44 protein-coding genes and 1 tRNA gene (1 of these 45 only partly in view) are annotated in these 43,657 nt (G+C 74.2%); 21 read left to right on the top strand and 24 right to left on the bottom strand.

The features are described from left to right. Together Q8W71_RS17285 and Q8W71_RS17280 are read right to left on the bottom strand one after the other, a co-directional pair. Positions 1-648, bottom strand: a 648-nt coding sequence (locus Q8W71_RS17285) for an ABC transporter substrate-binding protein (protein WP_305526627.1), incomplete at its 3' end; no start/stop codon positions are given. A gap of 158 nt (positions 649-806) precedes the next feature. Further along, complete coding sequence (locus Q8W71_RS17280; RefSeq protein ID WP_305526626.1) at positions 807-2,069, bottom strand: ABC transporter substrate-binding protein; 1,263 nt, start codon at positions 2,067-2,069, stop codon at positions 807-809. Positions 2,070-2,313: 244 nt separating this feature from the next. Here Q8W71_RS17280 and Q8W71_RS17275 point away from each other — a divergent pair, with 244 nt between their 5' ends. From Q8W71_RS17275 to Q8W71_RS17260, 4 genes are read left to right on the top strand one after another with little or no spacing between them, the layout of a single operon-like run. Beyond that, positions 2,314-3,543, top strand: coding sequence for an ABC transporter substrate-binding protein (locus Q8W71_RS17275; RefSeq protein WP_370875442.1), 1,230 nt, complete (start codon positions 2,314-2,316; stop codon positions 3,541-3,543). Beyond that, a complete protein-coding gene (locus Q8W71_RS17270; protein WP_305526625.1) occupies positions 3,540-4,571 on the top strand; it encodes a cyclase family protein in 1,032 nt (343 codons plus the stop codon). The genes Q8W71_RS17275 and Q8W71_RS17270 overlap by 4 nt, the downstream gene beginning before the upstream one ends. Before the next feature lie 12 nt (positions 4,572-4,583). Continuing rightward, positions 4,584-5,531, top strand: coding sequence for a 3-hydroxyacyl-CoA dehydrogenase family protein (locus Q8W71_RS17265; protein WP_305526624.1), 948 nt, complete (start codon positions 4,584-4,586; stop codon positions 5,529-5,531). Further along, positions 5,528-6,286: an SDR family NAD(P)-dependent oxidoreductase gene (locus Q8W71_RS17260; protein ID WP_305526623.1), complete on the top strand. Its 759-nt coding sequence runs from the start codon at positions 5,528-5,530 to the stop codon at positions 6,284-6,286. Before Q8W71_RS17265 ends, Q8W71_RS17260 begins: the two co-directional genes overlap by 4 nt. Positions 6,287-6,454: 168 nt before the next feature. Here Q8W71_RS17260 and Q8W71_RS17255 read toward each other — a convergent pair whose 3' ends face one another. The 4 genes from Q8W71_RS17255 to Q8W71_RS17240 form a co-directional block, all read right to left on the bottom strand. Beyond that, positions 6,455-8,206, bottom strand: a complete 1,752-nt coding sequence (locus Q8W71_RS17255; RefSeq protein WP_305526622.1) for an ABC transporter ATP-binding protein — start codon at positions 8,204-8,206, stop codon at positions 6,455-6,457. Positions 8,207-8,489: 283 nt separating this feature from the next. Beyond that, complete coding sequence (locus Q8W71_RS17250) at positions 8,490-8,786, bottom strand: hypothetical protein (protein WP_305526633.1); 297 nt, start codon at positions 8,784-8,786, stop codon at positions 8,490-8,492. A 92-nt stretch (positions 8,787-8,878) separates the two neighbouring features. Beyond that, positions 8,879-9,046, bottom strand: a complete 168-nt coding sequence (locus Q8W71_RS17245) for a hypothetical protein (protein ID WP_305526621.1) — start codon at positions 9,044-9,046, stop codon at positions 8,879-8,881. A gap of 466 nt (positions 9,047-9,512) precedes the next feature. After that, on the bottom strand, positions 9,513-10,241 hold the full coding sequence (locus Q8W71_RS17240) for a sigma-70 family RNA polymerase sigma factor (protein WP_305526620.1): 729 nt from the start codon (positions 10,239-10,241) through the stop codon (positions 9,513-9,515). A gap of 455 nt (positions 10,242-10,696) precedes the next feature. Here Q8W71_RS17240 and Q8W71_RS17235 point away from each other — a divergent pair, with 455 nt between their 5' ends. From Q8W71_RS17235 to Q8W71_RS17215, 5 genes are all read left to right on the top strand, one after another. Next, positions 10,697-11,407 (top strand): Crp/Fnr family transcriptional regulator, encoded by a 711-nt coding sequence (locus tag Q8W71_RS17235; RefSeq protein WP_305526619.1) that lies wholly within the window; start codon positions 10,697-10,699, stop codon positions 11,405-11,407. 75 nt (positions 11,408-11,482) lie between these two features. After that, positions 11,483-12,046: a Uma2 family endonuclease gene (locus Q8W71_RS17230; protein ID WP_305526618.1), complete on the top strand. Its 564-nt coding sequence runs from the start codon at positions 11,483-11,485 to the stop codon at positions 12,044-12,046. Positions 12,047-12,071: 25 nt separating this feature from the next. Next, positions 12,072-12,413: a hypothetical protein gene (locus tag Q8W71_RS17225; RefSeq protein ID WP_305526617.1), complete on the top strand. Its 342-nt coding sequence runs from the start codon at positions 12,072-12,074 to the stop codon at positions 12,411-12,413. A gap of 120 nt (positions 12,414-12,533) precedes the next feature. Continuing rightward, positions 12,534-13,379 carry a DUF1206 domain-containing protein gene (locus Q8W71_RS17220; protein WP_305526616.1) on the top strand — a complete coding sequence of 282 codons (846 nt, stop codon included), beginning with the start codon at positions 12,534-12,536 and terminating at the stop codon, positions 13,377-13,379. Positions 13,380-13,427: 48 nt separating this feature from the next. Then, the gene (locus Q8W71_RS17215; protein WP_305526615.1) at positions 13,428-15,407 is read left to right on the top strand and encodes an SDR family NAD(P)-dependent oxidoreductase; all 1,980 of its coding nucleotides are present in this window, start codon (positions 13,428-13,430) and stop codon (positions 15,405-15,407) included. Between the two features lie 66 nt (positions 15,408-15,473). On the opposite strand, the gene Q8W71_RS17210 is transcribed toward Q8W71_RS17215, so the two are convergent. The 3 genes from Q8W71_RS17210 to Q8W71_RS17200 all read right to left on the bottom strand — a co-directional run bounded on the left by Q8W71_RS17210 (position 15,474) and on the right by Q8W71_RS17200 (position 18,553). Next, a complete protein-coding gene (locus tag Q8W71_RS17210) occupies positions 15,474-16,391 on the bottom strand; it encodes an NAD-dependent epimerase/dehydratase family protein (protein WP_305526614.1) in 918 nt (305 codons plus the stop codon). 13 nt (positions 16,392-16,404) lie between these two features. Beyond that, complete coding sequence (locus tag Q8W71_RS17205) at positions 16,405-17,421, bottom strand: MraY family glycosyltransferase (protein ID WP_370875441.1); 1,017 nt, start codon at positions 17,419-17,421, stop codon at positions 16,405-16,407. 274 nt (positions 17,422-17,695) lie between these two features. Beyond that, complete coding sequence (locus Q8W71_RS17200; RefSeq protein ID WP_305526613.1) at positions 17,696-18,553, bottom strand: Kdo hydroxylase family protein; 858 nt, start codon at positions 18,551-18,553, stop codon at positions 17,696-17,698. A gap of 201 nt (positions 18,554-18,754) precedes the next feature. Between Q8W71_RS17200 and Q8W71_RS17195 the strand changes: the two genes are divergently transcribed. The 9 genes from Q8W71_RS17195 (at position 18,755) to Q8W71_RS17155 (ending at position 27,385) form a co-directional block, all read left to right on the top strand. Further along, a complete protein-coding gene (locus Q8W71_RS17195; protein ID WP_305526612.1) occupies positions 18,755-19,183 on the top strand; it encodes an RNA polymerase subunit sigma-70 in 429 nt (142 codons plus the stop codon). 287 nt (positions 19,184-19,470) lie between these two features. Beyond that, complete coding sequence (locus Q8W71_RS17190; protein ID WP_305526611.1) at positions 19,471-20,349, top strand: aldose 1-epimerase family protein; 879 nt, start codon at positions 19,471-19,473, stop codon at positions 20,347-20,349. Between the two features lie 20 nt (positions 20,350-20,369). Then, the gene (locus Q8W71_RS17185; RefSeq protein ID WP_305526631.1) at positions 20,370-21,062 is read left to right on the top strand and encodes a uroporphyrinogen-III synthase; all 693 of its coding nucleotides are present in this window, start codon (positions 20,370-20,372) and stop codon (positions 21,060-21,062) included. Positions 21,063-21,212: 150 nt separating this feature from the next. Then, positions 21,213-23,630 (top strand): COG4223 family protein, encoded by a 2,418-nt coding sequence (locus Q8W71_RS17180; protein WP_305526610.1) that lies wholly within the window; start codon positions 21,213-21,215, stop codon positions 23,628-23,630. A 160-nt stretch (positions 23,631-23,790) separates the two neighbouring features. Continuing rightward, positions 23,791-25,311 carry a heme biosynthesis protein HemY gene (locus tag Q8W71_RS17175; protein WP_305526609.1) on the top strand — a complete coding sequence of 507 codons (1,521 nt, stop codon included), beginning with the start codon at positions 23,791-23,793 and terminating at the stop codon, positions 25,309-25,311. Between the two features lie 221 nt (positions 25,312-25,532). Beyond that, entirely contained in the window at positions 25,533-25,979 is a 447-nt protein-coding gene (locus tag Q8W71_RS17170; protein WP_370875440.1) for an NUDIX hydrolase, read from the top strand. A gap of 82 nt (positions 25,980-26,061) precedes the next feature. Further along, positions 26,062-26,136, top strand: a tRNA-Thr gene (locus Q8W71_RS17165). Positions 26,137-26,400: 264 nt separating this feature from the next. After that, positions 26,401-26,595 carry a hypothetical protein gene (locus Q8W71_RS17160; protein ID WP_305526607.1) on the top strand — a complete coding sequence of 65 codons (195 nt, stop codon included), beginning with the start codon at positions 26,401-26,403 and terminating at the stop codon, positions 26,593-26,595. Further along, the gene (locus Q8W71_RS17155; RefSeq protein WP_305526606.1) at positions 26,588-27,385 is read left to right on the top strand and encodes a hypothetical protein; all 798 of its coding nucleotides are present in this window, start codon (positions 26,588-26,590) and stop codon (positions 27,383-27,385) included. The genes Q8W71_RS17160 and Q8W71_RS17155 overlap by 8 nt, the downstream gene beginning before the upstream one ends. 116 nt (positions 27,386-27,501) lie before the next feature. On the opposite strand, the gene Q8W71_RS17150 is transcribed toward Q8W71_RS17155, so the two are convergent. From Q8W71_RS17150 to Q8W71_RS17105, 10 genes are all read right to left on the bottom strand, one after another. Further along, positions 27,502-28,515 carry a 5-oxoprolinase subunit C family protein gene (locus Q8W71_RS17150; protein ID WP_305526605.1) on the bottom strand — a complete coding sequence of 338 codons (1,014 nt, stop codon included), beginning with the start codon at positions 28,513-28,515 and terminating at the stop codon, positions 27,502-27,504. Continuing rightward, positions 28,512-29,240 (bottom strand): 5-oxoprolinase subunit B family protein, encoded by a 729-nt coding sequence (locus Q8W71_RS17145; protein WP_305526604.1) that lies wholly within the window; start codon positions 29,238-29,240, stop codon positions 28,512-28,514. The genes Q8W71_RS17150 and Q8W71_RS17145 overlap by 4 nt, the downstream gene beginning before the upstream one ends. Continuing rightward, positions 29,237-29,998, bottom strand: coding sequence for a LamB/YcsF family protein (locus Q8W71_RS17140; protein ID WP_305526603.1), 762 nt, complete (start codon positions 29,996-29,998; stop codon positions 29,237-29,239). Before Q8W71_RS17140 ends, Q8W71_RS17145 begins: the two co-directional genes overlap by 4 nt. Positions 29,999-30,019: 21 nt before the next feature. Then, complete coding sequence (locus tag Q8W71_RS17135) at positions 30,020-30,727, bottom strand: ABC transporter ATP-binding protein (protein WP_458351518.1); 708 nt, start codon at positions 30,725-30,727, stop codon at positions 30,020-30,022. Then, a complete protein-coding gene (locus tag Q8W71_RS17130) occupies positions 30,717-31,448 on the bottom strand; it encodes an ABC transporter ATP-binding protein (RefSeq protein ID WP_305526602.1) in 732 nt (243 codons plus the stop codon). The genes Q8W71_RS17135 and Q8W71_RS17130 overlap by 11 nt, the downstream gene beginning before the upstream one ends. Position 31,449: 1 nt before the next feature. After that, positions 31,450-32,487, bottom strand: coding sequence for a branched-chain amino acid ABC transporter permease (locus Q8W71_RS17125; RefSeq protein ID WP_370875439.1), 1,038 nt, complete (start codon positions 32,485-32,487; stop codon positions 31,450-31,452). A 3-nt stretch (positions 32,488-32,490) separates the two neighbouring features. Further along, complete coding sequence (locus tag Q8W71_RS17120; protein ID WP_305526601.1) at positions 32,491-33,369, bottom strand: branched-chain amino acid ABC transporter permease; 879 nt, start codon at positions 33,367-33,369, stop codon at positions 32,491-32,493. Positions 33,370-33,507: 138 nt separating this feature from the next. Further along, positions 33,508-34,752, bottom strand: a complete 1,245-nt coding sequence (locus Q8W71_RS17115; RefSeq protein WP_305526600.1) for an ABC transporter substrate-binding protein — start codon at positions 34,750-34,752, stop codon at positions 33,508-33,510. Positions 34,753-34,803: 51 nt separating this feature from the next. Then, positions 34,804-35,643, bottom strand: coding sequence for a putative hydro-lyase (locus Q8W71_RS17110; protein ID WP_305526599.1), 840 nt, complete (start codon positions 35,641-35,643; stop codon positions 34,804-34,806). Positions 35,644-35,873: 230 nt separating this feature from the next. Then, the gene (locus tag Q8W71_RS17105) at positions 35,874-36,842 is read right to left on the bottom strand and encodes a LysR family transcriptional regulator (RefSeq protein ID WP_305526598.1); all 969 of its coding nucleotides are present in this window, start codon (positions 36,840-36,842) and stop codon (positions 35,874-35,876) included. Between the two features lie 167 nt (positions 36,843-37,009). Here Q8W71_RS17105 and Q8W71_RS17100 point away from each other — a divergent pair, with 167 nt between their 5' ends. Further along, entirely contained in the window at positions 37,010-37,312 is a 303-nt protein-coding gene (locus Q8W71_RS17100; RefSeq protein ID WP_305526597.1) for a putative quinol monooxygenase, read from the top strand. Positions 37,313-37,356: 44 nt separating this feature from the next. Here Q8W71_RS17100 and araD read toward each other — a convergent pair whose 3' ends face one another. From araD to Q8W71_RS17075, 5 genes are all read right to left on the bottom strand, one after another. After that, the gene (gene araD, locus Q8W71_RS17095) at positions 37,357-39,081 is read right to left on the bottom strand and encodes an L-arabinonate dehydratase (protein WP_305526596.1); all 1,725 of its coding nucleotides are present in this window, start codon (positions 39,079-39,081) and stop codon (positions 37,357-37,359) included. A 120-nt stretch (positions 39,082-39,201) separates the two neighbouring features. After that, positions 39,202-39,726 carry a helix-turn-helix transcriptional regulator gene (locus Q8W71_RS17090; RefSeq protein ID WP_305526595.1) on the bottom strand — a complete coding sequence of 175 codons (525 nt, stop codon included), beginning with the start codon at positions 39,724-39,726 and terminating at the stop codon, positions 39,202-39,204. Positions 39,727-40,068: 342 nt separating this feature from the next. After that, positions 40,069-40,302, bottom strand: a complete 234-nt coding sequence (locus tag Q8W71_RS17085) for a DUF6894 family protein (protein WP_305526594.1) — start codon at positions 40,300-40,302, stop codon at positions 40,069-40,071. 140 nt (positions 40,303-40,442) lie between these two features. Continuing rightward, positions 40,443-41,189, bottom strand: coding sequence for a glycerophosphodiester phosphodiesterase family protein (locus Q8W71_RS17080; protein WP_305526593.1), 747 nt, complete (start codon positions 41,187-41,189; stop codon positions 40,443-40,445). Then, the gene (locus tag Q8W71_RS17075; protein ID WP_305526592.1) at positions 41,189-41,674 is read right to left on the bottom strand and encodes a RidA family protein; all 486 of its coding nucleotides are present in this window, start codon (positions 41,672-41,674) and stop codon (positions 41,189-41,191) included. Before Q8W71_RS17075 ends, Q8W71_RS17080 begins: the two co-directional genes overlap by 1 nt. 268 nt (positions 41,675-41,942) lie before the next feature. Between Q8W71_RS17075 and Q8W71_RS17070 the strand changes: the two genes are divergently transcribed. Continuing rightward, positions 41,943-43,133 carry an aspartate aminotransferase family protein gene (locus tag Q8W71_RS17070; RefSeq protein WP_305526591.1) on the top strand — a complete coding sequence of 397 codons (1,191 nt, stop codon included), beginning with the start codon at positions 41,943-41,945 and terminating at the stop codon, positions 43,131-43,133. 18 nt (positions 43,134-43,151) lie between these two features. After that, positions 43,152-43,657: the 5' portion of an ornithine carbamoyltransferase gene (gene argF, locus Q8W71_RS17065; RefSeq protein ID WP_305526590.1), read on the top strand. It continues 475 nt past the right edge of the window; 506 of the gene's 981 nt are visible here — the first part of the coding sequence; its start codon is at positions 43,152-43,154; its stop codon lies off the right edge, out of view.

Raw genomic sequence — 43,657 nt, 5'->3', positions numbered from 1 at the left:
GTGCTCCACCACCTTCAGGCCGACCTTCGGCAGGCATTCCTGGTAGCCGGCGTCGAGCGGGCGGGTCCAGGCCGCGTCCTCGCTCATGATCGCCGCCGTCTTCGCCTTGAGCAGGCCGACCACCGCCTCCTTGGCGGAATCGCAGACCGACTGCGCGAGCGCGTGCGAGGTCATGTAGCCGTGGAAGGTGTACTTGTTGCGGGCGTAGTCCTTGTGCACCGCCACGCTGATCTCGTTCGACGCCGCGCCCGGGGTGATCATCGGCGTCTTGAGGCGCGCCGCCCAGGGCATCAGCGCCAGCACCACCTCGGAGATGTAGCTGGCGATGACGATGTTGACCTTGTCCTCGCTGACCGCGCGCTGGAAGGCGCGGACCGCGTCGGCGGCCGAGCTCTTGTCGTCGTAGGCGACCACCTCGATCTTGCGGCCCTCGACGCCGCCCGCGGCGTTGATCTCGTCGGCGGCGAGCTGCACCGCCTGCGGGATCGAGGCGCCGATCACCGACTGGGCCTCGGCGATCACCCCGATGCGGATCGGGTCGGCGGCGCGGGCGGGGCCGGGCAGGGCGAGCGCGGCGGCCAGGAGGGCGGGCAGGGCGCGCCGGGTGATGACGCGCCGGGTGAGGACGGTCCGTGTGGTTGCAGCCATGGCGTTTCCTCGTCCGCGAATGGAATTTTGTATTCTCTTTCGCGCGGGGCGAGCTTATCGGCGCGGCCGCCGATCACAAGGGCCGCGCGCGGCGGACCGGCTGACAATCGTCGCGCCGGCGTTTCACGCGCCCGCCCTGGCCCGCTCGCCCCTCCGCCCTATCGCTGCGCCGCCTTCACCGCCGCGGGCAGGATGATCTTTCCGTTGGCGATCCCCGCCGGCCAGACCGCGACCTGCTTGCCCGACTGCCACTGGGCGAGCAGCCCGGTGACGAGGCCCGGCCCGTACTTGATCGAGTGGGTGAAGGGATCGTCCTTGCCGTAGAACTGGATGCGACCGACGGTGCCCGGCCAGTCGGTCTTCTCCAGGGCGTCGACCATCTTGTCGGCCTCGGTCGAGGCGGCCCGCTTGACCGCGTCGGCGACGTAGTAGGTCGCGTCGTAGGCCATGTAGCCCGCGTAGGACGGCGCCCCGCCGAAGCGCTTGGTGTAGGCGTCGGTGAAGCCGTTGGTCTTGTCGGTCATCGCCACGCCCGGCACGGCGATGGCGTCGAACAGCACGCCCTCGGTCGCGCCGTTGGTGTTGGCCCAGAAGGTGGACGAGGTCGCCTGCCCGCTGACGCCGGTCATGGCGATCGGCACCTTCTGGTTCTGCCACTGCACGGTCGGCTGCACGCCGACATGGGCGATGCCGGTGACGATCAGGTCCGGCTTGGCCGCCTCGATCTTGTTGTAGATCGGCGTGAAGTCGCCGGTGTCCGGCGAGAACCGGACGTGCTCCACCACCTTCAGGCCGACCTTCGGCAGGCATTCCTGGTAGCCGGCGTCGAGCGGGCGGGTCCAGGCCGCGTCCTCGCTCATGATCGCCGCCGTCTTCGCCTTGAGCAGGCCGACCACCGCCTCCTTGGCGGAATCGCAGACCGACTGCGCGAGCGCGTGCGAGGTCATGTAGCCGTGGAAGGTGTACTTGTTGCGGGCGTAGTCCTTGTGCACCGCCACGCTGATCTCGTTCGACGCCGCGCCCGGGGTGATCATCGGCGTCTTGAGGCGCGCCGCCCAGGGCATCAGCGCCAGCACCACCTCGGAGATGTAGCTGGCGATGACGATGTTGACCTTGTCCTCGCTGACCGCGCGCTGGAAGGCGCGGACCGCGTCGGCGGCCGAGCTCTTGTCGTCGTAGGCGACCACCTCGATCTTGCGGCCCTCGACGCCGCCCGCGGCGTTGATCTCGTCGGCGGCGAGCTGCACCGCCTTGGGGATGGCGCCGCCGGCCACCGACTGGGCCTCGGCGATCACCCCGATGCGGATCGGATCGGCGGCGCGGGCGGGGCCGGGCAGCGCGAGCGCGGCGGCCAGGAGGGCGGGCAGGGCGCGCCGGGTGATGACGCGCCGAGTGAGGGCGGTCCGGGGGGATGCAGCCATGGCGTTTCCTCGTCGGCGGACGGAATTTTGTATTCTCTCCCGCACCGGGCGAGTCTATCGGCGCCCGCGCCGATCTCAAGGGCCGCCGCGCGCCGGCCGGCTGACGTTTGCGCGGCGGCGTCTCGCGCCCCCCCACCGGGGGCTATCCGGGGGCTCGGGCCGGGCCTAGGTTCGCCCCAAGTCCGCGCTCGCCAGGTCCGCTCGACCGGGCCGGCGCGGCAGCCTCGGGACGAGGGCGGATCGGGTGAGGAACACGCTTCTGGCCGCCCTCCTGGGCGCGGCGCTCGCGACGGCGTGGGGCGGACCCGCCCCGGCGCAGGATTCCGAACAGATCTCGGACGGAAAGGTCCGGATCGGGCTGATCCTCGACATGTCCGGGGTGTTCGCCGACGTGACCGGCCCCGGCAGCGCCGCTGCGGCGACGATGGCGGTGGAGGATTTCGGCGGCTCCGTGCTCGGCAAGCCGGTCGAGGTCGTGGTGGCCGACCACCAGAACAAGGCGGATGTCGCGGCCGCCACCGCCCGGGAGTGGTTCGACACGGGCCGCGTCGACGCGATCCTCGACGTGGCCGCCTCGGCGCCGGCGCTGGCGGTGGCCGAGATCGCCCGGGCCAAGGACAGGATCGCCGTGTTCAACGGCCCCGGCGCGGTGCGGCTCACCAACGAGGCGTGCTCGCCGGTGACCGTGCACTACGCCTACGACACCTACGCGCTGGCGAGCGCCACGGGACAGGCGACGGTGAAGGCCGGCGGCACGTCGTGGTACTTCATCGCCGCCGACTACACGTTCGGCCAGGAACTCGCCCGCGACGCCTCCGCGGTGGTCAAGGCCAACGGCGGCAGCGTGCTCGGCGAAGTGCGCGCGCCGCTCAACACGGCGGATTTCTCCTCGTTCCTCCTCCAGGCGCAGGCGTCGGGCGCCAAGGTGGTGGGGCTCGCCAATGCGGGGCGCGACACCACCAATGCGATCAAGCAGGCGGCCGAGTTCGGGCTGACGCAGGGTGGCGGCCAGCGGCTCGCGGCCTTGCTCGCCTACATCAACGACGTCCACAGCCTGGGGCTGCCCGCCACCCAGGGCATGCTGCTGACCGAGGGGTTCTACTGGGACCTCGACGACGGCACCCGCGCCTTCGCCAAGCGCTTCCACGCCCGCACCGGCCGGATGCCGAACATGTCCCAGGCCGGCGTCTACTCGGCGGTGACCCACTATCTGAAGGCGGTGAAGGCGTCCGGCACCGACGCCACCGCGCCGGTGATGCGGGCGATGCGCGAGACGCCGATCGACGATTTCTACGCCCGTGGCGGGCGGATCCGCGCGGACGGCCGCATGGTCCACGACATGTACCTGTTCCAGGTGAAGACGCCCGCCGAGTCGACGGGCGAATGGGACCTCTACAAGCGCGTCGCCACCATCCCCGGCGATCAGGCGTTCCAGCCGCTCTCGGCGTCGCGCTGCCCGCTGGTGAAGAGATGACCCTGCGCTGGAGCACCCGCCCGAAGGGCTCGACCTGGGGGGATTTCGGGCCCGACGACGAGTTGGGCCGGCTCAACCTGCTCACGCCGGAGAAGGTGCTCCAGGGCGTCGCCGAGGTGCGCGAGGGGCTCACCTTCTGCCTCAGCCTGCCGCTGGACCTGCCCGGCGGCAACGTCCTCAACCCCCGCCGCCACCCGCCGAAGATCACGCCGACGGTCCGCGCGAACGGGCGGCCGAACATGCTCTTCCCGGTCTGCGAGGAGGTGGAGGGCGCCACCGACGTGATCTGCGACGACCGGGCGGTGATCCACCTGCAATACTCGACGCAGTGGGACTCCCTCGCCCATGTCGGCTCGCTCTACGACGCCGACGAGTCCGGCCTGCGGCCGACCTTCTACAACGGCTTCCGCGGCGGCCACGACATCGTCGGCCCGACGCAAGCCGGCGAGGAGGGCCCGTCCCGGGCCAAGCGCCTCGGCGTCGAGCGGCTGGCGGAGAAAGGCATGCAGGGCCGCGCGGTGATGATCGACCTGCGCGCCCATCTCGGCGACGCCAAGACCCGCGTCGGCTACGACACGCTCAGCCGGATCCTCGCGGCCGACGGCGTCGTGATCGAGCCCGGCGACATGGTCTGCCTGCACACCGGCTACGCCGAGCACCTGATCGCCATGGGCGGGCGGCCCGACCCGGACCGGATCCACGACCTCTGCGCCGGCCTCGACGGGCGCGACCAAAAAATCCTCGACTGGATCACCCGCACCGGCCTCTGCGCGCTGATCGCCGACAACTACGCGGTGGAGTCCTACCCGGCGGGTCCGCGGCCCACCGGGATCGAGTGCTGCGCGACCCTGCCGCTGCACGAGCACTGCCTGTTCAAGCTCGGCGTCAACCTCGGTGAGTTGTGGCACCTGACGCCGCTCGCCGACTGGCTGCGGGCGCGGGGGCGCAGCCGCTTCCTGCTCACCGCCCCGCCCCTGCGCCTGCCCGGCGCGGTCGGCTCGCCGGCGACCCCGATCGCCACGGTCTGAGGGAGGGCGGCCATGGAGATCGCGGTCGTCGGCGGCGGGCTGATGGGGCACGGCATCGCCCTGGTGCTGGCGCTCGGCGGCCACGGGGTGCGGATCACCGACACGCGGCCCGAGACGCTCTCCGCGATCCCCGGGCTGATGGAATCGGCGCTCGCCACCCTGATGGAAGCGGACGCCGCCCCCGCCGGCTGGGACGCCGGGCGGCTCTCCGGCGCGGTGCGGATCACCTCCGATCTCGCGGCGACGGTGGCCGACGCCGACCTCGTGGTCGAGGCGATCACCGAGAACCCGGACGCGAAGCGCGCCCTGTTCGCAGAGCTCGACCGGCTCTGCGCGCCCGGGACGGTGATCGCCAGCAACACCAGCTACCTCGACCCCTTCCCGCTGATCCCGGAGGCCCGGCAGGCCCGCGCCCTGGTGATGCACTGGTACACGCCGCCCTACATCGTCGATCTCGTCGACGTGGTGCCGGGCCCCGGGACCGACCCGGCGGTGGTCGAGGCGATGCGCGCCCTCGTCGCCGGGCTCGGCCAGAAGCCGATCGTGCTGGCGCGCTTCGTGCCCGGCTACGTCGCCAACCGCATCCAGTCGGCGATCAGCGCCGAGGTGTTCCGCCTGCTCGACGAGGGCGTGGCCACGCCGCGCGAGATCGACGACGCGGTGATCCACGGGCTATCCCTGCGCCTGCCGGTCCTCGGCCACCTCGCCAAGGCCGACTTCACCGGCCTGGAGCTGACGCAGCGGGCGCTCGCCAACGCCACCTACGCACCGCCGCCCGCGCGGACGAAGTCCGGGACCCTCGACGCGCTCTGCGCCGAGGGCCGCACCGGAGTGATGGCGGGCCGGGGCTACTTCGACTGGGGCGGGCGCGACCCGGCGGAGCTGTTCCGCGAGCGCGACCGCAAGCTGCTCGCCCTCAAGCGGGCGATGGCCGGGATCGGACGGATGGAGGGGACATGATCGGCGCGGATCTCTCCGGCAAGCGCGTCCTCGTCACGGGCGCCTCCTCCGGCATCGGGCTCGCCACCGTGGAGATCTTCGCGCGCAACGGCGCATCGGTCGCCCTCAACCACCTGCCCGACGACCCGCGCGGGCCCGCCGAGGTCCAACGCCTCGCGGACGAGGGCCGCGCGGTGATCGCCCTGCCCGGCGACGTGTCCCGGGCCGGCGACGCCGAGGCGATGGTCGCCGCCGGGATCCACGCGCTCGGCGGGCTCGACGTGCTGGTGAACAACGCCGGCACCTCGGGGACGACCGTGCCGATCGCCTTCGAGGACCTCGACGCGATGACCGAGGATTTTTGGCAGACCATCCTCGCGACGAACCTGATCGGCCCGTACCGGTGCGCCCGGGCAGCCGCCGAAAGTCTCAAAAAAAGCCGCGGGGCGATCGTCAACACCGCCTCGGTGGCGGGGCTCGGCCGGCGGGGCTCCTCGATCGCCTACTCGGCGAGCAAGGCGGGGCTGATCAACCTCACCCGCAGCCTCGCCCGGGCGCTGGCGCCGGAGATCCGCGTCAACGCCGTGGCGCCGGGCCTCGTCGAGACCGCCTGGACCAAGCCCTGGCCCGAGGCGCGCAAGGCGGCCACCGTCGAGCGCACCATGCTCGGCCGGATGGCCCGGCCCGAGGACATCGCCGAGACGATCTTCTTCCTGGGTGCCGGCGCGGCCTACATCACCGGCGAGACCCTCACCGTGGACGGCGGGGCGATGTAGGGGCCCTCCGACGGGCGCGGCCCGGCGCGACCGGACGCCTCATCCAGGCCGGCGACGCGAACCACGGATCGCCGGCTGCCCCCCGCGCAGGGAACGTCCTCCGGGGGCGGCGGGCGTCAGCCGGACGCGCCGATCCCGACGATCGGGATCGTGACCGGAGCCGCACCCTCACGCCGCCGTCCCCAGCCCCGGCAGCACCGAAGCGGGCGGGCCGGAGGCGGCGAGCCGGCCGGCCTCCAGCACGTGCACCGTGTCGGCCCGCTCCAGCGTCGAGAGGCGGTGGGCGATCAGGATCAGCGTGCGCCGGCCGCCGAGCGCCCCGAGCGCGCGCATCACCGCACCCTGCGTCTCGTCGTCCAGCGCCGAGGTCGCCTCGTCGAACACGATCACGTCCGGGTCGTGGTAGAGGGCGCGGGCGATGCCGATGCGCTGGCGCTGGCCGCCGGAGATCCGCGCCCCGCGCTCGCCGACCCGCGCCCCGTAGCCGCCGGGCAGCGCCGCCACGAAGTCGTGCGCCCCGGCGAGCCGCGCCGCCCGCTCGACCGCGGCCGGATCCGGCGGGTCGACGCCCAGGGCGATGTTCTCGGCGACCGTGCCGTCGATCAGGAAGACGTCCTGCGGGACGTAGCCGATCCGGTTCTGCCACGCGGGCAGGGCCTCCGCGTCGAGGGGGCGCCCGTCCACGCGGATCACGCCGGTGCCGGGCGTCAGCACCCCGAGGATCAGGGCGGCGAGCGTCGACTTGCCCGAGCCGGTGCGGCCGACGAGGCCGACCGTGGCGTTGGCCGGGATCGTCAGGTCGATGGCGTGCAGCGCCGCCGCCTCCGGGCCGTAGGCGAACCCCACCCCCTCCAGCCGGATCTCTCGGGTGAACGGCAGGCGCTCCGGGGTGCGGACCTGCGCGGGGCGCTCGTTAGCGAGCTCGTCCACGATCACCCGCACGGCCGGCAGGTAGAACCGCATCAGGGCGATGGAGGTGAAGATGTTCTGGAAGGCCGGCAGCATGCGGTAGCCGGCGAAGGCGAACAGGCCGAGCAGCGGCAGGATGCCCGCCACGTCGAGCCCCTGCGCCAGGGCGAACAGCACCACGGTGATGACGCCGCCGAACGCCACCGCCTCGACGGCGAAGCGCGGCATCTGCCCGGTGAGCAGGCTCGCGGCGGCGGCGACCGCGTAGGCCCGCGCCGGCCGGTCGAAGCGGGCGGCGAAGGCGTCCGCCCGGCCGTAGAGCCTCAGCTCGGTCAGCGCCCCGAAGGTCTCCTGCACCACCCGGAAGCGGGCCTCGTTGTCGGCCACCGAGCGGCCGCCGAGCCGCGCCAGCCGGGCCCGCATGGCGAGGTAGATCGCCACGTAGAGGCCGCCGAAGCCGCCGCCCAGGATCAGCGCCAGCCCCGGCGCGTAGGCGAGCAGGAAGGCGATGATCGCCAGCGCCGAGGTCGCCCGCGAGGCGAGCACGGTGGCCGGCGTCAGCACGCCCACCACCAGCCGGTCGGTCTCGGAGAGGACGTTCTTGGCGAGCTCGGCGCTGTTGGCGCGGGCGAAGAACAGCCGGTCCCGGTCGAGGTAGCGCAGGAACAGCCGGCGGCTGAAGCCGTAGCCGGCCAGATGCGTGAACAGGAGCTGCGCGTAGGTGAGCCCCGCATTCACCACCGCCGTGACCAGGATCGCGGCGAGCGCCGCGCCCCCGGTGGCGAGCAGGAAGGCGTGCGCGTCGGCGAGCCCCAGCCACGCCCGGGCGTGGGCGAGATAGGGGATCCGCGTCGCGGCGGAGGGGTCGCCGACCAGCGTCAGGAACGGGATCACCGAGGCGACCCCGACCACTTCGAGCAGCGCCGCCACCGCCAGCCCCAGGGCGATCAGCCCGAGCCGCCGCCGGTCGCGGGCCCGCATGGCGCGCACGAGATCGATCAGCGCGCGCATCGGCGTCGGGGCAGGGGGCGTGGATCGGGCATGGCCCGGCTTAATCGGGCCGGGCCGGCCCTGTCCACGCGCGGCCTCGCAACCCGGTCCGCTCGATCGCGCCGCGGTGCGGACCGGACGGCGCCCGTGCGCCGCGCGGGCCGGAGCTGCGCCCGGTCGCGCTGCAATCGTGCGCGGCTCCAACCCTTGGTCTGGACGCGCGCTCTTCCGCCGAACCGGCAGCCGCGTCGGCGGCGAGCGCGCTCGCCGATGCGCCCGCCGCCTCGTTCACGCGCAGGGCGTATCAGCCGAGCTTCTTCAGGGATCCGAGGTCGACCGCCCCGTCCTGGCCGGTGAAGACCGGGTCCCCCGATCGCCCCGACTGCGACACGCCGCCGATGCGGTGGTCGCCGCTGTCGTAGGTCGAGACCGCGCCGTCGCGCTCGATCAGCAGGCGGTGCTTGTCGGGAAAGACGGCGTACCGCATCCCGTCCTGGGCGCCGCTGGTGGCGGGGGAGCCCAGTTCCTCCGGCCACCACCGCTCGCCGCCGTCCATCGGTTCCATGGGCTTCATCGGCGCCATGGGCTTCATCGGTTTCATCGGCTCCACGCCGGCCTCCTCCGTCGAACGTGACGGGAGGACGCGGGAGACGGGGAAGGGTTGCGTCGGGGCGGCGTGTTCGGATGTGCCGCCTACTGCACGCCGAGGATCAGCGTGCTCGCCGGGCCGCCGCTCGCGGGCGCGACCGGGACCGCCACGACGCGGGCCTGGGGCGATCCGGCGCCCGGCCCGCGCGCGCCGAGGCAGCCGCCGAGGGGGACCAGCGCGAGGCACGACAGGATCAGGGCGGCGCGCTTCATGATTCGGGTCTCCGCCCGCCGATCCTGCACCGGCAGGGTTAACGGAACCCGACCGCGCCGCGTCCGCGCGCTGCTCCCCCTTGGATCGGAGATCCCCGGCCGGCCGTTGACCGATCGCGCCCGTCGCGCCCGGAGGATGCCGTGCCCGATCCCGAACCGCCGCCCGCGCCCTCCGGCCCGCCGGGCGTCCCGCCGGAAGACCTCGGCCTGCCGACGCCGCCGAGCCCCGGACGCATCCCACCGCCGCACCTGCCGCCGCCGCACCTGCCGCCCGCCCCGGACCCGGGCGGTGCGGGCGAGGACACCGAGGATCGAGACCCGCAGAGGATCCCGGGACACGCTCCCGCCGACGGATCGGGGGGCTCTCTCGACGACGGGAGCGCGGCCGGGACGCAGGCCCCAGCCCGACTTGGCTGACACCGGACGCGGCCCCGCGCCCTCACCTGTGTGAGGGAGCGCGACCCGCTCAGGTCGCGGTGCCGGTCACCGAGAGCAGGACGCCGTCGCTGCCGACCTCGGCGCCGTCGTAGCCGAGCATCCGCGCGAGCTGCTCGCGGGCGCGCCAGACCCGGCTCTTCACCGTGCCGATCTGGCACTGCATCACCGCGGCGGCCTCCTCGTAGCTCAGATTCTCGATCGCCACGAGCACCAGGGCCTCCCGCATCGTGGGCGCGAGACGCTCCAGCGCCGCGCGCACGTCCTGGAGATCGAGGTGGCCGCTCTGCTCGGGGATGCTGGTCAGCCGCTCGGCGTGGGTGCCGTCGCTGTCGGAGACCTCGCGGCCCTGCTTGCGGTGGGCGCTGTAGAAGACGTTGCGGAGGATCGTGAACAGCCACGCCTCCAGGTTCGTGCCGGCGCGGAAGCCGGCCCGGCCGCGCCACGCCCGCAGCAGCGTGTCCTGCACGAGGTCGTCCGCGGAGGAGGGGTCGTGGGTCAGCGATACGGCGAAGCGGTGCAGCGCCGGCGCGATCTCCAGGAGGCCGGCCCGGAACGCCGCCTCGTCCCGCCCCTCGGCCGCCGCCAGCGCCGCGTCGAGCCGCGCGAGGAGGTCGCCGAACCGGTCGGCGCCGTCCGCGGGCCCGGTCCCGACCCGCTCGTAGGCGCCGCGCAACAGGGCGCCGAGGTGGCGGCGCACCGGGTCGGGCAGGCCGACGTCGCGGTCGAGGGTGGGTTCGAGTCCGATCGAGTCTGTCATCGGCCCTGGGCTAGACGCGGGCGGCCGGAACGGGGCCGGGAGCGTTTGTTGCCCGCCCGTTCCGGGCGCCGCCGCAACATGCGTTAGGTCATCGCGCGTTCCCGTGAGCGCCCGGCCCGCGCGAGCTTGGCTGCGAACCTTGCACGCCCTGCGTGCATCCCGTCGCGACCCGAGGATCGCGGCGCGTCGGCCGGCCGTCCGGCCCCGGGCATCGGCTCCGCGGAACATCCGGCTTCGCCGCGCGGCGAACCGCCAAGCTAACATGGGTTGGCGCGGAACTTCTCCGTCCGGGCAGAAGCCGGCGGAAGCGTGTGTCGGGCCGGAGGCGCGGACCCACGCCGGATCGGGCCGCCGACGGGCGTCCGGCACCGGCCCCGCCGGGCCGGCGGGTTCCGCAGGGTCGGGACGCCACGCGCCGCGGCGGACGACGGCCGAGGAGGACGGCGGAGGCGGACTTGGACAACCTGTTCCTGCGTAAGGTGGAGCGGCAGGTCCGGCTGCCCGAGGCGGCGCGCGCGGCGCTCGGCGACCTCGCCCGCCAGCAGATCCGCCACGTCGCGGCCCGGCAGGATCTCGTCGGCCACGACACCGGCCCCCATCACGCGCACCTGATCCTCGACGGCTGGGCCTGCCGCTACCGGCAGTTCCCCGACGGGCGGCGGGCGATCGTCGCCCTCCTGCTGCCGGGCGACCTGTGCGATCCCTACCGCGTCCACCGGATCCGGGCCGACCACGCGGTCGGCGCGCTGACGGCGCTGACCGTCGCCCGCCTCGCGCCGGAGGCCCTCGACGAGGCCGCGCGCGCGCACCCGGCCATCGAGGCCTGCTTCCGGCGCGAGATGCTGGCGGCGCTGGCCCTCCAGCGGGAGTGGACGGCGGGGGTCGGCCGGCGCTCGGCGATCGAGCGGCTCGCCCACCTGTTCTGCGAGCTGCACCTGCGGCTCGCGGCCGTCGGCCTCGTCGCGGACGCCACCTTCCCGATGCCGGTGACGCAGCCCGACCTCGCCGACGCGCTCGGCCAGACCAGCGTCCACATCAACCGGACCCTGCGGGAGCTGCGCGCCGCCGGCCTGATCGAGCTGCGCGGGCGGCGCCTGACGATCCGCGACCTGCCCGGGCTGAAGGCGCTCGCGCTGTTCGACCCCGCCTACCTGTACTGGGCGTGACCCCGCGCCTCCGGCACGGCCTGTGCGGGCGGCCCCGGCGATGGTAGCATCCTGCTTCCGACGGATGAGGTTGCAATGGCCCTGGCCGCCCGGCGTGACGCGCGGATGAGCGTGCCCGAGTTCCGGGCCTGGGCGGAGTCGCGGCCGGAGCGCGAGCGCTGGGAACTCCTGGACGGCGCCCCCGCGCTGATGGCCCCGCCGACGGAGCGGCACCAGCGCATCGTCATGAATCTCGCGCGGCGTCTGGACGAGCTGGCCGAACGCCGCGGCTGCCGCGCCCTGCCGGGCCTCGCCGTCGTGAGCGCGGCGATGGACGACTTCGCGCCGATCCCGGACGTGGTGGTGCGCTGCGGCCCACCCCGCCCGGACGGCTACGCGGAGGATCCGGTGCTGGTCGCCGAGGTGCTCTCGCCCTCGACGATGAGCCGCGACCGCGGCCGCAAGACCGACTTCTACCGGGCGGTGCCGAGCCTCGCGACCTTCCTGATCGTCTACGCCGACGAGCCGCGCGTGGAGGTCTGGCGGCGGGCGGGGGCCGAGTGGAGCGTCGCGGCCCTCGGGCCGGACGGCGCGGTGGCGCTGCCGGATCTCGGGGGCAGCGTCCCCGTCGCCGCGATCTACCGCGACATCACCTTCTGACCGACCAGACCGAGGTCCTGACCCCTTGCCCCACTTCGAGGATTTCTACGCGGCCAAGCTGCGCGGGACGCTCGGCGTCACCGACGCGGAATCGGTGCTCGACCTGCGCAGCGCCAACCGCGCGACGGCCGAGGCGTCGCTGAAGGAGATGATCGAGCGCAGCCGCTTCGCCAAGGGCAAGACCGTGGCGGTGCGCCTCGCCCCGCCGCCGGAGGGGGGCGGGGAGACGCTGTTCCAGCCCGCCGGCCGCCTGCTGCTCGACGCCAAGCGCCGCGGCCTCGTCGACCGGCTGCACACCCTGCCGGCCCAGGACGGGCTGGGCTTCTACGTCGGCCTCACCGGCCGCGCCGGGCGCGCGCAGCCCTGAGCCCGCACGTGAGGGATCGGCGGGGCGCGGACGCGCGTTGAGGGGGCCCCGAACGCGCGGCGCGAATCCCCGCATGAGACGCGGATCGCCGCCGGGCGCCCCCCGAGCGCGAGGCTCCCGATGACGCCGTTCCCCGGCGGACGCAACGCGATCGAGCGGATCGCCCGGTTCGGCTACGGCGCCCGCGGCGCGGTCTACGGCGTCGTCGGCGCCCTGGCGCTGCTCGCCGCGCTCCAGGGCGGGCGCGCCGGCGACAGCCGCGACGCCCTGCGGACGGTCCTCGTCGGGCCGTTCGGCGCCGTCCTCGTCGGGCTGATCGCCCTGGGGCTCGCCGGCTTCGCCCTGTGGCGGCTCGTCGAGGGGGTGACCGACGCGGACCGGCGCGGCACCGGGGCGAAGGGGCTCGCCGTGCGCGGGGCCCACCTCGTCAGCGCCGCGCTCTACGTCGGCCTCGCCGCCACCGCCGCCTCCCTGAGCCTCGGCCTCGGGTTCGGCGGCGGCGACGGCACCCGCGACTGGACCGCGTGGCTGCTGGCCAAGCCGTTCGGCCGCTGGCTGGTGGCGCTCGCGGGCCTCGCGGTGGTCGGCGGCGGCCTCGCCTTCCTCGTCAAGGCGTGGCGGGGCAACGTGACCGAGCGCCTCGCCCTCGACGCCGCCGCCTGCCGCTGGGCGGACCCGCTCGGCCGGTTCGGCTACGCCGCCCGCGGCGTCGCGTTCCTGATCGTCGGCGGCTTCCTCGTGGCCGCCGCGTGGCACCAGCGCTCGGCCGAGGCCAAGGGCCTCGCGCAGGCCTTCGCGCTGCTGCGCGACCAGCCCTACGGCGCGGTCCTCCTCGCCTTGGCCGGGGCCGGCCACGCGGCCTTCGGCGCCTTCGGCCTGATCCAGGCCCGCTACCGCCGCATCGACGCCCCCGACATCGACCGGGTGGACGACGCGGCCCGGGCTGCGGTGCGTGGGATGACCTGACCGCGCGTTGACAGCCCCGACCCCGCGGCGGATACCCCGCCCGATCCGATGCAGCAGCGCCACGCCAAGACCGCGGTGATGGTGGCCCACGACCTCGCGGCGACCGCCGCGGCCGTGGCGCTGACCTTCCTGTTCCGCTTCCAGGGCGCGATGCTCGCCGAGCGTCTGCACGCCCTGCCGCTGCTGCTGCCGCCGCTGCTGGCCGCCGCCGGCCTCGTCTACGCGCGCTGCGGCCTCTACCGGACCAAGTGGCGCTTCACCTCCCTGCCGGATCTGGCCGGCATCGTGCGCGCGGCGAGCGTGCTGGCGCTGCTGCTCCTCGTCACCGACTGGGTGCTCGTCTCCGCCGACCTGTACGGGTTCTACTTCTTCGGCAAGATCGCCATCCCGCTCTACTGGGTTCTCCAGATTTTTTTCCTAGGGGGGACGCGGCTGGCGTTCCGCTACCTGAAATACACGCGCTCGCGGCAATCGAACGCCCGCGCCGCCACCGTGCCGACGCTGCTGCTCGGCCGCGGCGCCGACATCGACGTGCTGCTGCGGGCGATCGAGGCGGGCTCGGTGAAGAAGCTCGCCCCCCGGGGCATCCTGTCGCCGCGCGCGGGCGAGGCCGGGCAGTTCATGCGCGGCGTGCCCGTGCTCGGCGGCTTCGGCGACCTGGAGCGGGTGGCGGCGGAGATGGCGGCGGCCGGCGAGCCCCTGCGGCGGCTGGTGGCCGCGCCGAGCGCGCTCAGTCCCGAGGCCGCCCCGGACGATCTGCTCGCCCGCGCCCGCCGGCTCGGCCTGCCGCTCGCCCGCGTCGCCGGGCTGGGCGAGGGGCCGGGGGGACCGGAGCTGGCGCCGCTGGAGATCGAGGACCTGCTGCTGCGCCCGACCGTGGCGATCGACCGGCCGCGGCTGGAGGCGTTCCTCGCCGGGCGGCGGGTGGTGGTGACCGGCGGCGGCGGCTCGATCGGCTCGGAGATCTGCCTGCGGGCGGTCGCCTTCGGGGCCTCGGCCGTGCTGGTGCTCGAATCCTCCGAGCCGGCGCTGCACGGCATCCTCAGCCACCCGGCGCTGCTCGCAGCCGGGGCCGAGGTGACGGGGGTGCTCGCCGACATCCGCGACCGGGACCGCGTCCATGACGTCATAAAAAAATTCCGGCCGGACTACGTGGTCCACGCCGCCGCCCTGAAGCAGGTGCCGTACCTGGAGCGGGACTGGGGGGAGGGGATCAAGACCAACGTGTTCGGCTCGATCAACGTCGCCGAGGCGGCGGTGGCCGCGGGCGCCCGGGCCCTGGTGATGGTCTCCACCGACAAGGCGATCGAGCCGGTCTCCATGCTCGGCGTGACGAAGCGCTTCGCCGAGATGGTCGCCCAGGCGCTGGACGCCGAGCAGGCCGGGCGGCCGGGGCATCCGACCCGGCTGATCGCCGTGCGCTTCGGCAACGTGCTCGGCTCGGTCGGCTCGGTGGTGCCGGTGTTCAAGGCGCAGATCGCCCGGGGCGGGCCGGTCACCGTCACCCACCCGGACATGGTGCGCTACTTCATGACCGTGCGCGAGGCGTGCGACCTCGTGCTGACCGCGGCCTCCCACGCCGACGGCGAGGCCCGGGCGGAGGGGGCGGACCGCGCCGCCGTCTACGTGCTCAAGATGGGCCAGCCGGTGCGGATCGCCGAGCTGGCCGAGCGGATGATCCGGCTCGCGGGCTTCGAGCCGGGCGCCGAGATCGAGGTCGCCTTCACCGGCGCGCGGCCGGGGGAGCGCCTCAACGAGATCCTGTTCGCCCGCGACGAGCCGCGGGTGGGCCTGCCCGGCATCGACGGGGTGATGGCCGCGCGCCCCGTCTTCGCCGACCGGGCGCGCCTCGACGGCTGGGTCGCGGAGTTGCGCGCGGCGGTGGCGGCGGGCGACCGGGCGGCGGCGGCGGCCGTGTTCGCCGCGGCCCTGCCCCCGCCCCGGGAGCCGGCGGCCCCGCAGCCGGGGGCGGCGCCTGCCCGGACCGGGGCGGACCTGCTTCCCGGGGCGGCGCCGGCGGTCGGCTGAACGCGCGCGCTCCGGGGCTCCGCCCCGGAACCCCGCCGAAGGGGCCCGTCCCTTCGGGATCCCCGGTCAGGGCGTGCGGGCCAAGCGCTCCAAGCCTTCGCGGGTCGTCATCGCCGGGCGCCAGCCCAGGGCGTCGAGCCCGTCCGACTGGGCGACGAGGCCGCCCGCGACCCGCGAGAACAGCGCCTCCCGGCCCGTGAGCCGGCAGGCGAGGCCGAGGAGGGCGCCCGGCACCGGCACGAGGCCGGGGCGGCGGCCGAGGCCGGCCCGCAGGGCCGCGACCATCTCCGGCAGGGTCAGCGGGTCGGGATCGGCGGCGATCAGCGGCCGGCGCAGAGGGCCGGGGGCGCCCAGCACCGCGTCCACCGCCGCCGACAGGCTCTCCAGCGAGATCAGCGAGCGCCGCGCGGTGAGCGCCCCCAGCGGCAGCGGGTAGGGGGTGCGGGCCAGCCGCAGCAGCGCCGCGACGTTGCCCTTGGCGCCCGGCCCGTAGACCAGCACCGGCCGCAGGGCCGCCCAGTCGAGGCCGGTCTCGGCGAGCGCCGCCTCGGCCTCGCGCTTCGAGCGGCCGTAAGCGTCGGTGGGCCGGGCCGGGTCGGTCTCGGTGACGATCCCGGGGGCGGTGGCGCCGGTCTGGGCGCGGATCGAGGACAGGAACACGAAGCGGCGCACCCGCGCCCGCTCGGCGGCGCGCGCCAGGGTGCGGGTCGCCTCGGCGTTGAGGGTGCGGTAATCGTCCTCCGGCGCGCCGGACATGGCGTGGGCGAGCCCGGCCGAGTGCACCACCGCGTCCACGTCGGCCAGCGCCGCGGCCATGTTGATCGGCCGCGTCAGGTCGCCGACCACCGCGCTCGCCGCCCCCTCCGGCACCGCCACGGGCCGGCGCAGCAGCACCCGCACCCGGTAGCCCCGGGCGGTGAGGTCGCGCAGCAGGTGCCGGCCGATGAAGCCGGTCGCCCCGGTGAGCGCCACCAGTCCGGTCATGGGATCCCTCCGGTCAGGATCGGAGCGCCGCGGGGGCGGGCGCCCGGGCGAAGCGGCGGAGCAGCACCGCGACCAGGGCTGCACCGGCCGCGAGCGCCGCCACGGTGACCGCCGGGGACGGCCAGATCAAGGTCGCCGCCGCGAGGCCGGCCAGCGCGACGTTCACCGCGCCGACCCGGGCGACCACGCCGGTCACCGACAGGCCGTTGACGGTGGCGCGCTGGTAGTAGTGCCCGCGATGCGCCTCCCAGACCCGCTCGCCCCGGGCGGCGCGGGCGGCGAGCGTCAGGCTCGCGTCGGCGAGGTAAGTGAGCGGCAGCAGCAGGGCCGCCGCGAACCCGCCGGCCAGCGCGAGCTGGCACAGCAGCCACGCGGTGACGAGGCCGACGGGGAGCGAGCCGACATCCCCGAGGAAGAGCCGCGCCACCGGCCGGTTGAACGGCGCGAAGCCGACGAGCGCGCCGAGCAGCGCCGCCGCGACCAGGGTCGGCAGCAGGGGGAGGGGGCCGAACAGCCCGAGCAGCACCAGCGCGCCGGAGACCGGCACGATCTCGGCCACCGTCATCCAGTCGAGCCCGTCCATGAAGTTCGTCAGATTGACGAACCACACCCCGGCGAGCGTCGCCGCCCCGCGCTCCAGCCAGAGCGGCGCCCAGGGCGCGAGCCGCCCGTCGAGCCGGGCCACCAGCACGCCGACGACGGCGACCTGCACCGCGAGCCGGAGCAGGGCGGGCAGCGGCCGCAGGTCGTCGGCGGCGCCCAGCACAGCCAGAACCAGTGCGCCCCCCGCGAGCCACGTCCACGCCTCCCGCGGGCCCATTTCGGGCGCCCCGGCGAGCAGCCCCGAGACGGTGACGAGGGCCGTCACCACCGCGATCCCGCCGCCCTGCGGCGTCGGCACCGTGTGGCTGGAGCGGGCGTTCGGGCGGGCGAGCGCGTAGCGGACGAGCAGGGGCCGCAGCCGCAGGATCAACCCGGCCGAGAGCGCGGCGGCGAAGGGGATCGCGAGGAGGGGAAGCCAGGGGATCATCGCGGGCCCCGCACGCGCGCGCTCTCCCTCCCCCCCGACAGATCTCGGGCTTGCCCGAGATCTGCACGCCTCCTGTCGAAGTCGGGCAAGCCCGACTTCGAGTGGGGGAGGGTACCCTGCGCAGCAGGGGGGGAGAGCGGCAGCGCGACGCCGGAGCATATGGCACCCAGCGCGACCTCTCCGGACACGGCGCTCCCCTCTCTCGACCCGGCCTCACAGCCGGGCCGCCCTCCCCCGCTGAGTGGGGAGGGGGACCATGCGCGGGTCCGTCCCCTCAATGCAGCGCCCGCCCGAGCTTCTGCGCCAGGATCCGCTGCGGGCTGAGCGACGGGTCGGCCTGGGCCGCCACCGGCAGGTAGGCGGTCTGCTCCAGCATGTAGCGGCCGCCCATCGCCCCGTGCATCACGAGGTCGGAGAAGGTCACCCAGGTCTGGCCGGGCAGGAAGTCCACGTCCGCCTGCGGACCTTGCGCCTGGTACGCCTCGTCCCGCTTGAGGGCATCGTGCAGGTGCAGCATCAGGTGGTCGTATTCGGAGCGCTTGGCCTTGGTGATCTTGAGGAGCGCCAGCAGCCGGGCCGAGAGCGGCGAGTAGCCCGGCAGCCGCGGCAGGAACCTCTCCGCCATCGACCCGAAATCCTCGCCGACCCGCCAGCGCCGCGGCTCGCCCGCGGGGTTGATGTTGCGGAACACCCGCAGGATGCGGCGCTCGCCGAGCGGGTTCGAGGGGAAGGCGTCGACGTGCAGGCGGGTGTCGTCGCGCCGCCAGCTCAGCTTGCGCCGGTCCACGTCGAAGGGCCGGTAGGAGGTGCCGGCGAGGTCCACCCGGTCGGCGTAGTCGGGCAGGTAGCGGCCGATCAGGTCGCGACTGAACGCGCGGTAGCGGATCAGGAGCTGGCGCAGGGCCTCCTGCTCCTCCGGGGTGCCGGCGGCGCCGCGCAGCTCCGCCGCCTCGCCGCGGATGTTGACGTTCTTGGCCTTGCCGTCGGCGAAGGGCCGCTCGGTGAAGCGGCGCTCGAAGTCGTTGAACGGGAAGGGCAGGTCCGGGAACAGCAGCACCGCCCCGCCCTCCAGCGCGCGGGCGAGGGAGCGGCCGGGCGCGGCGGCGTCGACGGTGACGATCGGGCTGATCATGGGTCTCGGACTCCGCCCTTCGGACCGGGCGGGGCTTACCCCGGAGCGTGGCGGGAGGCCAGCGCCGCGGATTTCCGGTGGATGACGCGGGGACGGAGCCGTCTCTCCCCAGCCCGGTCCGGGCGGCGGCTTGCGCAACCCGGACGTTCCCGGCACGTTCCCCGCCCATCACGGGATCCTGCCCGGCGGAGGACGCGCCGCATGGCGACGCTGAAGGAATTCGAGGAGGCCCTGCGCGAGCACGGCATGAACATGGCGCTGGCGCTGCTCGAGCGCCTGCGCGAGCGCGACCGCGCCACCCGCACGGTCAAGCCCGCCCGCCGGCTGACGGGGCAGAAGATGACGCCGGAACTCGCCCGCGCCATCCTCGACCTGCACGCCACCACGGGCATGACCCAGCAGGAGATCGCCTTCAAGGTCGGGGTCAACCAGGGCCGGGTCAACGAGGTGATCAAGCGCGGCAAGTGGCTCACCGACGATCCGCAGGCGCCCGAGGCGGTGGCCCGCGACAAGGCGGTGGCGCGGATGCGCGGCGACCCGAAGCCGAGGAAGGCCGCCCCCCGCAAGGCCGCCAAGGCGCCCCCGCCGAAGCCGAGGAACCAGGGGCAGTTGCTGCTGGGCGATCTCTGAGCGGAGGACGCGCGTCTCGTGCGCGCCCCCTCTCCCCTCTGCGGGAGAGGGTTGCCCCCGAAGGGGGTTGGGAGAGGGGAGCGACGGTGCCGGACGAGGCTCCCGGCACCCACCGCGCCGACCGTGCCTGAAGCCGGGCTCCCCTCCCCCGACCCGGCCTGACGCGAGGGGCACCTTCTTGCCCACCCTCCCCCGCAGAGGGGGGAGGGGAACAGCCACCCACCTTTCCCCCTTGCCCCCCCGCGCCGGTCCGTTACCTCGGCGGTCTCAGGACACGGGGGAGCCCCTTGAGCGCGCGCATCGACCTGACCGCCCCGGACGGCACCACGGCCGCCCTGTCGACGCACGGGGCGGAGCCGGTCTCCTGGCGGGTCGGGGGGACGGAGTACCTGTGGAGCGGCGACCCCGACCACTGGAACCGGCACGCCCCCTGGCTCTTCCCGGTGGTCGGCGCCTCGGCCGGCGGGCACGTCACGGTGGCGGGCCGGACATACCCGATGGCGCAGCACGGCTTCGCCCGCGACCTGCCCTTCGCGGTGGTGGAGCGGAGCGCGGACGCGGTGACGCTGCGGCTCGTGGACGGCCCGGAGACCCGGGCGCACTATCCCTTCGCCTTCCGCCTCGACGTGACCGCCCGCGTGCGCCCGGCCGGGCTCGACCTCACCGTCGACGTGACCAGCACCGGCGACGCGCCGCTGCCCTACGCGCTGGGCTTCCACCCGGCCTTCCCCTGGCCGTTCGCGGGGGGCGCGCGGGCGAAGGGCGGCGGCTACGCGGTGGATTTCGAGCACGCCGAGCGCCCCTTCGCGCCGCAGGTCGGCGCGGGCGGCCTGCTGCTGCGGGACGAGCAGCCGCTGCCGCTGGAGGGCGCGCACCTGCCCCTCGACCCGGCGCTCTTCACCGAGGCGCTGGTGTTCCGCAACGCCCGAAGCCGGTGGATGCGCTTCACCGGCCCCGGCGGCCGGGCGATCCGGATGGAGGCCGAGGACTTCCCCCACCTCGCGGTGTGGACGAAGCCCACCGCCCCGTTCCTGTCGCTGGAATGCTGGACCGGGCACGCCGACTGGGCGGACTTTTCCGGCGAACTGGCGGCGCGCGACTCCCAGCGCCTGCTCGCGCCGGGGGAAGCGGCGCGCCACGGCGTCCGCCTGAGCCTCGAAGGCTAGGGGTCGTGGACTCTTGGGCGATGCGCGTCTGGGTGGCGCGGCCGGAGCCGGGAGCGGGCCGCACCGGCGCCGCGCTCGCCGGGCTGGGCCACGCGCCGCTCGTCGCGCCGGTGCTGGCGGTGCGGCCGACGGGGGCGCTCCCGCCGGAGGGTCCGTTCGACGGGCTCGTCCTCACCAGCGCCAACGCGGTGCCGGCGGTGGCCGGCATCGCCCGCGGCCTGCCGGTCTTCGCGGTCGGCGCCCGCACCGCCGCGGCGGCGGCCCGGGCGGGCCTGCGCCCGGTGATCGAGGGGCCCGGCGACGGGACCGGCCTCGCCGCCCGCATCCGGGAAACCATGCCGCCGGGGGCGCGGCTGCTCCACGCGGCGGGGGCCGAGCGCAAACCCGAGCCGGCCGCCTCCCTGGCGCGGGCCGGCTTCGCGGTGATCGCCTTCGTCGCCTACCGGGCCGAGCCGCTGCCCGCGCTGCCCGCCGCGGCCGGGGCGGCGCTGGCGGCGGGGGCCCTCGACGCGGCGCTGCACTATTCCCGCCGCAGCGCCGCGACCGCCCTCGACCTCGCCGAAGCGGCGGGTCACGGCGGAGCTTTCCGCGCGCTCCGGCATTACTGCCTGTCCGGAGATGTCGCGCGGGCCCTGGAAGCGGCGGCCGTCCCGGTCCATTTCGTTGCGGCGCGGCCGCACGAGACGGACTTGCTCGGCGGCCTCGTCCGGTGACAACCGGGACGGCGTGGCTCCCGGGCCGCAACATCCCGCCCTCGCGCCCGGCCCGGCCGCGGTGCTAGGGGAAGGGTTTCGAGAGGGGAGGCGGCCGTGCCGAAACGCCGGCCCGGGCGTCGGCGACGCCAGGATTGGAGGAACGCATCCGTGACGCCACCACCCAGCGACGCCGACAAGCCCGGCGGCCCGAAGCCGGGCGGCGCGCCGGCCAGGCCGGGACAGCCCGTCGGCGCGGCCAAGCCCGACTTGAACAAGCCCGCCCCGGGCCGGGCCGACGCGCCGTCCGCGGGCGGGCCTCAGCCGGGTGTGCAGGCGCAGAAGCCCGGAACGCCCCCGGCACCCGCCGTACCGCCGAAGCCGGCGACCGAGCCCGTCACCGCGGCCAAGCCCGGCGACGGCAAGCCCGGCGACGGCAAGCCGGGCGACGTCAAGCCGGGCGAGGCGAGCACGCGGCCGGGCGGCGCGGCCGGCATCCCCGCCGGCCTGCCGCCGAAGCCGGGTCCCATGGCCGCGACCGCCCGACCGGACGCGACCCGGGCCGAACCCGGCAAGACCGAGCTGTCCAAACCGGACGTGTCCAAGCCGGATGCGCCCAAGGCGGATGCGCCCAAATCCGACGCACCCAAGTCCGACGCGCCGGGACCGGGAGCCCCCGGGGCAGCCGGCGCGGTGAAGGCGGACGCGTCGAAGCCCGGCGCGCCCTCCGGCCCCCTCGGCGGCCCCGCCGCCGGCACCCCGCCGCGGCCCGACGTGCCCGGCGGCGCGCCCAAGATCGAACCCGGCAAGACGGAACCCGGCAAGTCCGAGGCCGGCAAGACCGAGCCCGGCAAGACCGAGCCGCCGAAGCCCGGTGCGCCGGGTGCCGGCCCGCAGCCGGGCGCACGCCCGGGCGGGCCCGCCGGTCCGGTCGCCGCCGGCGCGGTCACGGCCGGCCCGATCCTCGACCTCACGGCCAAGCGCGTCCCCGATGCCCCGGGCGGGGCGTCCGCGAAGGGCTCGGGGGTGCCGCCGGCCGGGGCCAGGACGGAACCTGGAAAGACGGAACCCGGCAAATCCGAGCCCGGCAAGCCTGACCCCAGCAAGTCCGGACCGATCAAGTCCGAGTCCGGCAAGTCCGACCCCGGCAAGTCCGGTCCGGAGAAGACCGAAGCCGGCCGTTCCGGCGGCGTGCCGCCGGTGCCGCCGCCCGCGGCCAAGGCGCGCAGCGGCTCCGGCGCCGCGCTCGTGTCCGGGCTCCTGGGCGGCGCGCTGGGCGCGGGGCTCGTGTTCTTCGGCGGCCAGACCGGCGTGCTCGCCCCGACGCCGCGCGAGGTCGCCCTCGACCAGCGGGTGGCGGCCCTGGACCAGCGGGTGGCGGGGCTGCCGTCGAAGGACGCGCTCGCGAGCCTCGACAAGCGCGTGGCCTCCGCGGAGGCGGCGGCCAAGCAGGCGCTCGACCGGGCCGGCGGCGCGGCGGCCGGTTCGGCCGCGCCGGATCAGGGGGCGGGGCAAGGCGCGAACCAGGGCGCGGGATCCGGGACGGCCATCCCGGCCGACCTCGTCGCGCGCCTCGACAGCCTCGACCAGCGGGTCTCCGCGCTCCAGGAGGAGCCCGGCCGCGACCAGCCGGGGGATGCCAAGCTCGGGGCCGCGCAGGCCGACGAGAGCAAGCAGCTCGCCGCCCTCGACGCCCGGGTGAAGGCCCTCGAAGGCGCGCCGAAGGGGAGCGGCCCCGCCCCGGCCGCCGACGTCTCGCAGAAGCTCGCGGCGTTGCAGGGCGAGGTCGAGACGCGCACCAAGGCCAATGCCGAGGCCGACGCGGCGCTGGGCCGGCGGGTCGACACCCTCCAGCAGACCCTCGATGCCCGGGTGAAGGCGGCCACCGACGCGGTGCAGGCGGCGACCCAGGCGACCCGCACCGCGGCGGAGGCGGGCCAGGCCCAGGCGGCGGAGGCGGCCAAGGCGGTCGACCGCCGCCTCCAGGAGCAGGGGCAGATGATCGCCGACCTCGACAAGAGCGTCGCCGACCGCGCCCCGTCGAGCACGGTGCAGGCGGCCCTGCGCGTGGTGGTGGCCGACCAGGTGGCGAGCGCGCTCAGCGCCGGCATGCCCTACGCCGAGCCGCTCGCGGCCCTGCGCAAGCTCGATCCCGGCACGGAGGCCCGGGCGGCGGCGCTCGCCCCGTTCGCGGCGAGCGGGGCGCCGACGACGGCCCAGCTCGCCGAGACCTTCCGCGGCATCGCCGACCGGATCGCCGCGCAGCGGCGGGTGGCGCGGGCGAAGGCGGCGGTGGAGAGCGGCGACATCCGCAGCAAGCTGTGGAGCATGGCCGACGGCCTCGTGCAGGTGCGCAAGGTCGACGCCCCGGCCCCCGAGGCGGCGGCCGATCCCGAGACCCGGGTGCTCGCGGCCCTCGACCGGGGCGACCTCCCGGCGGCGGCCTCCGCCTTCGCGGCCCTGCCGCCGGAGGCGCAGGCCGAGGCCGGCGATTTCGGCGCGAAGCTCAAGGCGCGGGCGGCGGCGGCGGAGGCGGCCAGCGGGCTCGTGACCGACGCCTTCGCGGCGCTGCCCGCACCGGCGCGCTAGATGGCGCCCCACCACGGAGATCGGGGCCGGCGGGATGTCCTGCCGGCCGGCGCGGCCGCCGGTCCGGCGGGCGCGCGCGCGTTACGACACAGACCTGCGGACGTGTTCCGGGCCGAGAGGGCCGGGCACCGCACCGAGGCCGACAGGAGAAACTGACCCCATGTGGCGCGCCCTCGCCTTCCTGGCCCTGCTCGCTCTCGCCGCCTACGGGGCGGTCTGGATCGCCGACCGGCCCGGCACCGTCACCGTCGTCTGGAACGGCTACCAGCTCGGCACCAGCCTCGCGATCGCGCTCGTCGGCGTGCTGATCGCCGCCGTCCTGCTCGGTCTGCTCTGGGCGGTCGTGCGGGGGGTGATCGGCCTGCCCGAGGCGCTGGTGCGCGGCTCGGCCGAGCGCCGCCGGGCGAAGGGGTTCTCGGCCCTGTCGCGCGGCATGGTGGCGGTGGGCTCGGGCGACCCGCTGGCGGCGCGCCGCTTCGCGGGCGACGCCGAGCGGCTGCTGGGGCACGAGCCCCTGACCCTGCTGCTGAAGGCGCAGGCGGCGCAGATCTCCGGCGACCGCGACGCGGCCGAGCACGCCTTCAAGCGCATGGTCGACGACCCCGAGACCCGGGTGCTCGGCCTGCGCGGGCTGTTCGTCGAGGCCCGCCGCCGGGAGGACGAGGTCTCGGCCCGCGCCTACGCGACCGAGGCGGCGCGACTCGCCCCGAGCGTGACCTGGGCCAACGACGCGGTGCTGGAGGCGCAGAGCGCCGACGGCGACTGGGGCGGCGCCCTGGAGACGGTGGAGCGGCGCGCCGCGCTGGGGCTGATCGACAAGGCCGCGGCGCGGCGCCAGCGGGCGGTGCTGCTCACGGCGATCGCCGGCGGCCGCGAGGCCGGGGAGCCGGAGATCGCCGCCGAGCGGGCGCTCCAGGCGGTCAAGCTCGCCCCCGACCTCGTGCCCGCCGCCTGCATCGCCGGCCGGCTGCTCGCCCGCCGCGGCGACCTGCGCAAGGCCGCCAAGATCGTCGAGGCGGCGTGGCGGGCCAACACCCATCCCGACCTCGCCAAGGTCTATATGGGCCTGCGTACCGGCGACTCGGTGCGCGATCGTCTCGCCCGGGCGGAAACGCTGGCCAAGATCTCCTCCTGGGACCCGGAAGGCCGGCTCGCCCTCGCCCAGGCGGCCCTCGACGCGCGGGAATACGGCCGGGCGCGGGAGGCGGTGAAGCCGCTGCTCGCCGAGCGCCCGACCGTGCGGGCCTGCCTGACCATGGCGGCGATCGAGGAGGCCGAGCACGGCGCCGCCTCCGGCCGGGCCCGGGAATGGCTCGCCCGCGCCGCCCGCGCCCCGCGCGACCCGCTGTGGATCGCCGACGGCATCGCCTCGGAGACCTGGGCGCCGGTCTCGCCGGCCACCGGGCGCCTCGACGCGTTCGAGTGGCGCGCGCCGCCGAACGCGCTCGGCGCCCCCGTCCCGGACGTGGAGCCCGAGGCGGAGGAGACGCCGCCCGCGGTCGAGGCCGCGGCGCTGGTCCCGCCGGCGCCGGAGCGCAAGCCCGTGCCGGAGAGCAGGCCCGTTCCGGACATCAAGCCCGTGGCGGACGTCAAGCCGGCGCCGGAGCCCGCCGACACGGTGGCCTCCGGCATGGCCGCCGCGGCGCTGCCGGCGCCCGGAGAGGTGCGGCGGGCGGGTTGACCGTCGCCCGGCGCGCCGTCCACCGCAATGCGCGCGGACCGGAGCGGTTTGAGCGCCGCGCCCCTTGAAAGCCCGGGGGACCGGATGACCTTAGTGCGTCCGGGGGATGCGGTGACGGCCGCGTCCCGGACCGCACCCGCGAGGACCCCGCCGATCGCCGCTTCCTGTCCCCTCGCGCCCCGATCCCCGGTCCGCCGCCGCGGGGCCCGGCCGTGACCCGCGTGACCGACGACGACGCCGAGCCGCGCCGGCAGATCGGCGCCCTGCCGTTCCGCCGCGCCCGCGACGGCTCCGACCGGATCCTGCTCGTCACCTCGCGGGAGAGCCGCCGCTGGGTGATCCCCAAGGGCTGGCCGATGCCGGGCCGCAAGCCGTTCCAGGCGGCGGCCCAGGAGGCCTACGAGGAGGCCGGCCTGCGCGGCCACATCGGCAAGCGCCCGATCGGCTACTACCTCTACGAGAAGCGCCTGAAGAACCTCGACGCGGTGCTGTGCCAGGTGAAGGTGTTTCCGCTGCGGGTGCGCAAGCAGCTCAAGCACTTCCCCGAGGAGCACCAGCGGGAGCTGCGCTGGTTCACCCCCGCCGAAGCGGCGGAGGCGGTGGCCGAGCCGGGGCTCGCGGCGATCATCCGCGCCGCCGCCCGCCAAGCCCGCGCCCCGAAGCCGTAACCGGCCGTTGCCAAGCCGGCGGCGATCCGCTATTGCCCCCCTCGGCCGGACGGAGCGCCCCGCGCGCCCCACAGCCCCGCATGCTGCGGTAGCTCAGTGGTAGAGCACTTCATTGGTAATGAAGAGGTCGAGAGTTCAATCCTCTCTCGCAGCACCATACACATCAAGCACTTAGCTCGAAGATTGGGAAGCGCTCAGGGGTTCGGGTGAACCTCCGGCTCTCGCCCAGGCCATTCAGCCGGGCCTTCTCGCCGGTCGCTCTAGCCCCATCGGCCGTGCGGTCGATCCTCCCGGCCGTTGAATGGCTGACGGGGAGAGCCTTTGGATCCCCCCCCAGGATCCGGCCAGGGCTCCGGCGACCTTAACTTGACACTCACAGGCATCCCGCCAATATCCCGGATGCCCGCGAACGGATCCGGTCATGCCGCCTGTCGCCTCATACAGCGTGGCCGAGCGCCGTCGAGAGAAAGAGCGCTCTCGGCAGTCCGACCTGCTGCGCATCGCGCAGGGCCTCGTTGCGCCCGCCGATGTACGAGACCACAACGGCTTCTTCTCGGCTCTCGATCCCTCGCGCGCCCGCCTTGGTGGCCGGCGCCGCATTCGTCTGGATGCCTGAGATCAATCCACGGTTCGGTGCAGAAGACGTCATCGAGATCGCCTCACGACTGAATGCCGACGACACGACATTCGTTGTCGGCGGACAGGCCACCAACCTTTGGGCTTGGTATTATCGAGATCGCTCGGCCGTCCTGCAATCCGACGATCCGCTGACCAGCGCTGACATTGACTACTTCGGCAGCTTCCGTGTCGCACAGGACTTCGCTGCCCTGATCGGCGGCCGGGTGTTCCGGCCGGACGCGGACACGATGAACTCGCCGAGCACCGCTAAGGTGGTGACAGAATACAACGGCAAGACCCTCATTCTCGACTTTCTGAACGGTATCCTCGGCGTGAAGCTCTGGGAGCTTGAGGCAGGCGTCTGCAACCTGATCGTCGAAGCCGATCTCGCAGGCGAGCCTAAGCAGGTCGAGGTTGCCGTTCTCCACCCCGTGCTCTGCCTGCGCAGCCGTGTCGCCAATATGATGCATCCCGCACTGAGGCGGCGTGACCCGTTCGCGTGGCGACAACTCCACGCGGCAATCGCGGTGGTCACCTGCTACATCGATGAGAATCTCGACCTCGGCGACTGGAAGGAGGCCAAGCTGTGCCTCTCTGACCTGTTCGCCTACCTGCGATCCGACCCCATGGCTCGGCAAGCCGAGGCAGAACTCGGCGTCGATCTGCTCGCAATCCTGCGCGGCTTCGCAGACGACGAGCGCGTTGAAGCCCGCTACCGCCAAAACCAGTTGACCCCGATGATCGAGCGGATCGCGGTTCGTGCGGAAGCCGCGATCGCGCGGCGATAACGAGCGCGCCGGAAGCCCGGAGGCGGCCCCGGATACGCGCCGACCCTGAACAGGTGAAGCGTCGGTGGATCGCGGGTTTTCGATGCCGAACCGGCAACCCCTCCGGCGAAACCTGCTTAGGCGCCGCTCGTGACCCCGTCGATCAGGTTCAGGCCGAGCAGGAAGTCGGCGGGGAAGACCGTGCGCACCACCGGCTCGCGGGGGACGGGATCGCGCAGGCGCTCCGCCTCGGCCCGGCGCGCGGCCACCGCCGCGTCCACCGACACCGCGGCGAAGGACAGGCGCGCGCCACCCTGCGCCTGCGCGAGGCGGCCGAGATCGGCGCCGATCACGGTGGCGATCTTCGGGTAGCCGCCGGTCGATTGCCGGTCGGCCATCAGCACGATCGGCAGGCCGTTGCCGGGCACCTGGATCGCCCCCATCGCCACCCCGTCCGAGACGATGTCGTGGCCCTTGGCGTGGCGGAGCGGCGTGCCGTCGAGGAAGCAGGCCATGCGGTCGCCCCGGGGCGACACCGTCCACGGCCCGGCCAGGAACGCCGCGATCTGGTCGGGGGCGAAGTGGTCGTCCTGCGGACCCAGCACCACCCGGATCTCGTTCGGATCCCGGTCGAGCCAGGGGGCGAGCAGGCGCTCGGGGGCGCCCGGGCCGGGGCGGGGCTCGGCGATCTCCAGCCGGTCGCCGGGCGCGAGTCCCCGGCCGCCGAGGCCGCCGATGCCGGAGCGGGTGTGGGTGGCAGTGGAGCCGAGCACCGGCTCCACCGCGATCCGGCCCTGCACCGCGAGGTAGCCCCAGGCGCCCGTCTCGCCCGCGCGCACGGTCAGGGTCCGTCCGGGCTCCAGGGTCAGCGCGACGGCGGCGGGCAGGGCCTCGCCGTCGAGGGTGGCCCGGAAGCCGGTCGAGACCAGGGCGAGGCCCAGCGGACCGCCCGCGGCGGTGGCGGTGAGGCCGCCGGTGGAGACCTCCACCGCCGTGGCGCCGAGCGGGTTGCCGGCGGCGCGGTTGGCGGTGGCGTGCATCAGCGGGTCCATCGGCCCGGCGGCGGTGAAGCCGTAGCGCAGCCACCCGTGGCGGCCGCCGTCCTGAAGGGTCACCCCGGGGCCGGCGGCCTCGATCACCAGATCCGTCACGCGCCGGCCTCCCCGCGGCGGGCGACCGGTTCCCCCGCCGCCTCGCGCGCCGCCAGATCCGCGAAGGTCGCCGCGTCCACGGCCTCGAAGCGGATCGCGTCGCCGGGGCTGACGAAGAAGCTCTCGGCGCGCTCGGGGGCGTAGAGCCGGCAGGGGGTGACGCCGACCACGTACCAGCCGGTCGGCATCGGCACGGTGGCGACCGCCGCGAGCCCGCCGCCGACCACCACCGCGCCCGCCGGGTGGGGCGGGCGCGGGCTCTGCCGCCGCGGCACGGCGAGCGCCTCCGGCAGGCCGCCGAGATAGGCGAAGCCCGGGGCGAAGCCGTACATGTAGACCCGGTAGGTCGCCCCCGTATGGGTCTCGACCACCGCCTCCGGCGCGAGGCCGAGGCGCTCGGCCAGTTCGAAAAGATCTTCGCCGTGGGGGGCGTCGTAGCAGCAGGGCAGCGTCCAGGTCGCCGCCGCTGCGGCGCGCTCGGCCCGGCCCTCGGCCAGCGCCAGGACCCGGGCGGCGAGCGTCGCCCGGTCGAGCACCAGCGGGTCGTAGTGGATCATCAGCGAGCGGTAGGTCGGCACGCTCTCGCGCAGGCCGTCGGGCGGGTCGGCGGCGAGCGCGTCGTCCAGCGCCAGTACCCGGTCGTTGATCGCCGGGTCGACGGCCGTGCCGAACTCGACGACGAGCGCCGCCTCGCCCGCGTCGCGCAGGGTCGGGGCCGCGCTCACGGGCGGAAGGGGGCAACGGTCACGCCGGCCCCCTCCAGCCGGGCTCGGACGGCCTTCGCGGTGGCGACGGCGTGGGCGGAATCGCCGTGGACGCAGATCGAGCGGACCGGCGTCGGCAGTGTGTTGCCCTGTGCCGTGATGATCGCGCCGGATTCGACCATCGCCAGCACCCGGTCGGCGGCCTCGGTCGCGTCGGTGATCATCGCGCCGGGCTCGCTGCGAGGGATCAGCAGACCCTTCTCGGTGTAGCCGCGGTCGGCGAAGATCTCCTGGACCACCTCCAGGCCCGCGGCCTCGCCAGCCGAGACCTGGGCGCTCAGCGCGATGGCGAGCAGCGCGAGAGCGGGATCGACCGCCTTGACCGCCCGCGCCACCGCGTCGGCGACCGCGCGGTCCTCGGCGGCGATGTTGCCGAGCGCCCCGTGCGTCTTCACGTAGGTGACCCGGTGGCCGGCATAGGTCGCGAGCGCCTGGGCGGCGCCGACCTGATAGGCCACCAGCCGCTCGATCTCGCCGGGGGTGAAGGGGATGCGGCGGCGCCCGAAGCCCCAGAGGTCGGGGAAGCCCGGATGGGCGCCCACCGCCACGCCCCGCTCCCTGGCGATCCGGAAGGTCGCGGCCATGATCTCGGGATCGCCCGCGTGCAGGCCGCAGGCGACGTTGGCGGAGGTGACCACGGAGAGCATCGCCGCGTCGTCGCCGCAGGCATAGGCGCCGTAGCCCTCGCCGAGGTCGGAGTTCAGGTCCACGCTGGTCATCGGCTTCCTCCGATCGGGGGCTCAGATCCCCAGATAGGCGCGGCGCACCTCGGGGTCGTCGCGCACGTCCGCCGCGGTGCCCGACAGGATCACCCGCCCGGTCTGGAGCACGTAGGCGCGGTCGGCAATGGCGAGGCTCTCGGACAGCCTCTGCTCCACGAGCAGGACGGTGACGCCGGTGTCCCGGATCGCGGTGACGGCGGAGAAGATCTCGTCGACGAGCTTGGGCATGATGCCCTGCGAGGGCTCGTCGAGCATCAGCAGCCGGGGCCGCGTCATCAGCGCCCGGCCGATGGCGAGCATCTGCTGCTCGCCGCCCGAGAGGGTGGCCGCGCGCTGCGGCAGCCGCTCCTTCAGGCGCGGGAACAGGGCGAAGACGCGCGCGAGCGGCGCCTCGCGGTCGGCCTTGCCCCGGTGCAGGTAGCTGCCGAGCCGCAGGTTGTCGGCCACCGACAGGCGCGGGAACAGGCGCTTGTTCTCGGGCACGTAGGCGATGCCGCGGGCGGTGATGCGGTGGCCGGGCTGGCCGTCGATCCGTTCCCCGTCGAAGGTGACGGCGCCGTCGCGGGGGCGCTCCAGCCCGGCGATCGACTTGAGGAGCGTCGACTTGCCCGCGCCGTTGGCGCCGGCCACCACGACGATCTCGCCCTCGGCCACCGCCAGCGACACGTCCTGGATCGCGAGCAGGCCCTGGTAGGCAGTGGAGAGGCCGGCGACCTCAAGCAGCACGGTGGCGCTCCCCGAGATAGGCGCCGATCACCGCCTCGTCGCGCACCACCTCCGCGGGCAGCCCTTGCGCGAGCACGCTGCCGAGGTTGAGCACCACCGCCCGGTCGACCAGGGGCATCACCACCTCCATCACGTGCTCCACCATGATCACGGTCACGCCGGCCGCCGCCACCCGCCGGATCAGCGCGACGCCGGCCTTCGCCTCGGAGGGGGTCAGCCCGGTCAGCACCTCGTCCAGCAGCAGCAGGCGGGGGCCGGTGGCGAGCGCCCGGGCGACCTCCAGGCGGCGCTTCTCCGGGGGCGTCAACTCGCCCGCCACCGCGTCGGCGCGGTGGGCGAGGTCGACCCGCTCCAGGGTCTCCAGGGCGGCGGCGCGGGCCTGGGCGGCCTTGGCGTGGCGGGCGAAGGCGCCGACCGTGACGTTCTCCAGGACGTTCATCGAGTCGAAGGAGCGCGGCACCTGGAAGGTGCGGGCGATGCCGCGGCGGCAGCGCTCGGCCGGGGGCAGGGCGGTGATGTCGGCCCCCTCGAACCGGATGCGCCCCCGGTTCGGCCGGTAGACGCCGGAGATCAGGTTGAACAGGGTCGACTTGCCGGCCCCGTTCGGGCCGATCAGCCCCAGGATCTCGCCGCGGGCGACGTCGAGGGTCACGTCGCGGTTGGCCACGAGGCCGCCGAAGGCCAGCGTCACGTCCTCGACGTTCAGGATCGTCTCGGCCACCTCACGCCTCCCGGTTGCGGGCGACGCGGCTGCGCCGGAACAGGCTCAGCACGCCCTCGGGCTTGGCGAGCGCCACCACCATCACCAGCGCCCCGTAGAAGATCAGGTCGATGCCGCTGCCGGTGCCGCCGAGATAGGAGCGGCTGATCTCGGTGATCGGGATCAGGATCAGGGCCCCCACCAGCGGCCCCCACAGGGTGCCGACGCCGCCGAGCACCGCGGGCAGGGCGAAGAGCAGCGAGAAGCGGAAGCTCATCACGCTCTCGGGGTCGATGTAGGAGACGTAGGCGCCGTAGAGCCCGCCGCCGAGCGCGGTGAAGAAGGCCGAGAGCGCGGCCGCCGCCATCTTCGAGCGGAACACCTCGACGCCGAGGCTGCGGGCGGCCACGGGATCGTCCTTCACCGCCCGCCAGCCGTAGCCCCAGCGCGACTCGGCGATGACGAAGGTGACGAGCCACGTGACGACGAACAGCCCGAGGGCGAGGTGGGCGTAGGGGATCTTGTCGCGGGCGAATTGCAGGGTCGCCCAGGAATCCGGGTTGAACGGCCACTGCACGCCCATGGCGCCGCCGACGAAGTCCCAGTTCTGCACCAGCAGCAGCCCGGCCTCGGCGATGACGATGGTGGCGATCGAGAAGTAGTGGCCGGCGAGCCGGAAGCAGGGCCAGCCGATCGCCAGCGCCACCAGCGCCGAGAGCACACCGCCGAGCGCCAGCCCCGCCCAGGGCGAGACGCCGTAATTCACGAACAGCAGGCTCGTGCAGTAGGCGCCGATGCCGAAATAGAGGGCGTGGCCGAGCGAGATCTGCCCGCAATAGCCGCCGAGGATGTTCCAGCTCTGCGACAGGGCGGCGTAGAGCAGCGTCAGCACCAGCACGTTCTGGAGGTAGACATCGGGGATCGCGTAGGGCAGGGCGGCGAGTCCGGCGAAGACCACCGCGCCGGTGATCAGGCTCGTGCGGCGCTTGGCGGCGAAGCGCCGGGCGGCCTCGTCCACGGCGGAGGCCTGGGCGGCGGCGGGGAGGGCGGTGCCGGCCATCGTCTAGAGCCTCCCGAACAGGCCCTGGGGCCGGATCAGCACGACGAGGAGGTAGAGGGCGTAGACCCCCACCGACTTCAGGGCGGGGGGCAGGATGACCGCGGTGACCGCCTCGACGAGGCCGACCACCACGCCGGCCACCAGCGCCCCGAACACGCTGCCGAAGCCGCCGAGCGCGACGGTGACGTAGGCGATCAGCGCGAAGGCGCCGCCGACGCCGGGATGGATGTAGTAGAACACCGCGAGCACCGCGCCGGCCAGGCCCACCAGCGCCGCCCCGAGCCCCCAGCCCAGCGCGAACACCCGGTTGCGGTCGATGCCGACCAGCGCCACCGCGCCCTGGTCCTCGCGGGTCGCCTCCAGCGCCCGGCCGAAATCGGTGCGGGTCATCAGCAGGTAGAGCCCGCCGAAGGCGGCGAGCGAGACGAGCGCCCCGAACACCTGCGGCCAGGGCAGGTAGACGCCCGCGAGGTCGAGGGTGTGCCCGCCGAGCCAGGAGGTCTTGAGGCTGCGGTAGTCCGGGGTGAACAGGTACTGCGCCGCGCCCTGGAGCAGGATCGCCAGCCCGAAGGTGGCGAAGATCTGCACCATGCCCTGGTTGGCCTTGGCGCGCATCGCGAAGCGGACCACGCCGAGATAGGCGGTGCCGCCGAGGATGAACAGCAGGGCGGCGACCGCCGGCATCAGCAGGACCGGGTCGAGCCCGGAGACCAGCACCAGCCCGAAGGTCGCGTACATGGCGAGCATCAGGAACTCGCCGTGGGCGAAGTTGACCACGTCCATCAGGCCGAAGATCAGCGACAGGCCGACCGCGACGAGGGCGTAGATCAGCCCCGTCAGCAGGCCGCTCGCCAGCACCTGCGCCAGCGCTTGCATCGTCATGGGCGCCCCCTCGAAGCGGCTCCGGGCCGGGATGTCAGAACCAGATCCGATCGCTTCGCGATGCGGATCCGGACGCCGCTCGAGCGCCGCGCGGGCCGGCCGATGCGCCCCTGCCGCCGCGTTCGAGCGGAGGGCGTATCAGGCGTTCATCGGCCACTTGGCGGGGGCGACGGCGACGTCCTCGGGGAACACCGTGACGAATTTCGTGCCGAGGTACTGGATCAGCACCGGCGTCGCGTCGGGGTTCTGGCCGCCCGCGTCGAAGATCACCTTCTTCCACGGCATGATCGTGCGGGTGCCGGGGATGTCGGTGGCGGCGAGGGCCGCGCGCAGCCTCGAACCGTCGGTCGAGCCCGCCCGGTTCAGGGCGTCGGCCAGCACCAGGAGCGCGGTGAACTGGCGCGAGGTGTTGTCGTTCAGGTCGCGGTCGGCGCGCTTCCGGAACATCTCGTTGATCACCCCGATCGACGGGCGCTTGGCGGCCAGATCGAGGGAGAAGCTCGCCCGGGAGATCAGGCCCTGGAGCTGGGCCCCGACCGCGTCGAAGGTCGCCTTCTCGGAGAAGCCCGCGGCCTGGGCGATCATCGCCTTCGGCTTGTAGCCGAGTTCGCCCATGGTCTTGGTCAGCAGGATCGCGTCGTTGGTGTAGCAGGTCGGCAGCAGCACGTCGGCGTCGGCGTTCTTCAGCGCCTGCACCTCGGCGGTCAGCGAGGGCGAGTTGGTCTTGTACTTCACGTCCGCGGTGATCTTGTAGCCGCGCTCACCCGCGAGCTTGCGCTGCGTGTTCGAGGAATCGATGCCGTAGATCGTGTCCTCGTAGAACAGGGCGATCGAGCCGATCGTCTTGCCCTGCTTGCGCTGCGCGTCCATGAAATCGAACATCGCCTCGGAGAACATCTCGTCGTTGGCGGCCGGGCGGAAGATGTATTTCAGGCCCCGGCGGGTCAGGCTCGGCGACGAGGAATCGGCGCACACGAACGGCACGCCGTAGCGCTCGCACACCGCGCTCACGGTGGCCGAGACCGAGGATTGGTAGCAGCCGACGATGGCGGCGACCTTGTCCTGGGTGATCAGGCGCTCCGCCTCGGCGCGGCCCTTCTGCGGGTCGCCCTGGTGGTCGGCGACCACGAGGCGCATCTTGGCGCCCCCGAGCCCTTCGAGGCCGTCGCCCTTGGCCGCCGACAGGTCGAGGTCGTAGTTGCCGTTGATCACCTCCAGCGCCGTCTCGAAGGCGCGGCGGGCGTCGAGGCCGTTCTGGGCGCTCGGCCCGGACAGGGCGTAGAGCACGCCGACCACCACCTCGCCCGCCGCGTCCGCCCGGCGGGACCCGAGGCCCGCGAGCGCCAGCGCGCCCCCGGCCAGTACCTCACGACGACGCAGCATGCGGGATCTCCGGGGCTCAAGAAACGCGGATGGGGCGCGGGAATGCGGGATTCAGGCCATGGCCGAGGCGGGGGCGAGGTCGACCGCGAAGTCGGCGTTCAGCCGGTCGGTGACGAGCATGCAGCCCGGGGCGTGGGTGATGGCGAAGGCCGGCCGGGCCGCCGCGATCACCGACTGGGGGGTGACGCCGCAGGCCCAGAACACCGGGATCTCGTCGGGCCCGATCCGCACGGGGTCGCCGTAATCGGGCTTGCCGAGGTCAGCGATGCCGATCAGGTCCGACCGGGCGAGGTGCACCGGGGCGCCGTGGACCGCCGGGTAGCGGCCGGTGATCTCCACCGCGCGGATCGCCTGCGCCGGGGTGAGCGGGCGCATCGACACCACCATCGGCCCGGCGAACGGGCCGGCGGGGGCGCAGGGGATGGTGGTGCGGTACATCGGCACGCGCACGCCCATCTCGACGTGGCGCAGCGGCAGCCCGGCCTCGGCCATCGCCGCCTCGAACGAGAACGAGCAGCCGATGGCGAAGGCCACGAGGTCGTCGCGCCACAGGTCGGCCACCTCGGCGCGCTCGGCGACCACGGCGCCGTCGCGCCAGACCCGGTAGGCGGGCACGTCGGTGGCCAGATCGAGGTCGAGGCCGAGGTCCGGGATGGCGCGGCTGCCCGGCCGCGACTCGCCGATCACCGGGCAGGCCTTCGGGTTGCGCGCCGCGAAGCGCCGGAAATCGTCGGCGAGGCTCTCGGGGAAGACCGCGAGGTTGGCCTGCACGTAGCCGTCGGCCACGCCCGCGGTGCTTCCGGGGATCGCACCGCTGCGGCAGGCCAGCCGGGCCTCGGCCCCGCTCATGCCCGCCCGCCCGCTCGTCTGCACCGCTGCGGAGGTTGCCATCACCGACCCCGTCTGCCGTGGAATGGGGTCAGCTTACCGAGAGCGCGGCGCGAAGCGAATTATCTTTTCGGATCGCGGGCGATAAGGCGGGCTTATACGCGCTGGTAGGATCCGGGTTTCGAAAGGGATCATCCCTTTCGTGGGTCCAGGGCAAAGCCCTGGGGAACCGTCGGGCTCCGCCCGACACCCGCCGAAGGGATAATCCCTTCGGAATCCCACAACGCGCGGCTTCATCCGTTCGCGCCCACGCGCGGCCGGCGCTGCGCCGGGCGCGGTCCGCCAGCCCTGGACTGGCACGGCGCGTCGACAGCGCCGCACCACGCGGCCGCGGTCTCGGCCGCGATCGCGGCGGTCGCGGCCGCCAGCCGGTTGTCGGGGGCGTTCTCGTAGGTCGCCGTGAAGGCGATGTCGGGCAGGCGGGCACTCGTCTCCACCGCGCGCAGCCGTCCGTCGGCGAGTTCCGCCCGCACCGTCTCGGCGGGGATGACCGCGATGCCGAGCCCCTCCACCGCCATGCGCACGATCGTCGCGAGGGAGGCGTTGCTGTAGAGGCGGGGCGGCGGCAGGTTGGCCCGCGCCAGCAGCTCGTGCAGTTGCACGTAGGGGTTGGTGTTGCGCGGGTAGGTGATGACCGGGTGGCGGGTCAGCTCGGCGAGACCGACCGGGCCGTCGCCGAGGTCGAGATCCGGCGCGGCGATCCAGGCCACGGCGAAGCGGCACAGCGGCACGTTGATCAGGCTCGGCCGGGTGATCGGGCCGACGAGGAAGGCGAGGTCGAGGTCGCGCCGCACCAGCGCGTCGCGCATGGTCGGCGACACGTCGACGGCGATGTCGAGGGCGATGCCGGGATAGGCCCGGCTCATCGCCTCGATGAAGCGCGTCAGCCACGTGTGGACGATCGTCTCGGAGACGCCGAGCCGCAGGGTCCCGGTGGTCACGGCCGGGCTCGCCAGCGCCGCGACCATCTCGGCGCGCAGGCGCAGGAAGCGCTCGGCGTAGCCCAGGAGCTCCCGCCCCTTCGGCGTCAGGCTGAGCGACCGCGGCGCGCGCTCGATCAGCGTCAGCCCGAAGGCGTCCTCCAGGGCGGCGATGCGCTGCGAGACCGCGGGCTGGGTGGTGTTGAGGCGCTCGGCCGCGCGGCTGAAGCTGCCGAGCGTGGCGGTCCAGTAGAAGATCTCCAAGGTCCTGAGGTCGGTCATCGCGGCGGCTCACCCTCCGCGGCCGGCGTGCAAGACCGGGGCCTGCAAGACCGAGGCCCGAAAGTCCGGGGGCCGGCTGTCGCGGGGCCCGGATTCCCCTTTCCCCCGTCCTGCACTAACCCTGCCGGGGACGCGGCACCGGAGCACGCCGCGCGGGAGGGACGGCCGTGATCTACGAGGTTGCCGAGATCGAGGTGCGGGCGGGGGCCGAGGCGGCCTTCGAGGCGGCGGTGGCCGAGGCGGCGCCGCTGTTCGAGCGAGCCCGGGGCTGCCGCTCCCTGGGGCTCCAGAAGGTGATCGAGAAGCCCTCGACCTACCGGCTGTTCGTCGGCTGGGAGACGGTGGAGGACCACATGGTCCATTTCCGAGAGTCGGACGACTTCCAGGAATGGCGGCGGCTGGCCGGCCCGCACTTCGCCGGGCCGCCGAAGGTCGACCACGTGGAATTCGTGCTGAACGCCTTCGGCTGAGGCGGCGCGCGTCCGGCGCACGCCGGACGTGAGGCCGGGGGCGCTCAGTGGATCTCGGGCTCCGGGGTGGGGGGCCCGTGTTCCAGGAAGTCGAAGTCGACGCCGGTGTCGGCCTGACCCACCCGGTCGAGGAACAGGGCGGTGTAGCCCCGCGCGTAGCGCCGCGGCGGCGGCGCCCAGGCCGAGGCCCGCCGCTCCAGCTCGTCCGCCTCCACCAGCAGGTCGAGGCGCCGCCCCTCCGTGTCGAGGCGGATCAGGTCGCCGTCCCGCACCAGCGCCAGCGGCCCGCCGACATGGCTCTCGGGCGCCACGTGCAGGATGCAGGTGCCGTAGCTCGTGCCCGACATCCGCGCGTCCGAGATCCGCACCATGTCGCGCACGCCCGCCTGCAGCATCTTCTTCGGGATCGGCAGCATCCCCCATTCCGGCATGCCCGGACCCCCGAGCGGGCCAGCCCCCTTCAGCACCAGCACGCTGTCGGGCGTCACGTCGAGCTCGGGATCGTCGAGGCGCGCGTTCATGTCGTCGTAGCTCTCGAACACGATCGCCGGGCCGGTGTGCTGCAACAGCCGCGGGTCGGCGGCCGAGTGCTTGATCACCGCGCCCCGCGGCGCCAGCGAGCCGCGCAGCACCGCGAGCCCGCCCTCGGCCTGGATCGGGTCCTCCAGCGGGCGGATCACGTCGGGGTTGAACACCTCGGCCCCGGCGATGTCCTCGCCGAGCGTGCGCCCCGTGACCGTGCGCGCGTCGAGGTCGAGGTAGGGCGCGATCCGGGCGAGGAAGGCGCGGCTGCCGCCGGCGTAGAAGAAGTCCTCCATCAGGTAGCTGCCGTTGTTCGGCCGCAGGTTGGCCACCAGCGGCACGCTGCGGCTGATCGCGTCGAACCGGTCGAGGTCGAGAGCGAGACCCGCCCGGCGCGCCATGGCGATCAGGTGCGGGATGGCGTTGGTCGAACCGCCGAACGCCATCGTCGCGGTCACCGCGTTGTCGACGCTCGCCTGGGTCAGCATCGCCGCGGGCGTCCAGTCCTCCCAGACCATCTCGACGATCCGCCGGCCGCTGTCGGTGGCGAGCCGCGGGTGGCCGGCATCCGCCGAGGGGATGCCGGCCGAGGCCGGCAGGGAGAAGCCCATCGCCTCGGCCGCCAGCATCATCGTGGCGGCGGTGCCCGCGGTCATGCACACGCCGAAGGAGCGGTTCATGCCGCCCTCCATGTCCTTCCACTGGGCCTGCGTGATGTTCCCCGCGCGCAACTCCGCGTGGTACTTCCAGGCGTCCGAGCCGCTGCCCAGCGTCTTGCCGCGCCAGTGGCCGCGCAACTGCGCGCCGGCGGGGAAGAAGATCGCCGGCAGGCCGGCGGACAGCGCGCCCATGATCAGGCCGGGCCCGGTCTTGTCGCAGCCGCCCATCAGCACGACGCCGTCGACGGGCTGGGAGCGGATCAGCTCCTCGGTCTCCAGCGCGAGCAGGTTGCGGTAGAGCATCGAGGTCGGCTTCATGTACTGCTCGGTGACCGGCAGCACGGGGATCTCGACGGGGAAGCCGCCGGCCTGCCAGACGCCGCGCTTGATCTCCTCGGCGCGAACCCGGAAGTGGGCGTGGCAGGGGCTGAGGTCGGACCACGTGTTGAGGATGCCGATCACCGGCTTGCCGGCCCAGTCGGCATCCGAGAAGCCCATCTGCGCCAGCCGCGAGCGGTGGCCGAACGCCCGCAGGTCGTCCACGCCGAACCAGCGATGGCTGCGAAGCTCTTCCGGGCGCTTCCTCATGGTCGGGATCCGTTCTCTCGTTTCTCGCGACGCGCCCGTGGTAGGCCCGCGCGCCGGCCCGCGCCAGCGCCGCGGCGTCGCGCGGCTTGAGACCGGGACGGGATCGAAACGGCCGGTGCCTCAGGCGGCCAGCTCCCGCAGCCGCCTGCGGATCGGCTCGGCGACGTCGATGCTGCCCGCCTCGATCACCGCGTTGGCCTGCTTGACCGCCGCCGCGCGGATCACCTCCGCGTGCCCGAGCTTCTGCCGCTGCGCCAGCCACAGGGAGACGCTGGCCCAGTCCCAGAGCGGGCTGTCCGAGGTGACCTTGGCCACCGGCCGCGGGAAGCCCTCCGCCCGCTGCCCCTTGGCGTACTGGGTCATCGCCGCCCGGCTCATCCCCGTGCGCTGCGCGATGTCGGCGAGGCTGACCAGCGGATCGGGCTCGACCCGCTCGACCGACGCGCCGGCCCGCTCGACCGCCGCGAGCGCAGACCCGATCGCCACGGCGATGTTCTCCGCCTCGCGGGCGAAGTCGACGATGATGTGCCCCTTCTGGAAGGAGATCGTCGCGTCGTCGCAGCCCGCCTCGTAGAACCGGGCCTCGAAGTCGGGGGCCCCGGGGTCCAGGCCGGTGGCGACGACGCTGAACTCAAACGTATCCATCTTCCGTGTCCTCCCGACAGTGCGGACAGCGATCGATGGCGCGCCGGATCTGGCGGGCATGGGCCTCGGGGTTTCTCGGCGTGCCGTTCACGCCGACCTGACAACCGTCCCGGTCGTGCTCGGGGCAGTACAGGCGCCCCCAGTGCCCCTGGAGCCGCAGGGTCCAGCCTCTCTCCTCCGGCGGTCCGGACGGCGGCCTCGATCTCCTTGTTCGGATGCCTCGGCCTCGGCACGGACAAGCCTCGCTCGATCGCCCGTCACCCTGCCGCGACCGTTAACAGATGTCAACAGTCGCGGGCCGGACTTCATCTGCACCGGATCTGGCCGCGCACCGGCAGGGGATCACGCCGCGGCGGCGTCCGGCACGAAGGCCTGGAGCAGCACCCGGCGGCCGGTCCGGTCGTGGACGGTGACCTGCCAGTCGCGCCAGTCCGGGCGTCCGCCGAGCGTCGTCATCACCCCCTGCGCCACCGCCCGCGCCCGCTCGGGCAGGCGCTCCGGCACCCGGATGTCCCGTCCCACGGGATCGAGGACGCATTCCAGGCCGTTCGTGCAGTGAAAGCGGTAGCGTGCCATCGGCGACTCATCTCCCGTCCCTGTGCGGCGCCATTGTTCATGATTTGTTCGCAAATGGCCAGGGACACCCGCGGGTCAAGTGGGCGCAGGCAACGGAGAAGGGGATCGGCGCCGCGGGCCGGGCACGCCGGCCCGGCACCTCAGGGCACGAAGCCCTCGAACACCATCTGGTCGGCGTGGGCGGCGGCGCGCGCGCGCTGCTCGGGGGTGCGCACCGTCCAGGCCATCACCGGCAGCCGGCCGAGCAGGCGGCACAGGGTGGTCGGCGCGCAGGGCAGGTCGTCGACCCGCCAGGACAGGAAGTCGGGCCGGGTCTCGGCGAAGTGCAGCAGGTCGGACAGCGCCCGGCGCAGGGATCCCGGCAGCGCCGCGTAGACGGGGTCGTCCTGCGTGGTCTCGCTCACGATCCCCCGCGGGATCCTTTCGGGGACGAGGTCGCGCAGCGCCGCCACCACCTGGGGATCGAAGGATTTCAGCGCCACCGGCCCGGCCTGGGCGGCGGCCACCTCCGCCGCGCGCCGGGCGAGCCGGAGGTCGCCGTCGTAGCGCGACTTGATCTCGACGATCACCGGAACCGCGCCCCCCACCGCCGCGAGGAAGTCCGGCAGCGTCGGGATCGTCTCCGCACTTGCCGCGATCGCGAGGGCGCCGAGTTCGGCGGCGGTCTTCGCACCGACCGGCGCGTCCAGCGCGGTGAGCCGGCCGAGCCTCGCGTCGTGGAAGACCATCGCCTCGCCGTCGGCGCTGAGCTGCACGTCGCACTCGATCGCGAAGCCCCCCGCCGCCGCCGCGCGGGCGGCGGCGAGCGTGTTCTCGGGCCGGCCCGCCGCCCGGTCGTGCAGCCCGCGATGGGCGATCGGCCGCGCGGTGAGCCAGCCCAGGTCCATCACCGCACCTCGAAGATCGCCTCGACCTCGACGGCGGCGTCGAGGGGCAGCTCCGCGACGCCGACCGTCGAGCGGGCGTGGCGGCCGCGGTCGCCGAGCAGCTCCACCATCAGGTCGGAGGCGCCGTTCATCACGCCCGCCACCGCCGAGAAGCCCGGGGCGGCGTTGATGAAGCCGCCGAGGCGGACGCACTGCACCACCGCCCGGTCGAGGTCGCCCACCGCCGCGTCGAGCTGGGCGAGCACGTTGAGCGCGCAGAGCCGCGCCGCCGCCTTGCCGGCCTCCGCCGAGACCGAGCCGCCGACCTTGCCCGCGTGCTCGGGGGCGATCTTCCCGTCCGGGCCGAAGCAGACCTGCCCCGAGATCACCACGAGGCTGCCCGACCGCACGAACGGCACGTAGTTCGCCACAGGCGCCGCGGCCTTGGGCAGGGCGAGCCCCAGCCGCTCCAGGCGTTCCTTGACCGTGCCTTCGACCGTGCTCATCGTCGTCTCCGCTCGCTGTGGTTCGGGGGCTCTGGAGCACGCCCGGCGCGGCCCGCGCAAGGCCCCCCGCACGGCCGCCGTGCACGGGGCGCGCACCGGGCGCGATTGACAGGCGCGCGGTCTTTCATAGTAATCGCGCGCGTGCCGCCCCGGTGACGAGGCGGCACTTTCATTTGGAGCCGGCTACACGGGAGCGCTCTGCGCCGAAGTGGACGCCGGTTCGCCGCACGTGAGCGCGTCGAAACCCCGACGATACGGAGACGGGACCGTGACATCCGCCCTTCTGCCGACCTACGCCCGCGCCCCGCTCGCCTTCGCGCGCGGCGAGGGCGCCTGGCTCGTCGCGGAGGACGGGGAGCGATACCTCGATTTCGGCGCCGGGATCGCGGTCAACGCGCTCGGCCACGCCCACCCGCACCTCGTCGCCGCCCTGACCGAGCAGGCGGGCAAGCTCTGGCACGTCTCGAACCTGTTCCAGATCCCCGAGGGCGAGCGCCTCGGCCGGCGGCTGGTGGAGGCGAGCTTCGCGGACGTGGCGTTCTTCTGCAACTCGGGGGCGGAGGCCAACGAGGCGGCGATCAAGGTCGCGCGCAAGTACCACGCCGCGGGCGGCAACCCGGAGCGCTACCGGATCGTCACCTTCGCCGGCGCCTTCCACGGGCGGACGCTCGCCACCCTCGCGGCCGGCGGCCAGCAGAAGTACATCGAGGGCTTCGGGCCGAAGGTCGAGGGCTTCGATCAGGTGCAGGTCGGCGACTTCGACGCGCTGGAGGCCGTGATCGGCCCCGAGACCGCGGCGCTGATGATCGAGCCGATCCAGGGCGAGGGCGGGGTGCGGGTGATCCAGCCCGCGGAGCTGCGCCGCTACCGGGAGATCTGCGACCACCACGGCCTGATGCTGATCATGGACGAGGTCCAGACCGGCCTCGGCCGCACGGGCCGGCTGTTCGCGCACGAGTGGTCGGGGGTGACCCCGGACATCCTCAGCGCGGCCAAGGGCATCGGCGGCGGCTTCCCGCTCGGCGCGTGCCTGGCCACCGCGGAGGCCGCCCGGGGCATGACGGCCGGCAGCCACGGCACCACCTTCGGCGGCAACCCGCTGGCGATGGCGGTGGGCAACGCCGTGCTCGACGTGGTGCTGGCCGACGGCTTCCTCGACCGGGTCGCGCGCACCGGCCTGCTGCTCAAGCAGAAGCTCGCCGCCTTGCGCGACCGGCATCCGCACGTGTTCAAGGAGATCCGCGGCGAGGGGCTGATGATCGGCCTCGCGCTCGGCGTGCCGAACACCGACTTCGCCGCGGCGGCCCGCGCGGCGCATCTCCTCGTGATCCCGGCCGGCGACAACGTGGTGCGGCTGCTGCCGCCCCTGATCGTCGACGCGCCGGAGATCGACGCCGCCGTCCAGCGCCTGGAGGCGGCCGCCTCCGGCTTCGAGGCCCTGCGCGGGGCGGCCGAGTAGGCCCGGGATCCTTTCGCGATGACAGCCCAGACGAACGGCCGGGCCGCCGGCCCGGCCCCGCACCCGACAGGTGCGGCCCCCCGCCATTTCCTCGACCTCAAGGACTTCTCCGGGTCCGACCTGCGCCGCGTGCTCGACGCCAGCGCGGCGATGAAGGCCCGCCGCCGCAAGGGCGAGCGCGCCGACGAGCGCCCGCTGGTGGGCAAGAACCTCGCGATGGTGTTCGACCGGCCCTCGACCCGCACCCGCGTGTCGTTCGACGTGGCGATGCGCGAGTTGGGCGGCGAGACCCTGATGCTCACCGGCTCCGAGATGCAGCTCGGCCGCGGCGAGACGATCGGCGACACCGCGCGGGTGCTCTCGCGCTTCGTCGACGCGATCATGATCCGCATCCTCGACCACGGGCAGATGCTGGAGCTCGCCGAGCACGCCACCGTGCCGGTGATCAACGCGCTGACCAAGGTCTCGCACCCCTGCCAGATCATGGCCGACGTGCTGACCTTCGAGGAGCACCGCGGCCCGAT

This window comes from Methylobacterium amylolyticum, from assembly GCF_030700245.1.
Lineage (GTDB): Bacteria > Pseudomonadota > Alphaproteobacteria > Rhizobiales > Beijerinckiaceae > Methylobacterium.
The sequence above is the reverse complement of the archived record's forward strand: the minus strand, read 5'-3'. Positions and strand labels throughout refer to the sequence as shown.

Excerpts from the sequence above, each read along its gene's own strand:
- Q8W71_RS17090 (WP_305526595.1), bottom strand. The coding sequence starts at position 39,726 with ATGGATACGTTTGAGTTCAGCGTCGTCGCCACCGGCCTGGACCCCGGG.
- araD (WP_305526596.1), bottom strand. The coding sequence starts at position 39,081 with ATGAGGAAGCGCCCGGAAGAGCTTCGCAGCCATCGCTGGTTCGGCGTG.
- Q8W71_RS17175 (WP_305526609.1), top strand. The coding sequence starts at position 23,791 with ATGTGGCGCGCCCTCGCCTTCCTGGCCCTGCTCGCTCTCGCCGCCTAC.
- Q8W71_RS17120 (WP_305526601.1), bottom strand. The coding sequence starts at position 33,369 with ATGACGATGCAAGCGCTGGCGCAGGTGCTGGCGAGCGGCCTGCTGACG.
- Q8W71_RS17215 (WP_305526615.1), top strand. The coding sequence starts at position 13,428 with ATGCAGCAGCGCCACGCCAAGACCGCGGTGATGGTGGCCCACGACCTC.
- Q8W71_RS17140 (WP_305526603.1), bottom strand. The coding sequence starts at position 29,998 with ATGACCAGCGTGGACCTGAACTCCGACCTCGGCGAGGGCTACGGCGCC.
- Q8W71_RS17155 (WP_305526606.1), top strand. The coding sequence starts at position 26,588 with ATGCCTGAGATCAATCCACGGTTCGGTGCAGAAGACGTCATCGAGATC.
- Q8W71_RS17245 (WP_305526621.1), bottom strand. The coding sequence starts at position 9,046 with ATGAAGCGCGCCGCCCTGATCCTGTCGTGCCTCGCGCTGGTCCCCCTC.
- Q8W71_RS17200 (WP_305526613.1), bottom strand. The coding sequence starts at position 18,553 with ATGATCAGCCCGATCGTCACCGTCGACGCCGCCGCGCCCGGCCGCTCC.
- Q8W71_RS17185 (WP_305526631.1), top strand. The coding sequence starts at position 20,370 with ATGCGCGTCTGGGTGGCGCGGCCGGAGCCGGGAGCGGGCCGCACCGGC.
- Q8W71_RS17230 (WP_305526618.1), top strand. The coding sequence starts at position 11,483 with ATGGCCCTGGCCGCCCGGCGTGACGCGCGGATGAGCGTGCCCGAGTTC.
- Q8W71_RS17265 (WP_305526624.1), top strand. The coding sequence starts at position 4,584 with ATGGAGATCGCGGTCGTCGGCGGCGGGCTGATGGGGCACGGCATCGCC.
- Q8W71_RS17205 (WP_370875441.1), bottom strand. The coding sequence starts at position 17,421 with ATGATCCCCTGGCTTCCCCTCCTCGCGATCCCCTTCGCCGCCGCGCTC.
- Q8W71_RS17160 (WP_305526607.1), top strand. The coding sequence starts at position 26,401 with ATGCCGCCTGTCGCCTCATACAGCGTGGCCGAGCGCCGTCGAGAGAAA.
- Q8W71_RS17210 (WP_305526614.1), bottom strand. The coding sequence starts at position 16,391 with ATGACCGGACTGGTGGCGCTCACCGGGGCGACCGGCTTCATCGGCCGG.
- Q8W71_RS17110 (WP_305526599.1), bottom strand. The coding sequence starts at position 35,643 with ATGGCAACCTCCGCAGCGGTGCAGACGAGCGGGCGGGCGGGCATGAGC.
- Q8W71_RS17260 (WP_305526623.1), top strand. The coding sequence starts at position 5,528 with ATGATCGGCGCGGATCTCTCCGGCAAGCGCGTCCTCGTCACGGGCGCC.
- Q8W71_RS17085 (WP_305526594.1), bottom strand. The coding sequence starts at position 40,302 with ATGGCACGCTACCGCTTTCACTGCACGAACGGCCTGGAATGCGTCCTC.
- Q8W71_RS17240 (WP_305526620.1), bottom strand. The coding sequence starts at position 10,241 with ATGACAGACTCGATCGGACTCGAACCCACCCTCGACCGCGACGTCGGC.
- Q8W71_RS17075 (WP_305526592.1), bottom strand. The coding sequence starts at position 41,674 with ATGAGCACGGTCGAAGGCACGGTCAAGGAACGCCTGGAGCGGCTGGGG.
- Q8W71_RS17250 (WP_305526633.1), bottom strand. The coding sequence starts at position 8,786 with ATGAAACCGATGAAGCCCATGGCGCCGATGAAGCCCATGGAACCGATG.
- Q8W71_RS17105 (WP_305526598.1), bottom strand. The coding sequence starts at position 36,842 with ATGACCGACCTCAGGACCTTGGAGATCTTCTACTGGACCGCCACGCTC.
- Q8W71_RS17195 (WP_305526612.1), top strand. The coding sequence starts at position 18,755 with ATGGCGACGCTGAAGGAATTCGAGGAGGCCCTGCGCGAGCACGGCATG.
- Q8W71_RS17255 (WP_305526622.1), bottom strand. The coding sequence starts at position 8,206 with ATGCGCGCGCTGATCGATCTCGTGCGCGCCATGCGGGCCCGCGACCGG.
- Q8W71_RS17280 (WP_305526626.1), bottom strand. The coding sequence starts at position 2,069 with ATGGCTGCATCCCCCCGGACCGCCCTCACTCGGCGCGTCATCACCCGG.
- Q8W71_RS17115 (WP_305526600.1), bottom strand. The coding sequence starts at position 34,752 with ATGCTGCGTCGTCGTGAGGTACTGGCCGGGGGCGCGCTGGCGCTCGCG.
- Q8W71_RS17125 (WP_370875439.1), bottom strand. The coding sequence starts at position 32,487 with ATGGCCGGCACCGCCCTCCCCGCCGCCGCCCAGGCCTCCGCCGTGGAC.
- Q8W71_RS17080 (WP_305526593.1), bottom strand. The coding sequence starts at position 41,189 with ATGGACCTGGGCTGGCTCACCGCGCGGCCGATCGCCCATCGCGGGCTG.
- Q8W71_RS17220 (WP_305526616.1), top strand. The coding sequence starts at position 12,534 with ATGACGCCGTTCCCCGGCGGACGCAACGCGATCGAGCGGATCGCCCGG.
- Q8W71_RS17270 (WP_305526625.1), top strand. The coding sequence starts at position 3,540 with ATGACCCTGCGCTGGAGCACCCGCCCGAAGGGCTCGACCTGGGGGGAT.